Annotated in this window: 54 protein-coding genes (2 of these 54 cut by a window edge); 30 read left to right on the top strand and 24 right to left on the bottom strand. The window is 60.6% G+C overall.

What is annotated here, in order from left to right:
• The 9 genes from E5180_RS08315 to hmgA form a co-directional block, all read right to left on the bottom strand.
• Positions 1–1,208 carry the 5' portion of a TRAP transporter large permease gene (locus tag E5180_RS08315; protein WP_138923968.1) on the bottom strand. The gene continues 103 nt to the left of window position 1, outside the view, so 1,208 of the gene's 1,311 nt are visible here — the first part of the coding sequence; the start codon lies at positions 1,206–1,208; the stop codon falls past the left edge of the window.
• Positions 1,201–1,659, bottom strand: a complete 459-nt coding sequence (locus E5180_RS08310; protein ID WP_138923967.1) for a TRAP transporter small permease — start codon at positions 1,657–1,659, stop codon at positions 1,201–1,203. The genes E5180_RS08315 and E5180_RS08310 overlap by 8 nt, the downstream gene beginning before the upstream one ends.
• Entirely contained in the window at positions 1,656–2,675 is a 1,020-nt protein-coding gene (locus E5180_RS08305; RefSeq protein ID WP_138923966.1) for a TRAP transporter substrate-binding protein, read from the bottom strand. Before E5180_RS08305 ends, E5180_RS08310 begins: the two co-directional genes overlap by 4 nt.
• Positions 2,676–2,751: 76 nt before the next feature.
• Positions 2,752–2,934 (bottom strand): DUF2783 domain-containing protein, encoded by a 183-nt coding sequence (locus E5180_RS08300; protein WP_138923965.1) that lies wholly within the window; start codon positions 2,932–2,934, stop codon positions 2,752–2,754.
• A gap of 2 nt (positions 2,935–2,936) precedes the next feature.
• The gene (locus E5180_RS08295) at positions 2,937–4,562 is read right to left on the bottom strand and encodes an FAD-dependent oxidoreductase (protein WP_138923964.1); all 1,626 of its coding nucleotides are present in this window, start codon (positions 4,560–4,562) and stop codon (positions 2,937–2,939) included.
• A 23-nt stretch (positions 4,563–4,585) separates the two neighbouring features.
• Positions 4,586–5,536: an MBL fold metallo-hydrolase gene (locus tag E5180_RS08290; protein WP_138923963.1), complete on the bottom strand. Its 951-nt coding sequence runs from the start codon at positions 5,534–5,536 to the stop codon at positions 4,586–4,588.
• 12 nt (positions 5,537–5,548) lie between these two features.
• Positions 5,549–6,805: a fumarylacetoacetase gene (gene fahA, locus E5180_RS08285; protein WP_138923962.1), complete on the bottom strand. Its 1,257-nt coding sequence runs from the start codon at positions 6,803–6,805 to the stop codon at positions 5,549–5,551.
• On the bottom strand, positions 6,802–7,455 hold the full coding sequence (gene maiA / locus E5180_RS08280; protein WP_138923961.1) for a maleylacetoacetate isomerase: 654 nt from the start codon (positions 7,453–7,455) through the stop codon (positions 6,802–6,804). Before maiA ends, fahA begins: the two co-directional genes overlap by 4 nt.
• A complete protein-coding gene (gene hmgA, locus E5180_RS08275) occupies positions 7,452–8,813 on the bottom strand; it encodes a homogentisate 1,2-dioxygenase (protein WP_138923960.1) in 1,362 nt (453 codons plus the stop codon). The genes maiA and hmgA overlap by 4 nt, the downstream gene beginning before the upstream one ends.
• A 209-nt stretch (positions 8,814–9,022) precedes the next feature.
• On the opposite strand from hmgA, the gene rlmF reads away from it, so the two are divergent.
• A complete protein-coding gene (rlmF, locus tag E5180_RS08270; RefSeq protein WP_138923959.1) occupies positions 9,023–9,940 on the top strand; it encodes a 23S rRNA (adenine(1618)-N(6))-methyltransferase RlmF in 918 nt (305 codons plus the stop codon).
• Between the two features lie 62 nt (positions 9,941–10,002).
• Here the strand turns inward: rlmF and E5180_RS08265 are convergent, their stop codons facing one another.
• The 5 genes from E5180_RS08265 to E5180_RS08245 form a co-directional block, all read right to left on the bottom strand.
• Positions 10,003–10,782 (bottom strand): potassium channel family protein, encoded by a 780-nt coding sequence (locus tag E5180_RS08265; protein ID WP_138923958.1) that lies wholly within the window; start codon positions 10,780–10,782, stop codon positions 10,003–10,005.
• A gap of 177 nt (positions 10,783–10,959) precedes the next feature.
• Positions 10,960–11,736, bottom strand: a complete 777-nt coding sequence (locus E5180_RS08260) for a MetQ/NlpA family ABC transporter substrate-binding protein (protein WP_138923957.1) — start codon at positions 11,734–11,736, stop codon at positions 10,960–10,962.
• Between the two features lie 52 nt (positions 11,737–11,788).
• The gene (locus E5180_RS08255; RefSeq protein WP_138923956.1) at positions 11,789–12,463 is read right to left on the bottom strand and encodes a methionine ABC transporter permease; all 675 of its coding nucleotides are present in this window, start codon (positions 12,461–12,463) and stop codon (positions 11,789–11,791) included.
• Complete coding sequence (locus E5180_RS08250; RefSeq protein WP_138923955.1) at positions 12,453–13,508, bottom strand: methionine ABC transporter ATP-binding protein; 1,056 nt, start codon at positions 13,506–13,508, stop codon at positions 12,453–12,455. Before E5180_RS08250 ends, E5180_RS08255 begins: the two co-directional genes overlap by 11 nt.
• A gap of 118 nt (positions 13,509–13,626) precedes the next feature.
• Entirely contained in the window at positions 13,627–16,773 is a 3,147-nt protein-coding gene (locus tag E5180_RS08245) for a 4Fe-4S double cluster binding domain-containing protein (RefSeq protein WP_138923954.1), read from the bottom strand.
• A gap of 96 nt (positions 16,774–16,869) precedes the next feature.
• On the opposite strand from E5180_RS08245, the gene E5180_RS08240 reads away from it, so the two are divergent.
• On the top strand, positions 16,870–17,355 hold the full coding sequence (locus tag E5180_RS08240) for a MarR family winged helix-turn-helix transcriptional regulator (RefSeq protein WP_138923953.1): 486 nt from the start codon (positions 16,870–16,872) through the stop codon (positions 17,353–17,355).
• Positions 17,356–17,361: 6 nt separating this feature from the next.
• Here the strand turns inward: E5180_RS08240 and E5180_RS08235 are convergent, their stop codons facing one another.
• A complete protein-coding gene (locus E5180_RS08235; protein WP_138923952.1) occupies positions 17,362–17,820 on the bottom strand; it encodes an Lrp/AsnC family transcriptional regulator in 459 nt (152 codons plus the stop codon).
• A 114-nt stretch (positions 17,821–17,934) separates the two neighbouring features.
• Here E5180_RS08235 and E5180_RS08230 point away from each other — a divergent pair, with 114 nt between their 5' ends.
• On the top strand, positions 17,935–18,867 hold the full coding sequence (locus E5180_RS08230; protein ID WP_254700435.1) for a DMT family transporter: 933 nt from the start codon (positions 17,935–17,937) through the stop codon (positions 18,865–18,867).
• A gap of 35 nt (positions 18,868–18,902) precedes the next feature.
• On the opposite strand, the gene E5180_RS08225 is transcribed toward E5180_RS08230, so the two are convergent.
• The 6 genes from E5180_RS08225 to E5180_RS08200 all read right to left on the bottom strand — a co-directional run bounded on the left by E5180_RS08225 (position 18,903) and on the right by E5180_RS08200 (position 25,703).
• The gene (locus E5180_RS08225; protein ID WP_138923951.1) at positions 18,903–19,985 is read right to left on the bottom strand and encodes an SMP-30/gluconolactonase/LRE family protein; all 1,083 of its coding nucleotides are present in this window, start codon (positions 19,983–19,985) and stop codon (positions 18,903–18,905) included.
• Between the two features lie 127 nt (positions 19,986–20,112).
• On the bottom strand, positions 20,113–21,270 hold the full coding sequence (locus E5180_RS08220) for a saccharopine dehydrogenase family protein (protein ID WP_138923950.1): 1,158 nt from the start codon (positions 21,268–21,270) through the stop codon (positions 20,113–20,115).
• 162 nt (positions 21,271–21,432) lie between these two features.
• Entirely contained in the window at positions 21,433–22,860 is a 1,428-nt protein-coding gene (locus E5180_RS08215; protein ID WP_138923949.1) for an alanine/glycine:cation symporter family protein, read from the bottom strand.
• A gap of 161 nt (positions 22,861–23,021) precedes the next feature.
• Positions 23,022–23,972: an asparaginase gene (locus E5180_RS08210; protein WP_138923948.1), complete on the bottom strand. Its 951-nt coding sequence runs from the start codon at positions 23,970–23,972 to the stop codon at positions 23,022–23,024.
• 153 nt (positions 23,973–24,125) lie between these two features.
• Positions 24,126–24,719, bottom strand: a complete 594-nt coding sequence (locus E5180_RS08205; RefSeq protein WP_138923947.1) for a poly-gamma-glutamate hydrolase family protein — start codon at positions 24,717–24,719, stop codon at positions 24,126–24,128.
• 33 nt (positions 24,720–24,752) lie between these two features.
• Positions 24,753–25,703: a class II glutamine amidotransferase gene (locus E5180_RS08200; RefSeq protein WP_138923946.1), complete on the bottom strand. Its 951-nt coding sequence runs from the start codon at positions 25,701–25,703 to the stop codon at positions 24,753–24,755.
• Between the two features lie 181 nt (positions 25,704–25,884).
• Here E5180_RS08200 and E5180_RS08195 point away from each other — a divergent pair, with 181 nt between their 5' ends.
• The 13 genes from E5180_RS08195 to ccoS all read left to right on the top strand — a co-directional run bounded on the left by E5180_RS08195 (position 25,885) and on the right by ccoS (position 38,127).
• On the top strand, positions 25,885–26,655 hold the full coding sequence (locus E5180_RS08195) for a GntR family transcriptional regulator (protein WP_138923945.1): 771 nt from the start codon (positions 25,885–25,887) through the stop codon (positions 26,653–26,655).
• Positions 26,652–27,482, top strand: coding sequence for a tryptophan 2,3-dioxygenase (locus E5180_RS08190; protein ID WP_138923944.1), 831 nt, complete (start codon positions 26,652–26,654; stop codon positions 27,480–27,482). Before E5180_RS08195 ends, E5180_RS08190 begins: the two co-directional genes overlap by 4 nt.
• 11 nt (positions 27,483–27,493) lie before the next feature.
• Positions 27,494–28,669, top strand: a complete 1,176-nt coding sequence (kynU, locus tag E5180_RS08185; RefSeq protein WP_138925164.1) for a kynureninase — start codon at positions 27,494–27,496, stop codon at positions 28,667–28,669.
• 71 nt (positions 28,670–28,740) lie between these two features.
• Complete coding sequence (gene fnrL / locus E5180_RS08180; protein WP_138925163.1) at positions 28,741–29,493, top strand: transcriptional regulator FnrL; 753 nt, start codon at positions 28,741–28,743, stop codon at positions 29,491–29,493.
• Between the two features lie 87 nt (positions 29,494–29,580).
• Positions 29,581–29,988, top strand: a complete 408-nt coding sequence (locus tag E5180_RS08175) for a universal stress protein (RefSeq protein WP_093734207.1) — start codon at positions 29,581–29,583, stop codon at positions 29,986–29,988.
• Positions 29,989–30,111: 123 nt separating this feature from the next.
• On the top strand, positions 30,112–31,710 hold the full coding sequence (gene ccoN / locus E5180_RS08170) for a cytochrome-c oxidase, cbb3-type subunit I (RefSeq protein ID WP_138923943.1): 1,599 nt from the start codon (positions 30,112–30,114) through the stop codon (positions 31,708–31,710).
• Positions 31,711–31,721: 11 nt separating this feature from the next.
• A complete protein-coding gene (gene ccoO, locus E5180_RS08165) occupies positions 31,722–32,546 on the top strand; it encodes a cytochrome-c oxidase, cbb3-type subunit II (protein WP_138923942.1) in 825 nt (274 codons plus the stop codon).
• Positions 32,547–32,558: 12 nt separating this feature from the next.
• A complete protein-coding gene (locus E5180_RS08160; RefSeq protein ID WP_138923941.1) occupies positions 32,559–32,777 on the top strand; it encodes a cbb3-type cytochrome c oxidase subunit 3 in 219 nt (72 codons plus the stop codon).
• Complete coding sequence (gene ccoP / locus E5180_RS08155; RefSeq protein ID WP_138923940.1) at positions 32,770–33,633, top strand: cytochrome-c oxidase, cbb3-type subunit III; 864 nt, start codon at positions 32,770–32,772, stop codon at positions 33,631–33,633. The genes E5180_RS08160 and ccoP overlap by 8 nt, the downstream gene beginning before the upstream one ends.
• A 158-nt stretch (positions 33,634–33,791) precedes the next feature.
• Positions 33,792–35,354 (top strand): cytochrome c oxidase accessory protein CcoG, encoded by a 1,563-nt coding sequence (ccoG, locus tag E5180_RS08150; RefSeq protein ID WP_138923939.1) that lies wholly within the window; start codon positions 33,792–33,794, stop codon positions 35,352–35,354.
• Position 35,355: 1 nt separating this feature from the next.
• Complete coding sequence (locus tag E5180_RS08145; RefSeq protein WP_138923938.1) at positions 35,356–35,808, top strand: FixH family protein; 453 nt, start codon at positions 35,356–35,358, stop codon at positions 35,806–35,808.
• A complete protein-coding gene (locus E5180_RS08140; protein WP_138923937.1) occupies positions 35,805–37,955 on the top strand; it encodes a heavy metal translocating P-type ATPase in 2,151 nt (716 codons plus the stop codon). Before E5180_RS08145 ends, E5180_RS08140 begins: the two co-directional genes overlap by 4 nt.
• Positions 37,956–37,965: 10 nt before the next feature.
• Positions 37,966–38,127, top strand: coding sequence for a cbb3-type cytochrome oxidase assembly protein CcoS (ccoS, locus tag E5180_RS08135; protein WP_093734199.1), 162 nt, complete (start codon positions 37,966–37,968; stop codon positions 38,125–38,127).
• On the opposite strand, the gene E5180_RS08130 is transcribed toward ccoS, so the two are convergent.
• On the bottom strand, positions 38,124–39,011 hold the full coding sequence (locus E5180_RS08130; protein ID WP_138923936.1) for a LysR family transcriptional regulator: 888 nt from the start codon (positions 39,009–39,011) through the stop codon (positions 38,124–38,126). The genes ccoS and E5180_RS08130 overlap by 4 nt on opposite strands.
• 101 nt (positions 39,012–39,112) lie before the next feature.
• Between E5180_RS08130 and E5180_RS08125 the strand changes: the two genes are divergently transcribed.
• From E5180_RS08125 to E5180_RS08115, 3 genes are all read left to right on the top strand, one after another.
• The gene (locus tag E5180_RS08125) at positions 39,113–39,610 is read left to right on the top strand and encodes a lactoylglutathione lyase family protein (RefSeq protein ID WP_138923935.1); all 498 of its coding nucleotides are present in this window, start codon (positions 39,113–39,115) and stop codon (positions 39,608–39,610) included.
• Between the two features lie 142 nt (positions 39,611–39,752).
• Positions 39,753–40,229, top strand: coding sequence for a DUF305 domain-containing protein (locus E5180_RS08120; protein ID WP_138923934.1), 477 nt, complete (start codon positions 39,753–39,755; stop codon positions 40,227–40,229).
• Positions 40,230–40,276: 47 nt separating this feature from the next.
• Positions 40,277–40,996 carry a MauE/DoxX family redox-associated membrane protein gene (locus E5180_RS08115; protein WP_138925162.1) on the top strand — a complete coding sequence of 240 codons (720 nt, stop codon included), beginning with the start codon at positions 40,277–40,279 and terminating at the stop codon, positions 40,994–40,996.
• Positions 40,997–41,130: 134 nt separating this feature from the next.
• Here the strand turns inward: E5180_RS08115 and E5180_RS08110 are convergent, their stop codons facing one another.
• Positions 41,131–46,953 (bottom strand): GEVED domain-containing protein, encoded by a 5,823-nt coding sequence (locus E5180_RS08110; RefSeq protein WP_254700433.1) that lies wholly within the window; start codon positions 46,951–46,953, stop codon positions 41,131–41,133.
• 309 nt (positions 46,954–47,262) lie between these two features.
• On the opposite strand from E5180_RS08110, the gene E5180_RS08105 reads away from it, so the two are divergent.
• From E5180_RS08105 to E5180_RS08055, 11 genes are all read left to right on the top strand, one after another.
• Positions 47,263–48,102, top strand: coding sequence for a hypothetical protein (locus E5180_RS08105; protein ID WP_254700432.1), 840 nt, complete (start codon positions 47,263–47,265; stop codon positions 48,100–48,102).
• The gene (cbiB, locus tag E5180_RS08100; protein ID WP_138923931.1) at positions 48,099–49,040 is read left to right on the top strand and encodes an adenosylcobinamide-phosphate synthase CbiB; all 942 of its coding nucleotides are present in this window, start codon (positions 48,099–48,101) and stop codon (positions 49,038–49,040) included. Before E5180_RS08105 ends, cbiB begins: the two co-directional genes overlap by 4 nt.
• A 12-nt stretch (positions 49,041–49,052) precedes the next feature.
• The gene (gene cobD / locus E5180_RS08095) at positions 49,053–50,030 is read left to right on the top strand and encodes a threonine-phosphate decarboxylase CobD (protein WP_138923930.1); all 978 of its coding nucleotides are present in this window, start codon (positions 49,053–49,055) and stop codon (positions 50,028–50,030) included.
• 50 nt (positions 50,031–50,080) lie between these two features.
• Positions 50,081–50,881 carry an ABC transporter substrate-binding protein gene (locus tag E5180_RS08090; RefSeq protein WP_138923929.1) on the top strand — a complete coding sequence of 267 codons (801 nt, stop codon included), beginning with the start codon at positions 50,081–50,083 and terminating at the stop codon, positions 50,879–50,881.
• Positions 50,882–50,884: 3 nt separating this feature from the next.
• Complete coding sequence (cobO, locus tag E5180_RS08085) at positions 50,885–51,508, top strand: cob(I)yrinic acid a,c-diamide adenosyltransferase (RefSeq protein WP_138923928.1); 624 nt, start codon at positions 50,885–50,887, stop codon at positions 51,506–51,508.
• Between the two features lie 53 nt (positions 51,509–51,561).
• Entirely contained in the window at positions 51,562–52,098 is a 537-nt protein-coding gene (cobU, locus tag E5180_RS08080) for a bifunctional adenosylcobinamide kinase/adenosylcobinamide-phosphate guanylyltransferase (RefSeq protein ID WP_138923927.1), read from the top strand.
• Between the two features lie 49 nt (positions 52,099–52,147).
• Entirely contained in the window at positions 52,148–53,173 is a 1,026-nt protein-coding gene (cobT, locus tag E5180_RS08075) for a nicotinate-nucleotide--dimethylbenzimidazole phosphoribosyltransferase (protein ID WP_138923926.1), read from the top strand.
• On the top strand, positions 53,173–53,925 hold the full coding sequence (locus tag E5180_RS08070; RefSeq protein ID WP_138923925.1) for an adenosylcobinamide-GDP ribazoletransferase: 753 nt from the start codon (positions 53,173–53,175) through the stop codon (positions 53,923–53,925). Before cobT ends, E5180_RS08070 begins: the two co-directional genes overlap by 1 nt.
• Before the next feature lie 54 nt (positions 53,926–53,979).
• On the top strand, positions 53,980–55,407 hold the full coding sequence (locus tag E5180_RS08065) for a DUF6880 family protein (RefSeq protein WP_138923924.1): 1,428 nt from the start codon (positions 53,980–53,982) through the stop codon (positions 55,405–55,407).
• Between the two features lie 65 nt (positions 55,408–55,472).
• Positions 55,473–55,946: a CreA family protein gene (locus E5180_RS08060; protein WP_138923923.1), complete on the top strand. Its 474-nt coding sequence runs from the start codon at positions 55,473–55,475 to the stop codon at positions 55,944–55,946.
• 93 nt (positions 55,947–56,039) lie between these two features.
• Positions 56,040–57,200 carry a lytic murein transglycosylase gene (locus tag E5180_RS08055; protein ID WP_138923922.1) on the top strand — a complete coding sequence of 387 codons (1,161 nt, stop codon included), beginning with the start codon at positions 56,040–56,042 and terminating at the stop codon, positions 57,198–57,200.
• A 28-nt stretch (positions 57,201–57,228) separates the two neighbouring features.
• On the opposite strand, the gene E5180_RS08050 is transcribed toward E5180_RS08055, so the two are convergent.
• A protein-coding gene (locus tag E5180_RS08050) for a hydrogen peroxide-inducible genes activator (protein ID WP_138923921.1) crosses the window boundary here: on the bottom strand, positions 57,229–57,294 show its final stretch. It continues 816 nt past the right edge of the window; 66 of the gene's 882 nt are visible here — the last part of the coding sequence; its start codon lies beyond the right edge, outside the window; its stop codon occupies positions 57,229–57,231.

The raw sequence follows: 57,294 nt of genomic DNA, 5'->3' as shown, positions 1-57,294 counted from the left end.
AGCGAAACGTCCTTGAGGACAGAGCGCAGGACAAAGACATTCATACCGACAGGCGGTGTGATCAAGCTGATCTCGGTCACGACGACGACAATCACGGCAAACCAGATCAGAACAAGTTCCGGGTCGCCCAATACGCTGCCGCCGAAATCCAGCTGGCTCACGACCGGATAGAACACAGGAACAGTCAGCAAGATCATCGACAGGCTTTCAAAGACGCAGCCCATGATCAGATAGATCGCAACCATAATAAAGATCACGCCCCATGCGGACAGATCATAAGTGTCGACCAGATCGACCAAACCATCGGGCAACCCTGCAAAGTTCACAAACGCCGAGAAAATTTCGGCACCGATGATGATCGCGAAGATCATGCCCGACGACGACACGGTCTGGCGGCAAGCATCGACGAAACCGCTCCGGTTCAGTCCCCGGATAAGCAACGCAAGGACAAGCGAGAAAATGGCCCCCATGCCCGCGGCTTCGATAGGGGTAAAGAACCCGCCATAGATGCCGCCCATGATGAAAACAAACAGTCCCAATGTGCCAGATACGCCGATACGATCATGTTTCGTCATCGGTTCCGACTGCGTCACAGGCGGGGCAAGATCGGGCTTTAGCCTGACGGCGACCACTACGGCGACCATGTACAGGATGATCCCAAGCAGCCCTGGCAGAAGCCCCGCAATAAACAGCTTGCCGATGTCGCTTTCGGTCAAAAGGCCGTAGATAATCAGGATCACGGAGGGTGGAATGAGGATCCCGAGCGTCCCGCCCGCAGCGATTGCACCGGAGGCGAGGCTATCGGAATAGCCGAATTTCCGCATCGGCGGCATGGCGACACGGCTCATTGTGGCAGCGGTCGCAAGCGATGACCCAGAGACAGCAGAAAATCCGCCGCAGCTTAGGATCGTGGCTAGCGCAAGCCCGCCCTTCATACGTCCGAACAGCCGGTCAGCACCGGCAAACAACCCGTGTGCGATGCCCGACTGCGCCAATATATTGCCCATAAAGATGAACAGGGGCACGACGGATAACGAATAGCTGAGCCCGGTTTCGAACACCGCATTGCCCACCATCGCGCCAGCGGCATTCCAGTCACGCATGAGGCCAAAACCGATGCCGCCCACCAGCGACATCGCAAAGGCAATCGGCATCCGCAAAAAGATGAGACCCAGAAGAACCAGGATCCCGACGGTCGATTCAATCATTCTTGGCAGTCCCTTTTATGATCCCATAGCCAGCCGCAAGCAGACACATGACGGCACCAAGCAGCGCAAGCGGCGCATAGGGGACGCCCCAGGCCACTGACCGTGCACCATCATTTGCCTGCGCTTGGCTGAGCAGCCCCAAACGCCACGCAAAGAACAGTAAGGTCCCCGCGCACAGGATCGCGATCGCCAGCGAAAGCACGTGTTGCAGGCGGCCGGGCAGGAAGCTCGTGGCGATGTCGACATCCACATGTTCCCCCGCACGGCTTACCAGTGGCAGCGCGGTGAACACGAGGGCAGCCAAGAGAATTTCGGTCAGTTCGAACGCCCCCTTCAAGGGCGCGTTCAAGAAGTATCGGCCGATCACATCAAGGCCCGTGACGGTCATCAGGCCAAGCAGAAGTGCGATTGAACACACTTCAAGCCCCCGGCCCAACAGACGCATGATCATTGAGCAACACCAGAGATTTCGCGCAGACGTGCCAGCGCGGCGCGCCCGTCAAATTCGCTGCCAAGGCTTTCGGCCCATGTGGTCTCTAGTGTTGTTGCCGATGCGCGCGCGGCGTCAAGAACCGCAGCTGGCGCGGCATAGACCTCGATGCCGGCCTCTTCGATCGCGACCACGGCTGCGGCGTCCGCCGCGTCCCATGCTGCGCCAACCCGCTCTGCAAAAGCAACACCCGAGATGGCATCAATCGCGGCCTGGTCTTCGGCGCTTATGCCGTCCCATTTCTTTTCGTTCATCACCAGAAACCACGAGGTGTTATAGATCCCGCCCGGGACGGTCATCGAATACTTGATGTCGTCCGTCAGGTTGAACGCGGTCAGGGCCTCGTAGGTAAAGGCCGCGCCGTCGATCACGCCGCGCGACAGTTTCTCGTAGACCTCGGTAGAGGACATGAACAACGGCGTCGCACCAAGGTCTTCCACGAATTCGGCAATATAGCCGCCGGGGACGCGCATCTTTAGGCCGCTAAAATCTTCGGGCGTTTCAATGCGGCGCACATTGTTGTGCAGTAATCCGGGGCCATGGACGAACAGGCTGAGCAAATGGGTGCCTTCGTGATCGTCACGCGCGCCCAGATCTTCAGTGTAGACGGTCCAGAACGCTTGCGATGCGGTCACGGCGTCGTCACCGATAAAGGAGAACTGTCCGACCTGGGACGCGTCGAAACGATCGTCTTGGCTAAAGCTGTGCAGCCCATAGGTAATGTCGGCAATGCCGTCTTTGGCCATGTCAAAATGCGCCGGTGGGCTGCCCAAAGCACGGCCCAGAACCCGCACGGTGACACGGCCTTGTGTGACCTCTTCGACCTCCTTGGCCCAAGGTTTGATTGCGTTGACCACGATCGGGTGGCGCGGTGGCAGCCAGCTGGACAACACCAGTTCGGTATCCGCGAAGGCTGGCACAACAGCTGTGCCCGATAGCAATGCGCCGATCAGCGCGATGGATGTGAATTTCGTCATGAGTATTCCCCCCTTTGGGTTGTTTCAACGCGGCCTCCCTGCCGCGATGTTTCGATGTCCGATGTTTCGAACGGTGTTACTTTGCGGCGTTCAACGCGGCGCGCAGGATCGCCCTGTCGCCCAGGTGGTTGGCCAGAATAAGGATCAGCCGCGCATTGAACGCATCACTTTCGTCCTTGCTCAGCCCGCTGTGCGCCCCAAGCAGTTCATCATAAAATCCGTCGGGATCTTTGATATTCGGGTTCAGATTGAGTTCCATGTTCACTGCCCTCTTCCTGTCGCAATGCGCACACCGGACTGGATGTCGGCAGCGCTGGCTGCTGCCCAACGGGCCGCGACATGTTGGTCCGGGCGGATCAGATAAATGCCGCTGGGGGCGGCACCCAAATAGCGCGCAGCGATAGCGCCGCTTGCGTCGTCACGGCCGGTATCCAACGTCACGGTCTTCAGTGCGATCCCGTCAACGTCCGCAAGCTGCGGCGCCTCTGTGTTGATCGCCAGAACAGTAAAATCCCCACCCAGAACATCCAGCAAGAACCCGTCTTTCAGGGGGGCGTCGCTGCAATTTGCACCGACCCGGCTGACCGTCGGGCCGTTCAGCGCATCGGGCCCATTCAACGACAGACCGTCATAGCTGCAAGGCAGCGACAGCCGACCGGAATTCACCATAACCCGCGCGAAAGAATGGTCATGGGCAAGCTCGAGCACAGCGTCACGGAAGATTTTGCTCATCTCGGTCTTGGGGGTCAGGAAATCGGTCGCTCGGGTGGAGTTCAGAATGTTTTCATCCGCACCGTGCACCCGTTCTTCTGAATAGCTGTCCAGCAGTGTATCGGGGGCAAGACCTTTGACCACCAGATCAAGCTTCCACGCCAAATTGTCCGCATCTTGCACGCCGGAATTCGCACCGCGTGCGCCAAACGGCGACACTTGATGCGCGCTATCGCCCGCGAACAGCACGTTCCCATGACGAAACTTTTCCATACGTCGACATTGGAATGTGTAAATCGAGGTCCATTCCAGCTCGTACTCGGCATCCTTGCCCAGCATCGCATCCACACGCGCACGGATGTTTTCAACGCGAAGCTCTTTGGCGCGGTCAATGTCCCACCCAAGTTGGAAATCAATGCGCCAGATATCGTCGGGCTGTTTGTGCAGCAGGGCAGAGGCACCGCTGTCTTTGAAAGGGGGGGCAAACCAGAACCAGCGTTCGGTCGGAAAGTCGGCCTTCATTTTGACATCGGCAATGAGAAAATTATCTTCAAAGACGCGCCCCGCAAAGCCGAGCCCCAGCATGTCGCGTGTGGGCGAACGCGCCCCATCACAGGCAATTACCCAATCCGCCTCAAGCTGGTAGGGGCCGTCGGGCGTATTGACGTCGAGCAGCACATGGTCGCCCTGCTGCGCCATACCGGTGACCACATTGCGCCCGCGAATTTCGATGGGCGCGCCTTGCGACTGCGCCACGCGAATTTCCTCTACGAGGTATTTCTCGAAATACGGCTGTTGCAGGTTGATAAACGCAGGTGCCTTGTGCCCGTCTTCGGGCGACAGGTTGAATTCGAACACGCGTTTGTCGCCGTGGAACACCTTGCCGACGTTCCACACGACGCCCTTGTCGACCATTCCCTTGGCTGCCCCCAGACGGTCGCAGATTTCAAGCGTGCGTTTGGCAAAGCAGATGGCGCGACTGCCTTGTCCGACGCCTTCGTGGTCATCGAGCACCAGAACAGGCGTGCCCTTGCGCCCAAGATCAAGGGCCGTTGCCATCCCGACAGGCCCGCCCCCGACGATCACCACAGGGTGTCGTCGAGGTGCCAGATCTTGACCTGCGACCTTTTCGTATGGGTACAGTTTGAACGCGATGTCGTAACGGACGTCGACCATGAGTTGTCCTCCCAGACTTGGCCTTAGCCCTGCAACTGCGCCCACATTTCCAAATCGCGTTTGTCGGTCCAGATACGGGGGTGCCAGATACCGCGGGCCTCGTCGAAGGCGCGGCTGACGTTAAACGGCAGGCAGTGTTCATAGATCGCGTAGTCGTGGAATTTCGGATCACATTCGGCGCGCACGGCATCCCATGCGTCTTTCAATGTGCCGCCCTTCATGGCGACCCTTTGTGCGGGCTTGTACGTGCTTTGGACAAAGTCGCGCGTGCTTTCAATTGCACGTTCAACAGCGTCTTTGCCGATCAATGCTGCCCCGCGACCCGGTGCGATGGCGTCGACATCATATGCTTTGATATTATCAAGCGTCTGGCCCCAATCGCCAAAATACCCGTCACCACAATAACACGCAGAATGGTCTTCGACGATGTCGCCGGTGAACATCACATTCTGGTCGGGCACGTGGATAACCGCATCACCTGCCGTATGCGCACGGCCGATGTGTTTGATATCAACGCGACGTTTGCCCAGATAGACCGTCATGCTGTCGTTAAAGGTGGTCGTCGGGTAGGTCAGGCCCGGGATTGATTCATGGCCTTCAAACAGACGTGGGAAACGCTGGAATTCACTGTCCCAATCTTCCTGACCGCGCTCTTCGACCATGGCGCGGGCGGCGTCCGACATGATGATCTGATCCGCCCCATAGGCCGAAGCACCCAACACGCGCACGGCGTGATAGTGGGTCAGTACCACATGGTTGATCGGTTTGTCGGTGACTTCGCGCACCTTTTCGATGACCTTATTGGCCAAACGCGGCGTTGCCTGCGCTTCGACGATCATGACGCTGTCGTCGCCGATGATGACGCCCGAGTTCGGGTCGCCCTCGGCTGTGAACGCCCACAGACCCTCTCCGACTTCGTCGAACGTGATTTTCTTTTCGGACAGATCCCCTTGGGATGCGAATGCTTTTGCCATTGTCTTGGTCCTTTATGTGGGGAATTTAACGGCGGGACGGATCGTGCCTTCGCACGTGCCGAACCCGATCTGATACCCGTCGCCCTTTGCGGCACCGCGCAGGATCAACGTGTCGTTGTCTTCGATGAATGTGCGGGTCTCGCCGGTATCGAGCGTGAAGGGGTCACGCCCCGCCCAGCTCAGCTCCATCAGGGACCCGTATTCGGATTTATCTGGCCCCGAGATCGTACCGGAGCCCAGCAGATCACCAGAGTTCATGCCGCAGCCGCCGCTGGCATGGTGGCACAGCTGTTCGGCGGCGGAATAATACATCCGGCTATAGTTGGTTTTCGACAGAGACGTCGCCGTGGCGGCACCTTCGGGCTGTATCAAAACCTCGAGCTCGATGTCGAACAAGCCGTCGATGGTGCTGTCGAGATACCGCAGCAGTTCCTTTTCACGCGCTGGTGTCGCCGTGCGGAAGGGATCAAGTGCCGCCGCAGTGACGATCCACGGAGAGATCGACGTGCCGAAAGCCTTGCCCTGAAACGGGCCAAGCGGCTGATATTCCCAGCCCTGAATGTCGCGGGCAGACCAGTCATTCAGCAGCACATAGCCAAAGATCATCGCATCCGCCTGATCGACCGTGATCGGGGTGCCAAATTCACAAGACGTGCCGACGATCGCGCCCATCTCAAGCTCGATATCCAACCGTTTGGAGGGGCCAAAAGACGGCACATCGGCGTCAGGGGCCTTGGATTGGCCGTTGGGGCGGTGGATGTCGGTGCCGGAAACAACAACAGAGGATGCGCGACCGTTGTAGCCGACCGGAATGTGCAGCCAGTTGGCCGGCAGATCTGGCGACCCGCGCAGGATCGCGCCCATATTCTGTGCGTGCTGACGGCCCGCATAGAAATCGGTATATTCGGATACCATCAGCGGCATATGCAATTGCGCATCCGCGCGCGGGACGAGGTAGGGTTCAGTCGCCGCCTGATCCGCCGACTCTTCGGCCAACATTTCATGCAGCCTTGCGCGCAGCTTGGCCCAGACGTCGGGGCCCAGTTCCATCACATCATTCCAGAACGGCAGGTCGAAGGCGGCGTCGTCGTCCAGACGGATCAGCCCTGCGGTTTCAAGCGCCGCCATATCAAGGATCATGTCGCCAATCGCGACCCCGCAGCGGGCGTCTTCGTCGCCGACGGAAAATACGCCATAGGGCAGATTGTTCAGAGGGAAGGGGGTGTCGGGCGTGTTGGCGCTGGTTACCCAGCTTTTCATCAATGTCATGTGGCTACTTTCGCGTCAGTCTGAGTGTCGGGCTGAGTGTCAGGATGCGCTTCGGCAATGGCCGGGATATTCAGGCAAAGCCGTTCAATGCGCGCGATTTTCGGGAATGGCGTCAGGTCAACGCCCCAACGATGGGCGTTATAAACCTGAGCCGTAATGCAGATATCGGCGATGTCGGGGGCGTCACCAAAGGCAAAGCTGTCGCCGGCCGGCAGCATGGCCTCGAGCGCTGCGAACCCTTCGTTCATCCAGTGGCACATCCAATCGGTTGCCTGATCGGGCGTGGCACCGAAACGGGATCTGAGCTGCCTGATCAGACGCAGATTGTTTACAGGATGAATATCAAGCGCGACGGTATGCGCCACCGCCATCACCCGCGCCCGCAGCAAAGCATCAGCAGGGATTAGGCGCGGTTCGGGCCACGTCGCGTCAATATACTCGAGGATCGCCATCGACTGGGTCAGCGCCGTGCCGTCCTTTAGCACCAAGGTCGGCACGCCCTTGCCAGCGTTCAGCGCAACGTAATCGGGCGCGCGCTGATCGCCAGCAACAAGGTCAACCGGCACCGTGTCATACGCCACACTCTTAAGGTTCAGCGCAGCGCGAATGCGGTAGGATGTGGTCGATCGCCAGTAGGAATAGAGTTTCATTTCTTACCCGGCGTCCCGTCGAACTTCTTTTCGATGTCGGCCCAGCAATCGATATAATTATCCTGCAAGGGGGCCTCATGGCTGGCGAATTTTGTCAGTTGCTGCGGGAAACGGGTCTCGAACATGAACGACATCGTATTATCGAGCTTTTCGGCCTTGAGATCCGCGTTGGACGCCCCCTCAAAGGCGTTGCGGTCAGGCCCGTGGGGCAACATCATATTGTGCAGGCTGATGCCGCCGGGGATGAACCCTTTGGGCTTGGCATCGTATTGCCCGTAAATATTGCCCATCAATTCGGACATGATGTTCTTGTGGTACCAAGGAGGCCGGAAGGTATCTTCGGCGACCATCCAGCGTTCGCGGAACAAGACGAAATCGATGTTCGCGGTGCCTTCTTGCCCAGACGGGGCGGTCAGGACGGTAAAGATCGACGGGTCAGGATGATCGAACAGCACCGCGCCCACGGGGCAGTAGGTGCGCAGATCGTATTTCATCGGCGCGTAGTTTCCGTGCCAGGCCACCACATCCAGCGGCGATTGTCCGATCTTGGTTTCATGAAACGCGCCGCACCATTTTACGGTTACGGTCGATGGCACTTCGCGGTCTTCGAACGCGGCCACGGGGGCCTTGAAGTCACGCGGGTTGGCCATGCAGTTGGCCCCGATGGGCCCCCGCCCGGGCAGCTCGAATTTCTGGCCATAGTTTTCACAGACGAACCCGCGACACGGACCCTCAAGGACTTCGACACGGTAGACCAGCCCGCGCGGAATAATGGCGATCTCTTGCGGCGCGACGTCGATAATTCCCAGCTCGGTTGAAAAGCGCAAACGGCCTTCTTGCGGGACGACCAGCATCTCGCTGTCGGCGGAAAAGAAATACGCGTCGATCATGGATTCAGTCACGAGATACACATGCGTCGCCATGCCAACCTGTGTGTGGACATCGCCTGCGGTCGTCATCGTGTGCATGCCCGTCAACCATGTCAACGGCGTGTCACTATGCGGCAGCGGGTCCCAGCGGTATTGGCCAAGGCTGGTCACCTCGTCCACGATATTGGGCGCGGATTTCCAGTGCGGCAGGTCGATCTTTTCGTAGCGATGCGAATGTTTGACCGACGGACGAATGCGGTAGCACCACGTACGTTCGTTTTGATGGCTTGGCGCGGTAAAAGCCGTGCCGCTCAGCTGTTCGCCGTACAAGCCATAGTTACATTTTTGTGGGCTGTTCATCCCTTGGGGCAGGGCATCAGGCAGCGCTTCGGTTTCAAAATCATTGCCGAAACCGGGCATGTATCCCGCGTTTGGCCCTGCAAGGGAGGGGGCCTGGGTCATGCGGGTTGGATATTTTTTATCAGTCATCGTCGCCTCCATGGATCCGGTTCTTTAATTGCCTAAAGGTTGCATTTGTAACTAACAACGGTTTTTGGGGGAGAGCGATAAAAATAATTGACCCGTTGGATGAACCACGGGGAGGGGCCTTTCGCTTTGGTTTTACTCTGGGGACGCATGGGCGTAAGACGGGCGCAGAGCTTTGCTTCTTTCCCACCCCTTCAAAAAAAGGCTTCTCGATGGCCACCAAGACCAATCTACACCCCCGTAACCCGCATAAAGAGGGCTATGATTTCGCGCGCTTGGTCGCTTGCCTCCCTGAATTGGAGCCCTTTACGACCCGCAACCCCGCGGGTGAGACCACTATTGATTTTCGGGATGTGGCAGCTGTTCGTATGCTGAACCGGGCGTTGCTCAAGTCGCACTACGATGTCGAGGTCTGGGATCTTCCCGCCAATTATCTTTGTCCTCCGATTCCGGGGCGTGTCGATTATATCCACCATCTGGCGGACCTGCTGGCGCGCAGTAACGGAAACGAAATTCCGCGCGGGCCGAAGATCAAGGCGTTGGATATCGGGACCGGTGCCAGCTTGGTTTACCCCCTCACCGGGCAGAGCGTTTACGGCTGGCATTTCACCGGCGTGGATATCGACCCTGTGGCGCTTGAGTCTGCGCAACAGATTTGCCGTGATAACAATCTGGACGTGGACCTGAGGCTGCAGCCCGCCCGCGAAGATGTCTTTAACGGTGTGATAAAGCCCGACGACCGTTTCCACGTCAGCCTGTGCAACCCGCCCTTTCACGCCTCGATGGAAAAAGCCGCCAAAGGCACCCAGCGAAAATGGGCCAATCTTGGCAAGGGGCGTTCTGGCAAGCTCAACTTCGGCGGTCAAAACGCCGAGCTTTGGTGCCCGGGCGGCGAGATAAAGTTCATCGCCAATATGGTCGACCAAAGCCGGGCCTTTGCCGGTCAATGTCTGTGGTTCACGTCGCTCGTGTCGAAAAAGGACAATGTGCAGACGCTATATAAAATCCTGAAAAAGGCCAAAGTGGCCAACTGCGACGTTGTCGAAATGGCGCAGGGGCAGAAAACAAGCCGGTTTATCGCGTGGTCCTTTATCAGAAAAGACCAACGCCCAGCCTTTATGAAAGCTTAAAGGCGATAGGGGAGAGCGCCGTACGGTCGGGTCGGACGCGCTGCCCGCCCGATCTGCGCGGCCTAACCGGTGGTGTCGCCTTTGGTCTCGATCTTGAGCGTGGTGCCGCAATGTTTGCAGTGTACGGCATCAGACTCGTGGCGGCTTAGCCCGCATTCTGGACAGGTGTGTTTCACCTTGGCGGGCTGGAAGATCGTACGCGCCAGCTGCACAAAAAGCGCGACGCCGACCACCATAATGAAAACCGACAACAGCTTGCCGCCCGTCGTGGTCAACGTGATGTCACCAAAGCCTGTTGTTGTAAGCGTCGCCACAGTGAAATAGAGCGCGTCCACATAGCCCGCGATGCCTGCATCACCATCAAAGGTCAGGACGAAAACCAGCGACGTGATGACAAAGATAAAGACCAGCAGGTTCACCGCCGCAAGGATCGCATCCTCGTGTTTGCGAAAGAACATGCTTTCACGCCTGAGATCGTACAAGAGATGGTACGCATGGATCAGTCGAAGCCCGCGCAGCACCCGCAAGAACGCAAAGCTTTCGGCCATCAGCGGCGCAAGCACCAGCGATATCACCACCACAAGATCGGCAAGCGTATAGATGCGCAGCAGTTCTTTGCGCAGGTTCGTAGAGATCCACAGCCGCGCGGCAAGATCGAGCACGATAAACACGCCAAAGACCGTGTTTAGCGTGACGAAAAGGGGCGTCGAAGTGAGGGCTGCAGTTGCGATAAAGTAGACGATCGAGATTGAATCAAACAGGATCAGTCCATAGCGGAACCGCCGCGCGCGGGTGCTGCGCCCGTCGTACAAAGATTTGAGCGTGCTGCGAAGATCGTCCATCGGTTCAACTTGCTATAGGTTTCGGGGACGGTCACACGACATGCCGCTGCATGTCAAACTGGCGCAAGTGTCGCCAATATCAATGTCTTGCGTTTGCGCTGTCATCAGTGGGCACTGCTACCAACGCACAAATGCGCCGGATACCGACCGTCCAACAGGCGGTATCCGGCATTTACCTTACCAGGATGTAATCACAGTCCCGTGGTAGCTTTCGTCGATGAACGCTTTGATCTCGTCCGAATGATATGCCTCTAGCAGGGTCTTGACCCAAGGTGCGTCTTCCTTGCCCTTCTGCACTGCGATCACGTTCACATAAGGGTTGTCGGCGCTTTCCATCGCGATGGAATCTTCCTTGGGGCTCAAGCCCGATGCAATCGCGTAGTTGGTGTTGATCAGCGCCGCGTCCAAGTCCGCCAGCGAACGGGGCAGTTGTGCCGCGTCGAGTTCCTTGAACGACAGGTCTTTGGGGTTCTCGGTGATGTCCAGAACCGTCGGCACCAGACCAGCTGCGGGATCGATTTTGATCATGCCAAGCTGTTGCAGGACCAGCAGCGCACGGCCCCCGTTGGTGGGATCGTTCGGGATGCCAAAGGTCGCGCCTTCTTCAAGGTCGGCGATGTCGGTGATTTTGTCCGAATAGACTCCCATGGGCGTGGTGATCGTGTTGCCCACAACCGCCAGCGCAAACCCGCGGTCTTTCATCTGCGCCTCAAGGTAGGGCACGTGCTGAAAGGAGTTCGCTTCGATGTCGCCATCGGCCAGCGCTTGGTTTGGCACAACGTAGTCAGAGAATTCGATGACATCGATTTCAAGACCCATCGGCTCTGCGACGCGGGCGACTTCTTCCATGATCTCGGCGTGCTCGCCGGGGGAAACGCCGACTTTGATTTGCTCGGCCATCAAGGATGTAGCCATCAGCGCAATTGTGGATGTCAGGGTTACAAGACGTAGCATGTGTATGCTCCTTTAACTGGGAAACGAAGTAGGGGGAGGAGGCGACGGGGCGCTATTGCCCGCCGCTTTTGGTGGCGCGCTTGTCGACGGCAACGGCAATGCGTTCACCGATGGATTGCACAAGCTGCACCAGCACGATGAGAATGATCACAACGACCGCCATAACATCCGGCATAAACCGTTGATAGCCATAGCGAATACCCAGATCGCCAAGGCCTTCGCCGCCCACGGCACCGACCATCGCGGAATAGCCGATCAGGCTGACGATGGCGAGGGTCAGGCCCAGTGTGATACCGGGCAGCGCCTCTGGCAGCAGCACCTTGATAATGATCTGTAGCGGGGTCGCCCCCATGGCGTGCGCCGCCTCGATGAGGCCGGAATCGATCTCGCGGATCGCGTTTTCGACCAGACGCGCGATGAAGGGCACGGTGGCGATGGTCAGCGGCACGATAGCGGCTGTCGTGCCGATTGACGTGCCAGCGACCATCCGCGTGAAGGGGATGATCGCGACCACCAGTATGATAAACGGGACCGACCGTGTGGCATTGACTACGAGGCCGAGGATTTTGTTGACCCACGGTGCCGACAGCAGCTCGCCGCGTTGCGAGGTCGCCAGAAACAACCCCACGGGCAGGCCAAGCAGCGTTCCCAGCAGCGCCGAAACCGCCACCATATACAGGGTCTGGCCCGTGGCCTCTATCAGTAGGTTGATAAGGTTAGCCGACATAGCCAAGCACCTCCGTCATAAGCCCGTGGCTTTCCAAAAATGAACGCGCCTCTGCGGCCTTGGCCACGGGCAGCGACACCAGCAGGTTCCCGAAAGGGCGCGTGCCGATTTCCTCGACCGCACCGGCCAGGATGTTGACCGGAATGCCCATGTCCTGCGTCAGCCGCGCCAGCATCGGGTCGGTGGCATGCTGGCCTGCAAAGGTCACGCGGATCACCTCTTCGCCGCCCTGCGCGGGTGGGTTCGGCATCAGACGGTCCTTCACGAAAGCGGGCAGGGTGACGCCGGTCACCCCCGACAGGAAGGACCGTGTGGTCGGATGCTGTGGCGCGGTGAAAATATCATAGGTCTCGCCATGTTCGACGATGCGCCCGCTGTCGATCACCGCGACATGGCTGGCGATGTCACGGACCACGGCCATCTCGTGGGTGATCAGCAGAATGGTCAGCCCCAGTTCGCGGTTGATGTCTTTGAGCAAGGACAGGACGGTTTGTGTCGTTTCGGGGTCCAGCGCCGAGGTCGCCTCGTCCGACAGCAGCACCTTGGGGCCTGTGGCCAGCGCGCGCGCGATCCCCACCCGTTGCTTTTGCCCGCCAGACAGCTCTGCCGGATAGCGTGTGGCGTGCGAGGTCAGCCCGACCCGTTCGATCAGGTCGGCGACACGTGGTTTGATCTGGGATGATGGCACACCGGCGATTTCCAGCGGCAGGGCGATGTTGCCCGCCACGGTGCGCGAGGCCAGCAGGTTAAAGTGCTGAAAGATCATCCCCACATCGCGACGGATCGCGCGCAGCTTGGCCCCTTTGGCGGCCACGACATTCTGTCCACCCACCAGCACCGCACCCGTCGTGGGCTGCTCGATCCCGTTGACCATGCGCAGCAACGTTGATTTGCCAGCGCCGGACCGTCCGATGATGCCGGTGATCGACCCTGGCGCCATCGCCAAAGACACGCCTTCAAGTGCCGTGACAGTCGCACCGCCGGATTTGGAATAGCCTTTGCCCACGTCTTCAAACGTGATCGAAGCGCCGTTGGGTTCTGTCATGATCGGTCCAGCCTGCGGTCGGTTGCGGTGGCGCCCGTAGACAGAAAGGCAGGGGGTATTGCAAGCGCAGTTTTCGCATACCCGCCCTGTCTTTACTGGCGCTTTGGCGGGTAGGTTTTTATAGGTCTAGAACAAGATGGCCATCCGCCTGTGTTGCGCGCGACTGGCAGGTGATCAGCGTCGTTTCGCGTTGGGCCTGCGACAGCACATAATCGCGGTGGTCGGCGTCGCCCTGTAACAGCCCGCAGGCGCAGACGCCACAAATACCGTCGGCGCATTTCACGTCCACGGGCACGCCTGCCTCTGTCAGCATATCCGACAGGCTGCGATCTGCGGGAACGTGGATATCCTTGCCGGTCTTAGCCAGATGGACCGTGAAACTGTGGTTCTCGCGCGGCGGGGCCTCGGGGACGGCGAAATATTCGATATGGCAATGATCCTCGGCAAAACCCGCATAGGTTGCGGCGGCCATCGCGGCCTCCATATAGGCTGGCGTGCCGCAGGCGTAGGCGTGGCTGCCCTTGGGGTGATCTGACAGGATCGCATCAAAGTCTGCCCGACTGCCCTGATCGCTGATGTGCCGCACCGCGCGCGTGGCCCAAGGGGCGGCGGTGATTTCATCGGCAAAGGCCAGATCAGCGGCAGTGTGGGCTGAATAGTGCAGTGCAAAGGGCCGGCCCAGCTGGTGCAGACGATGTGCCATAGCGATCATCGGCGTGATCCCGATGCCGCCCCCCATCAACACGCTGAAGGCTGCGTCTTCGGTCAGGGGGAAATGGTTGATCGGACGCGCCGCGAAAATCTTGCGGCCTTGGCTAAAGATACGGTGCATCAGCGCACTACCACCGCGCCCCTGATCCTCGCGCTGAACGGCAATGACATAGCGCGACCGGTCTGAGGGATCGCCGCACATGGAATACTGGCGCAGGTACTCGGGCGCGATCACCACATCCAGATGCGCCCCTGCCTGCCACGCGGGCAAATCCGCCCTGTCTGGGTCGCGCAGCTCGTACCGCGTGATCCCGTCGCTCAGCACATCAGCGCGCGTGACGGTCAGCGCCAGCACCGGACTGTCGGCCAGCGGTTTGAGCGCGGGCACCAATCCTTTCGTCTCGCCGCGTGCGACCCGCGCGCGGTGCGTCGCGGCGGGGATCATCTCGCCATAGGCGCGGATACCGGCCTCGCGGTCCATCGGGTCGGGATAGGGATAAGGATGCGGGGCCAAGGGTGCAGGGTAGACGGCAAGCGTCTGGTCCTTGGGGCTGAGCTTCAGGTCTTTTTGCAGGCCACGGGTGTTTACCGGCTTGTCGGTGGGTCGATAGCCGCCGTCGTCCTGCACCTCCAGGTCCCACCACCATTTCTTGACGGGGTTGATGTCGCCGCGGCCAAGTAGATCGTCCAGCTTGGCAAGGGCGGGGGCCGTGGCAGGCACCTTCATCGCGGTCCAGCGCCATACGCTGTCGGCCAATATCCCTTCAAGGTTCCACGGGCAGGTTTTCATGCAGCGCCCGCACATGGCACCACCTTCGGTCGTGATCCGGTAGGTGGCGCATTTCTGGCTGTCCGACTTCCAAATCTCATAACCGTTGAACATCAGCTTCGGCCCCGCCGTGATCGCCCCCGAGGGGCATTCGCGGGCGCATTTCTGGCAGCTTTCGCAGAATTTCTGCAGGCCGAAATCGATCGGCTTGTCGTGGATCATCGGCAGGGTGGTCGTCACCGTTCCCGATTTCAGACGTGGGCCAAGGTAGGGGTTCAGGATCACCTCGCCGATGCGGCTGACCTCGCCCAGGCCCGACAGCAACAGCAAGGGCGGTTGCAGCACATCGCCGTCCATCACCGTATGCGCCTTGGCCGGATAGCCCAGATCGCGGATCAACCGCGCCAGCACGCCGCCCACAAGGCTAAATCGCAGATAGGCCCGCATGGATTGCGCCACGCTGATCCAGTCATCGCCCGAGGCCCCCTCCATCGTGTCAAATCCCTGATCGATGACAAGGCTGATCGCCTGATCATGGGGCGGGGCAATCGCGGTGCCGGTGGCGTCATGGCTGTACCACGCCCAGTCGGGGCAACGGCTGACGCCCACGGCATCGGCCCCCAGAAAATAGGCGACGGCTTTGACCATCTCTGCGGCTTGCTGAGGGGCTGGGGCTGTTTGTGTCTCGGCCGCCTTGCCATCCTGCAGCAGGCAGAAAGCCCCCAAGGCACGCCGTTGCGCCATGGATGTCGGCGTTTTGCGGATGTACCGCCCGCCGGTGGCCCCGTCTTGCAGTTTCTTGCCCATATCCCCGAACAGCGCACGGCTGAACATATCGGTACGTTTGGGCAGGCGCGGGATGCGGGGCTCATCCATATAGGTCGTGGGGCTGTCCACGCGTTTAAGCTTTTCGAACGGCTGCGCGCCATCGGCAAAGCGCCGCGTCGCATAGGTGGGCGGTGTGCGGGGCAGGGTGGCGGTGGCGGCCAAGGGCCGGTCGCAGTCCAGGTCCATTGCCATGGTGATCGCGGCCAGCGAAAACCGCGTGCCGACAAAAGGGGCGGTCAACTGGCCATCTTGGGGCAGGGCGAGCCCCGCCGCCACCGCCAGCTGGCTCAGGTCCACATCACTTGCCGTCATGGTATGCCCGCGCGCCGGACGCCCCAGTAAACGGATGTAATTTGACAGCACCGCCGCCGATTCAGCGGCCAGCAGAGAGGATCGGTGATCCTCCATCCCCGCAATCCACGCGGCACCGGGTTCATTCTGCTCAACGGCGCGGGGGTGCGCAAACAGGACCACCAGCGCATGGGTATGCGCGTTGATGACCGTCTCTGGTGCCGAGACTGAATCGCGCAGGTCCGCCATGATCGCATCCACGCCCGAGGCCAGCGTCTTGACCTGTCGCGTCTGCAAATCCTGGGCCAACCGCGCGACATCCGCGTTGCGGAGGGGCTGTGCCAAATGGTGATCGGGGGCGAGCTTGCAAATCCCCACCATCGTCGCGTCGTTGAAATAGGCAAACGCCTTGAGGTGCTGCGCGCGCTCTGTCAGATCGGCGGGGATGTCGGCCAAAGCGGTGTTCACCAGACCTTCGCGGATCGCATCCAGCATGGCGCGATGATCGCGCGTGGCCTGCGCCAGAGGGCGGTCGTCCCCTATCACCCCCAAAGCTTTGAAAGCTGGCACAGGCCCTGCCGCACCATCTGCGCGCTGCAGCTTTTCAGTCTGATATGCGCCCATGTGGGGGGGGCGGTTTTTGCGCGAGCGCAGCCTTGTGGTCATGGTCACTACCTTTGATTTAGGCGTTATAGTTGTCATGGATCAACTATTTTGCAAGCAAACAGTAGCGGCGCGGCAAAAATGAAGTATTCAAGCGTTATGAGCGAACCCGACCTTACGAGCGAACCCGAAAATTCCGCCGCTTCCTACAGCCTGCACGACAGGCTGGGCTTTCGCGTGTCGCGGCTGGCGGCAATTATGCGCGCTAGTCTGGACAAAGAGCTGTTGCAGCTTGGGCTGACACGGTTGGAATGGTGCGTGTTGGCCAGCATCGCGTTGGAAGGCATCACCGCACCCTCTGAAATCGCCGAGAATATCGGGATCACTCGCCCCACCGCGTCACGGACGTTTAAGCAGATGCGCGCCAAGGGCTGGCTGCTGCAGAACTTGACGGATGGGGACGGGCGCGCCCGTGCGATCACGCTGACCGACGCGGGGCAAGACCTGCTGGCGCGGGCGCGGGTGCTGGTCGACGCGCATCAGGCACGGTTTCTGGGCAAGCTCGACCGCCAGGCGGCCGCGCATTTTCTATCGTCGCTGGATACGCTGCTAGAAGGCGTCCACGACCGGTTCGACGACCCGTAGCGCGGCTTAGGTCACGGCAGGAAATACGTTCGACTGTTTTAGCACGCCGTAGGCAAAGCTGGAATCAATCGACGCGATGCCGGGGATATTATGCAGCTTGTGGCGCACGAATTCCTCGTAACTTTTTAGGTCCTCGACCAGCACCCGTAGCAAATAATCCTCGCTGCCGGTGATGACATAGCAGTCTAGTATCTGGTCGGTCTCGTGCACCTTCTTTTCGAACAGTTTCACCACCTCGCCCGTGTGGCTGCTCAGCCTTATGCGTACCAGTGCGGTCACCGGCAGCCCATAGGCGCGTTCGTCGACAATGGCGGTATAGCCCTTGATCACGCCCTTCTCCTCAAGTGTGCGGGTGCGGCGCAAACAGGGGGAGGGTGACAGGTTCACCTGTGCGGCCAGATCCTGATTGGTCAGCCGCCCATTGCGCTGAAGCGCTTTTACGATCTCGCGATCCTTGCTGTCCATTTTGGCCTCTTAGGGGCAGGATATGCCTTAAATTCTTATTTTGGCGCAATCATTAGCAACCATCTGCCGAGCGGTACAGCGTAAAACGGCGCAGATACAATGCGCAGGAATATAATGCTCAGCTCCCCCTCGATACCCGCCACGAACGGATTTTCCCCGCAGCAAATCCCCCTTCGACCGCTGGTCGGCTACCTCGCGATTGCGGTGACCGTGCTGGTTTGGGCGGGGTTCGCGCTGTCGACCCGTGCGGCCAGCGGGGCGCAGTTGACCCTTGGCGACGTGGCGTTGATCCGCTCGGCAATTCCGGCACTGGTATTTTTGCCCTTCCTGCCCAAGCGGATGGCGATGCTGAAACGGCTTCCGCCGCACCGCTGGCTGATGATCGCAGCCGGTGCGGGGCTGCCGTTCTTTGGGTTGGCGGCCATAGGCGGTGCGCAAACCTCGGCGACGCATGTCGGCGCGTTGATTGCGGGGACGACGCCGGTGTCGGTCGCGGTGCTGACGTGGGTGTTCTACCGCCAACGCCCTGACGCGCTGCTGCCGCTGGGGATTGTGCTTGTCGGGGTGGCAGCGCTGATCGGGGCGTCAGGCAATCTGGCGGCGGGCAGCCTGTCGGGCGTGGCATTGCTGCTGTCGGCAAGCCTGCTTTGGGGCTGCTATACGCTGGGGCTGCGTGGCAGCGGGCTGGACCCGATCGGTTGCGCGCTGGTGCTGGCGCTGCCGTCGACGCTGGTGCTGCTGCCGTTGCTGGCAACGGGGGTGCTGCCAAGCAGTCTGACGCAGGTGCGTTTGGCTGAGGCGATGCCGTATATCCTCGCTCAAGGCATCGGCGTGGGCCTTATCTCGAGCCTGACTTACGCCATCGCCATCGCCCGTCTGGGGGTCGCGAAATGTGCCGCCATTGGTGCGCTCGCCCCCGCGATTGCTGCTGTGTTGGCCGTGCCGCTGCTGCACGAGGCGCTGTCAATGGGCACGATCCTGGCCGTTCTCATCATCTGCGCAGGCGTCATGCTGGCGAGCCGACCCAAGCGGCAACCTGGTGCATGACGCGGGCCTATGTGTCGGTCCCGCGCCCGCGCGTGTCAGCGTGCAGGGGCGTCCAGTATCCCCAGCCGCGGTTCGGTTAAGGAAGTCACCGCGATGCGCCCGTCAGGCAGGGTCACGGCACCAGTCGTCAACGCATAGTCGCCAGCCGGATCCTGAAGCGTTTCCAGCACCTTACCCGACGCATCCATACGCAGGATAAAGCCATAGCGCAGCGGTGCGGGTTTCATGCTGTCCGGCAGGCGCATAATCACACGGCGCAGGGCGGGGTAGCCCGCCAGCTTGTCCATCGCGGGATTGCGCGGGCTGACCAGACCGATCCAAAACGTGCCATCCGGCGCATTGTTGATGTTGTCGGGGAACCCCGGCAGGTTCTCGAGAACAACCGATCCCGCGCTGCCGTCTAGCGGGAAGCGCCAGATGCGGTAGCTGCCTGTTTCAATCACGAAAACCGCGCTCTCTGCATCATCCACCACGACCCCGTTGGCAAAGTTCAGGCCACCCGCGAACACTGTGGTTTCGCCCGTTGCGGGGTCGTATTTCAGGATGCGCCCGTTCGCAGAATGCTCCACCAGATCCAGCACGGATGCTGCCAGCGTGCCGCCATTGCCCTCTGCCCCAAAGCGGGTCGAGGCGTCCGAGAAATAGACGCTGCCATCAGCGGCGATATCTACATCATCGGCGTAAAGGATCGGGCTGCCGTCTTTGGTCGTCTCGGCCAGCAGGGTCACAGCACCCTTACGGTCAATCGCCAGCAGGCCGCGATAGGCGTCGGCTACAAAAAGCGTGCCATTGTCGTCAAATTCTATCCCCAATGGGCGACCGTCGGTTTGAGCAAAGACGCTGATCGCCCCGTCGGCTTCGACCCGCAGGATTTCACCATCGTGGGTGGCGACATATACCAGCCCGTCCGGCCCGATATCCGCATCCTCCGGCCCGCTGCGCCCATCTAGGTCAATGATCTCCAGCGCGGTCAGCCGGTCGTTGGGTGCGTAGCCTGCAGTATAGCCCTGATCTTGCGGTGCCTCCCACGCGACGGGGGCGACAGACACGGGCCAGAACGCCAGATATGCCAGCGCTGCCAGTAGGCCGATGCCGAGTAGAGTGAATAGTTTTCTCATGGGGGATCCTCCGCAGGATTCGCGCGTAGGTAGTGGCGCACAGTGTACGGTTGCCGATCCGCTGCGCCGGTTCAAGAGGCAGCACGCGGAGCCCCCGCAGTGATGGTCACCGCGAGGGAGGCATTCGTCAGCTTTCTACGTCAAAGCTGAGCCCCGCATTGGCGGTCAGCCGGTCGATGATCGCGCTGCCAAAAACGGGTGCCGCTGTCAGAACGCCACCGGGGGCGGCTGCGGCCTCTTCGATCAGGCAGATCGCTGCTTCGGTCAACATCTTGGAGGTAGACCCGTAGCCCGGATCACGGTCGCCCTTGACCCCGACAGTCAGCCGCTCGCCCCCGTCGGTAACGCCGGTGAACATCAGGTCATAGCTGCCGTTGTCGCGTTCCTCTTTCGAGGGGCCTTCGCCCGGTTTGATATCACCGTCGCCCATAGGGTTGGATTTGGCGATGCTGCTGGCGATCGCTTCGCCCTTCTCGCCCTTGCCGGTGAACATCATCTCTTCGTAGGTGAATTCCGTGCCGTAGGGGTGGCCCATCAACATGTTTGATCGGTGCACATTCTTGGTGTTGATCGACGCCATGACAAAGGGTGCGACCCAGATGCCAAAATCGGGGTCTTCGTAGGGCTTGTTGCCATAGGGTTGCTTGGGCCCCTCGAACCCCGGTGTCAGCGCAAAGGACGACACCAGACGTTTCATAACCTCTGGGTCGCCCATGGCGAGCTTCATGGTTTCTTTGCCCGACGCGGCTGTCCCGCCAGAGAAGGTCCCCTTCATGCCGCGCACCCGACCTTTGACCTCCCGAAGCGGCGCGCCAAAGCGTTTCTGCGCCTCTTGTTGCAGAAAATAGACGCCCATGTCGAAGGGAATGCTGTCGAAGCCACATGAATGCACGATCCGCGCACCGCTGGCTTTGGCAGCATCGTTGTATTTCTCGATCATGTCCCACATGAACGGCGGCTCGCCCGACAGGTCGACGTAATCGGTGCCGGCTTTGACACAGGCCGCGACCAGCGGTTCGCCATACAGCAGATAGGGGCCGACCGTGGTGATGATAACCCGCGCCCGTGCGACCATCGCGTCCAGCGACGCCGGGTCAGAGGCATCTGCCTCGATCAGGGGCGTATCGGCAGGTAGACCCATCTCGTCGCGCACCGACGCAAGCTTGGATGCGCTGCGACCGGCCATGGCCCAGGGACGATCCGGATAGGTCGCGTGGATGTATTCCGCGACCAGCCGCCCCGTAAATCCAGTTGCGCCGTAGATGATGATATCGAATTCAGCCATGTGCCGTTCCTCCCCGATTGGTTGCATGTCTTTGCGCAACTATGGGGCGAGGCAGGCGGTATTGACCATCACCGAGTTCTGGAACGCTGCGTCGGGGTGCAAAAGAAACGGGCCGCAGCAGATGCTACGGCCCGTCTCGAAGTCAGGTAAGATGCGTTCAGATCACTCTGCGGGGAGCTTCCACGCGTCGCGGTCGATGTCCAGATCGGCATAGTCATCGGGGTTCAGCACAGGACGTTCGATGCCGGCCTTAAGCTGCTGACGGAAGTCGCGCAGCAGGCGCATGGCCACAGGAAACAGCATCATGATCGCCAGCAAGTTGACCAGCGCCAGAATACCCATCATCGGATCCGAGAAGAAGAACACCGCTGTCGCCGCCGGTGCTGTCGCCCCAAGGAAGACAATGGCGATGATCGCGATCCGCAGACCCAGAATACCCAAGGGGCTTTTGGTCAGCACAGTCATCGCGTTTTCACCCAGATAGTAGTTGTAGATGATCGACGAGAACGAGAACAGCAAGATCGCGCCGCTCAGGAAGTACTGCACCCATGTGCCCAGATGCGACACCATGCTTTGCTGTGTCAGCGCCACACCGTCGATGCCTTCGGCACCGGGGACATAGACATCGCCCAGCAAGATCACGAAGGCCGTGCACGAACAGATGATGATTGTGTCGATAAAGACCGAAAACGACTGTGTGATGCCTTGGCTGATCGGGTGGCGTACCTCTGCTGTGGCAGCCACGTTCGGCGCTGAACCAAGGCCGGCCTCGTTCGAGAACAGACCGCGACGCAGACCTTGGGCGACGGCCGCCCCCATGCCACCACCGACGGCTTCTTGCAGGCCGAAGGCGTTGGTGACGATGTCATAGATCACGCCGGGCAGGCTGGTGATGTTCAGCAAGATCACGATCAGCGCCATTCCCAGATACCCGATGGCCATGATCGGCACCACAACATCGGACACTTTGGCGATGCGGTGGATGCCGCCAAAGATGATAAAGCCCGAGACGATCGCCAGCGCGATGCCGGTCCAGATGCGGTCAATGCCAAAGCTGTCTTGCATGGACCCAGCGACCGTGTTGCCCTGGAACGCGTTAAAGCCGAGGCCAAAGGCGGCAATCAGGCAGATCGCGTAAACCACGGCCAGCCAGCGGTATTCTTTGCCCAACCCGTGGATGATCGCGCCAGCCGGACCGCCGCGGTAGGTGTGCTCTCCGACTTTGCGTTTGAACAGCTGGGCAAGCGAACATTCGACAAGGCTGGTGGCCATGCCGACCAGCGCGATGGCCCACATCCAAAAGACAGCACCGGGACCGCCAAGCGAGATCGCAACCGCGACCCCTGCGATGTTCCCGCCGCCGACACGTCCGCCGACCGATACCAGCAGCGCTTCGCGTGCCGAAATCTGATTAGAATCGTCCGCGTTGTTCTTGTTCGACAGGACGCGGAACATGCGGCCAAAGTATTCGATCTGCACGAAACCGGTCGTGATGGTGATGAAAATACCGAAGATGACGAGGATCGGGATCAGCGACCACCCCCAGGTGAAGTCTCCGATCCAGCCGAAGAGAAGTTCAAGAAATTCCATATTTATGTCCCTATGTTTTGCCGCGTTTTAAGGCGATCGTGCCCAAAGCGTAAAGCCGAATGACGCAGCAGGACGGATGTGCCAGTCATGCCGCGTCTAGTGCGTTGAAACTTATGAGCTTAATTTTTAGGCAAAGCCGAGACGGGACGGCTTTTCGGAGGTTAATCCGCAATTTCTCCGCATTGATCTGTCGCCAGATAGCGTTGTCGCGCGTCGAAATCGCTGTGCTGGCTCAGCGCGAACTGGATTTTTACAAAGGCCATTTCAGGTGTCATCTGGCCACCGTCGATCGCGCCGCTGTCTCGCAGCGCCTTGCCCGCGGCATAGGTGCCGATCTGCATGCCGCCTTCGGCACATTGGCTGACGGCGACCACCGGAACGGCCCTGTCTCGGGCCTTGCGCAGGGCAGCGCGCAAAGGAGGGCTGTCGGGGACCGTGCCGGCACCATAGCAACGCAGGACGATCCCGTCGCACATGCCCGCAGCCTGATCCAGCAAGGCGGCGCTGAAACCGGGGGTGACAGTCAGCACTGCGACCTCATGCGGGCGCAGCGGGCTAAGTTCAGGGGCAGGGGCTGCAATGCGCGGCACGCTGTCTGTGGGCGCGGCGGTAAAGGCGTCCAGCGCTTGCGAATGGGCCTTGCGCACGCGTGCGCCATGCAACCGCTTGCCGCCGAACTGGACCCAGACACCAGCCGCCGCCGTACGGGCAGCGATCAGCGCATCGATCAGATTTGCGGTGCCATCGGTATCGGCGACGGTCAGCGGGCGCATGGCTCCGGTCACGATCACGGGACGTGCCAGTCCGGGCAGCGCTAGGCACAGCGCAGCGGCGGTATAGGCCAGCGTATCCGTGCCATGGGTTACAACAAACCCGTCAAAGCGATCACGGTACTGGTGGATGGTTTCGGCGATGCGCAGCCAGTCCTGCGGCGTGGCTTGGGCGGAATCGATCAAGGGATCAAGCCGCAGCACCTCGACCGTGTCTGAGACGAGACCACTGGCAACCAAGGCTGCCACGGCGTCTTCGACCACGCCCGCACGCGGTGCAAATCCGTCGGGGGTCTGGGCCATGCCAATTGTGCCACCGGTATGGATCAATAATATCGCCATGCTGCACCCTTTGTGCTGATTGCCCCTGCAAAGGCCTCTCTTAAAAGTGCCGCAGGCGGACCAGATGCGTCCGCTGCTGTCAAGCCTGCATCAGGCGGGCTGGATTGCCATGCGTCGGGCGGACCCGATCAGAGTACCGGCACAGGGTTCCAGTCAGGCTCTGTCGGAGGTACCGGCCTTCGTTATCGCTTCCCGAAGCGCGGCGCTAAAGCGGTCCATAATCGCGGTATCTTGTGACAACGCGTGGCGCAGGGATCGGGACAGTTCTAGCTGCACGCCCGCGCCGCTGAGGGTGCGATTGCAGATGTTGGTCGGATGCACGCCGGGCAACGCCGTGTTGAGTTCAGCCGCAAACCCCGCGGCGCGCAGGGCTTCGCCAATGGCATCGCGCAGGCCTTCGGCACGGCCCCCGAGCCAGACCGCGTCGGTGCCGTCGTTCTTGCGCCCGTGCACGGCGACCGACGTGACTGCCCGCGCCACCAGTGCCAGTGCGTCGGGTTCATCAAACCGGTGCGAGGTAATGTGGAAATCGCCATGGGCACCGAGGTGCAGCGCCTCGAACAGATAGAACGACAGATCATCCCCTGCCACAGCCCGCGCGATCTGCGCCGTCTCGGGTTCGATCGTGCCCCCATGCGGCGCAAGGATCACAACGGGCGTGCTGCGATCCTTGACTGTGATACGGTAGTCTTTCCCCGCCTCATGCGCGGCGGCAAGCGTGGCGAAATCGGGATAACGGTCGGCCATGTATGTCCTTTCCAACGTGCAAAGGGGGGCGGGCTATACGTCCAGCTTGGTCACGGTCTTGGAGATTTTGCCATCTGTACGGCGCAGGGCGACCATCTCTCCAAAACGGATACGCAACCAGTCATCGCGGTCTTCAGTCAGCGGTTCGGACGCGAAAATGGCCGAGGTCGCTTCCCCCTCGGCGCTGCTGTCGACCTTGTAGCTGTCGGCGTAGTCCTGATAATTCTGGCCCATCAGTAGGTACATCGGTTCCAGTAGCATCGACAAAGAATAGTCGTCGGTGCCGGGGCCTGCCTTGCGCAGCTCTTTCCAGTCGCCCTCGGGGGCCGTTTCGCCCTTGTGGCCTGCGCCATAGTTCACGCCGATGATCCGGTCGGGAGACACCAGCGCGATCTTGAGCTTGGTTAGGGCCACCAAGTCCAGTTTGCGCATCGCCTCCAGCACCGCGCCAAGCAGCTTTTCAAACGCCACTTGCACATCGTCATCGCTGTCGCCCTCCATCAGGGACAGCAGCAGCACGTAGAAGAATTCGGTGTCGGTCGTGCCCTTCATCTGGCGAAGATAGTTGTCCTTGCACAGCGTCAGCAATTCGCGTTGCAGCAGCCGCCAATGGGGCAGGGCCCCGTTCTGTGCGATGATCCACGGCGTGCCCTTGAACGAGAACGGGTGGCAGTTTTCATCGGCCAACACGTTGCGCGCATCATAGGCCGCGGCTCGGACATGGGCGAGCATGGTGCTGGCCTGAAGACTGGGAATGATCCCGGGGGCGTTGTCATCATGAAACGCCGCCATTGGGCGATGATACAACAGCGGCTCTTCGGGTTTCAGCAGATGCGCGCTCCATAACCCAAATCCCCAGCCCGCAAGTTGCAGGTTCGGGTGCAGTTCGGGATCAAGGCTCTGGTTGATTAGACTATTTTCCGGCTTGGTTAGCAGGCTTTCAAGCGGAATTTCGGGCCCGATATAGGCGAGAACGCGACACATAGGTTTCCTATCTCTTCAAAGGGCGATCACGGGCATCACAGTCAAAAGCGCTGCGCCGTGTGTTTGTGGCAGGACAGGTAGAGCGTTGCCGATCAAAGACCAGATCACCTGCGGAAATAATAATATACGATTTACATGATCGTATTTACTTGTCAGAATGTGCGGGGAGAGGGGCGCGCCTATGACACTTCGGCAGTCGAAATCAGACATCCTATTCGACAGGCTCCGGCGCGACATCCTGACGCTAGAATTACCGCCTGGCATGGTCTTGCGCCTGCCTGCGTTGTCCGAACGCTATGCCATCGGGCTGACGCCCCTTCGCGAATGTCTGAACCGGCTTGCGGTGGAACAGCTGGTCGTGCCCGAGCATAACAAGGGCTTTCGCGTCACCCCACTGACCCGCGCCGACCTTCTGGACCTAGAACGCAGCCGCGACGCTGTCGAAGGGGCGATGCTGGCCCATTCCGTCAGCCAGGCCGATGATGCATGGGAGGCAGGGGTCATCGGTGCCTACTACCACCTGGCGAAAACGACCGTGCCGTCGGTAATTCGTGAAGATGACGCGCTTGCCCAATGGACACGGCGGCATCTGGCCTTTCACCAAGCGTTGGTCGCCGGTGCGCGGTCGCCTTGGATGGCGCGGTTTGCAGGGCAGTTGCAGGATCAGCTGGGCCGCTATCACCGCTTTATTCAGTCAGGCCTGCGCGATCTGACCCAAACCGCGCCATCGCTTGCGACCAAAGCGGCCGCTGTCTCTGCTGCTGGCATGGCGCTGGAACCGCACCGTGCGCTTTATCAGGCAGCACTTGATCACGATCCGGCTGCGGCGCTTGCGGCCTTTCGCCATCACACCGGCCTCAGCATCGCCGCCTTCGAGGAGCTATCGACCTTGATGCCTGCCCATTCGCCGTTTGCTAAAACCCTCGGCCCCCAATCGGAGACTCCCGCATGACCGGCTACAACCCCGCTGACGAGGGCGCACAAATGTCCTTTGCCAAGGATATGTCTTATACCGACTACCTGTCACTTGACCCGATCCTCGGGGCGCAGAACTGCAAATCGGACGCCCACGACGAGATGTTGTTCATCATCCAGCACCAGACGTCCGAGCTGTGGATGCGCCTTTGCCTGCACGAGCTTTCTTCCGCCCGGGCGCATTTGGCGCAAGGCGATTTCGCCCCCGCGATGAAGATGCTGGCCCGTGTGGCGCGTATTTTTGAACAGCTTAACAGCGCGTGGGACGTGCTGCGCACAATGACCCCCAGCGAATACACTGATTTCCGCGATGACCTTGGCGCGTCGTCGGGGTTCCAGTCGCATCAATACCGGCTGATCGAATTCATCCTCGGGAACCGCAACCGTGCGATGATGAAGGTGCATGAACACCGCCCTGAACTGCACCACATGTTGACGCAGGAACTGGGCACGAAATCGCTGTATCACGTGGCGCTTGACCTGCTGGCAGAGGCAACGGGGCGAAGCTTTGACGCGCATGTCTATGCGATGGGCACCCCCCATGCGGCGGATGATGCGGTCATGCAGGCGTGGGTCACCGTGTACAAAGACCCGCGCGCCCATTGGCAGCTGTACGAGCTGGCCGAAAAGCTGGTCGATCTGGAAGATTACTTTCGCCGCTGGCGGTTCAACCATGTGACCACGGTGGAACGCATCATCGGATTTAAACGTGGCACGGGCGGCACGTCGGGGGTGAAATACCTGCGCCGGATGCTCGAAGTCGAACTTTTTCCCGAACTCTGGAACTTACGAGGTGTCCTGTGACCCAACTGCCGATGAAAGACCGCTTCTCCCTGCCCGAGGGCATGATCTACCTTGACGGAAACTCGCTAGGGCCGCTGCCTGTGGGCACGGCCGAAAAGGTTCAAGATGTGGTGCAGGCGCAATGGGGCGCGCATCTGATCAAGGGCTGGAACCTTGACGGATGGATGGCGCAGCCCGCCCGTGTGGGTAACCGCATCGCCCGTTTGATCGGCGCGCCAAAGGGGTCGGTGACCATGGGCGACACGCTATCGGTCAAAGTGTTTCAGGCTCTGTCTGCCGCGCTAAAGATGCGCCCTGACCGGCGGGTGATCCTATCGGACAGCGGCAACTTTCCGTCGGATCTGTATATGGCCGAAGGGTTGATCAACCAACTGGGGCAGGACTACGAGCTGCGTATCGTCGCCCCCGAAGAGGTGGCAGGTGCCATGACCGACGATGTTTCGGTCGCGATGATCACGCAGGTCGATTATCGCACGGGCCGGATGCACGACATGGCGGGCATTACGGCGGCGGCCCATGGGGCTGGGGCGGTGATGCTGTGGGATCTGGCGCATAGCGCAGGGGCCGTGCCCGTCGATGTGGCTGTCTGCAATGCTGAATTCGCCGTCGGTTGCACTTATAAATACCTCAACGGTGGGCCGGGGGCCCCGGCGTTTGTCTATGCGCGGCCTGATATTGTCGCCGAAATCCAACCCGCGCTGGCCGGATGGCTGGGGCATGATGCGCCTTTCGCGTTTGAAACAGGCTATCGTCCGGCACCCGGCATCGAACGCATGCGCGTCGGGACACCCCCTGTGATCCAACTGGCCGCGCTGGAACACGCGCTGGGCGTTTGGGACGACGTGGATATGGCCGACTTGCGCGCCAAGTCCGTCGCGCTGAGCGAACTTTTCATCCAGCTTGTCGAAGAGCACTGCCCCGAGCTGACGCTGGCCAGCCCACGCGACGCAAGCCACCGCGGCAGTCAGGTGTCGTTTGCGTCAAAGAATGGCTATGCGGTGATGCAGGCCCTAATTTCGCGGGATGTGATTGGTGATTTCCGCGCGCCCGACATCATGCGCTTTGGTTTCACGCCGCTTTATATCGACGAGGCCGACGTGCGCGGTGCGGTGGATATTCTGGCCGATATCCTGAACACCCGCAGCTGGGACCGACCCGAGTATCATCAAAAGCGCGATGTGACCTGACCGGCACAAACCATGCTCTGCCACAGCAAGCGACATCGGGACGCAGCGCTGTGGCGGGACGCGTCTTGGCGATGGTTATTCGCGCAGTTGGGCGCTATGGTTGTGCCATGCTTGATCTACAGTCCCGTCCGAAATGCAGTGAATGCCCGATCCGTCACCGTGCCGTTTGTGCGCGCTGCGACGACGACGAGCTGTTGATGCTTGAACAGATCAAAACCTATAAATCGTTCAAGGCGGGGGATCAGGTGCTGTGGCGCGGTGATGGGCTGACTTATGTCGCGTCGGTCGTGGCAGGCGTCGCCAGCCTTGGCAAAACGATGGAAGACGGGCGCACCCAGATGGTCGGCTTGCTGCTGCCGTCGGATTTTATCGGCCGTCCCGGGCGCGAGACGATTGATTTCGATGTGGTGGCGGTGACCGATGTGACGCTGTGCTGCTTTCACCGCAAACCCTTCGAGGCATTGATCGAAACCACGCCCCATATTGCCCAACGGCTGATGGAAATGGCGCTGGATGAACTGGACGCCGCGCGCGACTGGATGCTGTTGCTGGGCCGCAAGACCGCCCGCGAAAAGATCGCGACCTTCATCGAAATGCTGGTGCGCCGACAACAGCTTACCATCGCCGACGCAATGGATCAGGAGCTCGTTCTGCCCCTGACACGTCACGAGATCTCCAACTATCTGGGTCTCACGCTCGAGACTGTCAGCCGCCAGCTTGGCGCGATGAAGAAAGAGCGTATCGTGCAGTTCGTTGACCGCCGCCGGTTCCGCGTGACCGACCTTAAGGCGCTGCACGTGGCGTCGGGTGACGACTGCCCCTAAAGATATTTTTCTACTGATTTGATCTGCATCAACGCGGGTGTCCAAACAGTAGTGTCTGATGCCTGCACCTTCATAGGAGAGTGCAGCATGTACAAGAATATCCTGATCCCCGTTGTTTTTGAGACCCCCGAAATCACCCAGACCGCCTTTGACGCGGCGCAGGCGCTGGCGTCAAAGGATGCCAAGCTGACGTTGCTTCACGTGATTGAAACAGTGCCGATCTATGTCGCGGACTATATTCCCACCGACGTTTTTAGCGTCGCCCGCGAGACGGTGCAGGCGCGGCTGGAGGCGTTGGCGCTAGAGCTGCCCGAATGTACCACCGCCATTGCTGACGGGCGGGCGGGACCGCGGGTGACCCGCTGGGCCGAGGAAAACGGGATGGACTGCATCGTCATCGCGTCGCACCAGCCTGCGTTTTCGGACATTCTGCTTGGCTCTGTTGCGCAATATGTGGTGCGCCACGCCAAATGCGCGGTGCATGTCGTCAGATAATCGGCACCCTCACGGGCAAACTTGACCCAGATCAAAGACCGGTTCGCGTGGCCCCTTTACGCCCAAAGCGCGAACAGGAAAGCGCCGCCCCGATCAGGGCGGGCGCATACATAGAGGTCCGATATGAATTACTTGAAACTCGTCATTCTGGCGCTGGTGGCGTTGATCGCTGCGATGGGGGCCAGTTGGGCACGTGATATCGCGTATCAGGTGCATGCGCTGATCATCATGGGCGTCGCGGGGGGCATGTTTTTATGGGTCCTGCGCCACACGGACGAGCCTGAACGGCCGCGGCCCATGTCCACCGGCTATGCCGATGGGGTGATCCGCGCAGGCGTGATTGCCACGGCGTTCTGGGGAATTGTGGGGCTGCTGGTGGGGACGTTTATTGCGTTCCAACTGGCCTTTCCGGCGTTGAACTTTGACTGGGGGCAACCCTTTACCAACTTTGGCCGGCTGCGCCCTCTGCATACGTCGGCGGTGATTTTTGCCTTTGGCGGCAATGCGTTGATCGCGACCTCTTTCTATGTGGTGCAGCGCACCTGTTCGGTGCGGTTGTTTGGCGGCAACCTCGCGTGGTTTGTGTTCTGGGGCTATCAGCTGTTCATCGTGCTGGCCGCCACCGGATATCTGCTGGGGTCCACGCAATCCAAAGAATACGCAGAGCCCGAATGGTACGTCGATATCTGGCTGACGATCATCTGGCTATGCTATCTGGCGGTGTTTCTGGGCACGCTGATCATCCGCCGCGAGCGGCATATCTACGTCGCCAACTGGTTCTACCTTGCCTTTATCGTGACCGTCGCGATGCTGCATGTGGTCAACAACCTATCGGTGCCGGTCAGCCTCTGGGGGTCGAAATCGGTGCAGGTTTTTGCCGGTGTTCAAGATGCCATGACCCAGTGGTGGTACGGGCATAATGCGGTCGGCTTTTTCCTGACGGCGGGCTTTCTGGGGATGATGTATTACTTCGTGCCCAAACAGGCGAACCGCCCTGTCTATTCCTACAAACTGAGCATCGTCCACTTCTGGTCCCTGATCTTTCTTTATATCTGGGCGGGGCCGCACCACCTGCATTACACCGCGCTGCCTGACTGGGCGTCGACGCTTGGCATGGTGTTCTCGATCATCCTGTGGATGCCCAGCTGGGGCGGTATGATCAACGGCCTGATGACGCTGCAAGGGGCGTGGGACAAGCTGCGCACCGATCCGATCTTGCGGATGTTTGTACTGTCGCTTGGCTTTTACGGCATGTCCACGTTCGAGGGGCCGATGATGTCGATCCGCGCCGTGAATTCGCTCAGCCACTATACCGACTGGACCATCGGACACGTCCATTCCGGTGCGCTTGGCTGGAATGGCATGATCACCTTTGGTGCACTTTATTTCCTGACGCCACGGCTTTGGGGGCGGGCAAAGATGCATTCTATGTCGGCGATCAACTGGCACTTCTGGTTGGCGACCATCGGCATCATTTTATACGCGGCCAGCATGTGGGTCACCGGCATCATGGAGGGCCTGATGTGGCGCGAGGTCGATGATCAGGGGTTCTTGGTCAACTCCTTTGCGGACACCGTGGCGGCGAAATTTCCGATGTATGTGGTGCGTGGCATGGGCGGTATTTTGTATCTCAGCGGCGCGCTGATCATGGTCTGGAACATGTGGATGACGATCAAAGGGGGCGCAAAACAGTCCGCACCCGTTGGCGTTCCGGCGGAATAAGGGCAATCGCAATGGCACATAACACTAAAATCACCGATCCCGCGCAGGATCCCAATGTCTCAACCCTGTCGGACGCTCCGCAAGAGATCCCGAACGAGCTGCCGCATCACACCGCATTGGTGAACCGGCACGCGATCCTCGAGAAAAGCCCGACGCTGTTGTTGATCGCATCGTTGCTGGTGGTGTCGATCGGCGGCATCGTCGAAATCGCACCGCTGTTCTGGCTTGAAAACACGATCGAAAAGGTCGAGGGCGTGCGTCCCTATTCCCCGCTCGAACTGACGGGGCGCGACATCTATGTGCGCGAAGGGTGCTATCTATGCCACAGCCAGATGATCCGCCCCATGCGCGACGAAGTCGAACGCTATGGGCATTATTCGCTGGCGGCGGAATCCATGTATGACCACCCGTTCCAATGGGGGTCGAAACGCACCGGACCGGATGTGGCACGCGTGGGCGGGCGGTATTCCGATGCGTGGCATGTGGACCATCTGTCCGATCCGCAATCGGTCGTACCGGAATCCATCATGCCGAAATATGCGTTTCTTTCCGACACGCGGATTGCCGCAGACCACGTGCAGGATCTGCTGAAAACCCACCGCTTTGTGGGCGTCCCCTATACGGACGAGCAGATCGAACAGGCCGCGTCGGATTTCAAGGTGCAGGCCGACCCGGATGCCGACTATGACGCGATGCTTGCGCGGTATCCCGGTGCTGCGGTGTCGAACTTTGACGGTGCGCCCGAACTGACCGAGATGGACGCGCTCATCGCGTATTTGCAAGTGCTGGGGACGATGGTCGATTTCTCGACCTTTACCCCCGACGCCAGCCGATAAGGAGGTTTTGCAATGGATACCTATTCTTTCCTGCGTCAGCTGGCAGACAGCTGGGTTCTGCTGGCGATGTTCAGCTTTTTTGTGGGCGTGATCCTGTGGGCTTTCCGGCCCGGCGGCTCTGACACCTATGCCGCCGTGGCGCGCATTCCATTGCGCGAAGACGCGCCCGCGGGGTGCGCGGGCTGCAACGGCGCAGACTGCGCCGCCAAGAAAGGAGCCCGAAATGACTGATCACAAGCAAGACGATGTGACCGGCATCGAGACGACGGGGCACAGCTGGGACGGCATCGAAGAGCTGAACACCCCGCTGCCGCGCTGGTGGCTTTGGACGCTGTATCTGACGATCATCTGGGGCATCGGCTATAGTGTGGCCTATCCCGCGTGGCCAATGATTTCAGGGGCGACGAGCGGTGTATTGGGCTGGTCCACCCGCGCCAATGTGGCGCAGGACATCGACGCGCACGCGCAAAAGAACGCGCAGCTGGTGGCGGATTTGCTGGGCACCGACATGGAAGCGTTGCCACAGGATGCCGACCTCAACCGGTATGCTATCGCGCGTGGCGGTGCGGTGTTTCGCGCGAATTGTTCGCAGTGTCACGGGTCGGGCGCGGCAGGGGCCAAGGGCTATCCCAACCTGCTGGACGACGACTGGCTTTGGGGCGGGGCGATGGCAGACATCGAATATACCGTGCGCCATGGCATCCGCAACGAACAGGACGTCGATGCGCGCTACAGCCAGATGCCTGCCTTTGGCGCGATATTGGGCAAGGATGACATCGCGGCGGTCGTTGAACACGTGATCTCGCTTTCATCGTCCAATTTTGACGTGGCGCTGGCCGGAACGGGTGCCGAGGTCTTTGCAGATAACTGCAGCGCTTGCCACGGTGATGCGGGGCAGGGTGATCGCAGTCAGGGTGCCCCCAATATTGCCGATGCGATCTGGCTGTACGGCAGCGACCGGCAGGCGCTGACCCAGACCGTGACGAATGCGCGTTTCGGCGTCATGCCCCCCTGGGGCGGGCGTCTGGAAGAGGCCGATATCCGCGCAGTTTCTGCCTATGTCCACTCTCTGGGAGGGGGGGAATAGCGCAGAAAGCTGACAGTGGCGGCTCTGCCCGAGTGCCACTGTCCATCCCCAAGGCGGTCCTGTTCGCAAAACGAACCGCTTTGGGGGTGTTTTTGACTCAGATCAAAGTGTGCTGTCTTGACCTTCGATAAGGTGGCGGTGCGAACAGGATACATCTGATGACACAAACGTCACCTCCATCTCTTTATGCCCCGCGAGAGCCGGTTTTTCCGCGCCGCGTCGACGGGTTCTTCCGTCGCTTTAAGTGGGGCATCATGGCCGTCACGCTGGGGATATATTACCTCACGCCGTGGCTGCGGTGGGACCGCGGGCCCAACTTGCCGGATCAGGCGGTGCTGATCGATCTGGCGCATCGGCGGTTCTATTTCTTCTGGATCGAGATATGGCCCCATGAATTCTATTTCGTGGCCGGTCTGCTGATCATGGCGGGGCTTGGGTTGTTTCTGTTTACCTCTGCTTTGGGGCGTGTGTGGTGTGGCTATGCCTGCCCGCAAACGGTCTGGACCGATCTGTTCATCCTTGTCGAACGCTGGATCGAGGGCGACCGCAATGCCCGCGTCCGGCTGCATCACGCGGGCTGGGGCATACACAAACTGCGCCTGCGCGTCACCAAATGGGTGCTTTGGCTGGGGATCGCGGTGGCGACAGGCGGGGCGTGGGTGTTCTACTTTACCGATGCGCCGCAGCTGGCCCGGGATCTGGTCACGCTCGACGCGGCTCCGGTGGCGTATATGACCATCGCGATCCTGACCGCCACGACAATTCTGTTGGGGGGCTTCATGCGGGAACAGGTGTGTATCTATATGTGTCCCTGGCCGCGTATCCAGGCCGCGATGATGGACCCCGACACGATCACGGTCGCCTATCGCGACTGGCGCGGCGAGCCGCGCGGAAAGGGTAATCTGCGCAAACGCGAACGTGCCGCCGCTCAGCGCGCCCAAGACCAGATCGCCGCAGCAGGGCCGGGGGCCGCGCGCTACGGGCCCACCCCATACCCCGACCGGAGGCGCGCCGCATTGCCCCCCGATCTGCCCCCCGTTCCGCCCGCAGACACCCAAGGGGATTGCATCGACTGCATGGCCTGCGTCAACGTCTGCCCCGTGGGCATCGACATTCGCAACGGCCAGCAGATGGAGTGTATCACCTGCGCCCTGTGCATCGACGCCTGTGACGATGTGATGGCCAAGATTGGCAAGCCGCGCGGATTGATCGACTATCTGGCGCTGTCGGACGAGACAGCCGAACGGGCCGGCCAGCCGCCCAAACCGCTGTGGCGTCATATTCTGCGACCGCGCACGCTGCTTTATACCGCCGCGTGGGCGTTGATCGGGGTCGCGCTGGTCTATGCGCTGTTCATCCGCAGTGCGATTGAACTGACCGTCAGCCCCGTGCGCAACCCGACCTATGTCACCCTGTCGGACGGCGGAGTGCGTAACATCTATGACGTACGCCTGCGCAACAAACAGGGGCGTGATGCCACCGTTCAAATCGGGATCACGAGCGACAGCGCGCTGACTGTCACGCTCGAAGGGCAGGGAAACGCGGGCGCAACCGTCGTGCTGCCTGCCAACCAGACGATCCTGCAACGGGTCTATGTCACCGCCGCGCCGCAAACCGAAGCGTCGACCGCTGATATGACGCAGTTGCGGCTGTGGGTCGAGGATACCGGCACCGGCGATCGCGCGTCGAAAGCCACCAGTTTCAATGGAAAGGACCGCTAGAATGGTACAGGAAATCAAAGGCTGGCATGTGTTCGGCGTCTTTGCCGCGGCGTTTAGCGTGATCATCGCGGTGAACCTGACGTTGGCTTATAATGCCGTGCACAGTTTTCCGGGGCTGGAGGTCAAGAACTCCTACGTTGCATCGCAAAGCTTTGATGCGGACCGCAAGGCGCAAGAGGCGCTTGGTTGGGAGGTGTCGGCGACCGTTACGAAGGGCGTGTTGCGGGTCGCGGTGCTGCGCGAGGGAGAGCCGCAAGAACCGCAGGTCACAAGTGCCGTTTTCGGGCGGGCGACCAGCGTTGCGAATGACCAGACCCCGTCTTTCGTCTTTGACGGCCAGGCGTTGGTCGCGCCTGTTGTGGCGGGACCGGGCAACTGGAATTTGCGCCTGAAACTGCGCGACGCCGAAGGCACGCTCTTTCAGCAACGTGTTATCGTAAAGGTAAAGGAATGAGCGCCATCGCCGCATGCCCCGGCTGCGTTGTAGCACCGGCAATCGCGCAGACGGCACCGCAATTGGGCCCGCCGGATCTGGTGCTGTCACTGCCCGCAATCCACTGCGCCACTTGCATCAACACGGTCGAACGCAGCCTGCGCGCCTTGCCGCAGGTCCGGTCGGCGCGGGTCAACCTGTCGCTCAAGCGTGTCTCGATCCACGCCAGCGATCTTGACGCCGAACAGGCGGTCGCCACGCTGGATCGCGCAGGAATAGAGGCGCATCCGCTGGACCAAAGCCTGCTGGAAAGCCGGCAAGACGACATCGGGCGTGGGCTGCTGATCCGGCTTGCCATCGCCGGTTTCGCGATGATGAACGTCATGCTGTTTTCCGTTGCGATCTGGTCAGGGGCGTCAGATGCAACCCGCGCATTGTTCCACCTGATCTCTGCCGTGATCACCCTGCCTGCGGTGCTGTTTTGCGGCCAGCCGTTCTTTGCCAATGGGATGCGGGCGGTGCGCAGGGGCGGGCTAAACATGGACGTGCCGATCTCGCTTGCGATCCTGCTGGCTGCGGGGATGTCATTGTATGAGGTTCTGAACAGCGGGCATCACGCCTATTTTGACGCGGCATTGTCGTTGACGTTTTTCTTGCTGGTTGGCCGCTATCTGGATCACCGGACCCGTAGCTCTGTCCATTCCGCCGCAAAGGAACTGGCCGCGCTCGAGGTGCAGACCGCGCAGCGCGTTCATGGAACCGGTGTCGAAAGGGTTGCGGTCGGCCTTTTGCGCGTCGGGGACACGGTGTTGGTGCCGACGGGCATGCGTGTGCCTGTTGACGGGGTGCTGAACAGTGCCGCGGCGCAGGCCGACCGGTCGTTTCTGACCGGCGAAAGCGCGGCTGTCGCCTTGACCCTTGGCGATGTGGTTCAGGCCGGAGAGATCAATCTGGGCGCGCCCTTCGAGATGACAGCGACTGCCGTGGGCGAAGATACAACCCTGCGCCGCGTTGCCGCGCTGGTTGAAATGGCCGAGAACAGCCGCAACAGCTATACCAATCTGGCCGACCGCGCCGCGCGCATTTATGCGCCGATGGTGCATCTGCTGGCGCTGGCGGCCTTTGTCGGGTGGGTGGCCTATGACGGCGACCTGCGCCACGCGCTCAACGTGGCGGTTGCGGTGCTGATTATCACCTGTCCCTGCGCGTTGGGGTTGGCGGTGCCTGCGGTGGCAACCACGGCCATTGCACGACTGTTCGATATGGGGTTTCTGGTCAAATCAGGCACCGCCCTTGAACGGCTGGCAGAGGTGGACATGGCCGTGTTCGACAAAACCGGCACGCTGACGCGGCAGGGGAAACCCGCGCCACTGGCAGAGCTTTCGGTCCAACAGAGTGCCATCGCGGGGGCCTTGGCCCAAGCATCGGCGCATCCGGTGGCGCAGGCTATTCTGGCAGCATTGCCCGTTCATACGCCCGCTGTGCTGGCCGATGTCACCGAAGTCGCCGGGCAAGGGATGCAGGGGGACATCGACGGCGTGACTGTGCGGCTGGGACGTGGCGAATGGCTGGGGGCTGCGTTCTCCGGCACCGGGCTGCGCATCGGGAGCGCACCGGCCGTCCCGCTGGCCGTGACAGAGACCCCGCGAGAGGGGGCCGCAGATACGTTGGCATGGTTATCCGCCCAAGGGATCACGCCCCAGATCCTAAGTGGCGATCGGCAAGCTACGGTGCAGGCGTTCGCCGCAAAGCTTGGCGTGCAGTCGGCCCTTGGTGATATAAGCGCACCGCAAAAACATGACCGGCTGGCGCAGCTTCAGGCGCAGGGGCACCGCGTGTTGATGGTCGGCGACGGGTTGAATGATACGGCTGCCTTGGCGCTGGCGCATGCTTCTGTCGCGCCGTCCTCGGCGCTGGATGCGTCGCGCAATGCGGCTGATGTGGTGATGTTGCGCGAGGGGCTGGACCAGTTCCCGCTGCTGATCGTAATCGCGCGCGCTCTGACCCGTTTGTCAGGTCAGAACTTTGCCATCGCGGCGGGTTATAATGCCATCGCCATTCCGGTCGCGCTGCTGGGATATGCCACCCCGCTGCTGGCCGCGATTGCGATGTCGGCGTCGTCATTGACCGTTCTGGCCAACGCGATGCGCGTGAAATATGTGAAATGAGGCATCTGCAATGAACGTGCTTTTCATCCTGATACCCGTGTCCGTGATCCTTGGCGGACTTGGGCTTTGTGCGTTTCTCTGGACGTTGAAGTCCGGCCAGTATGACGACCCGCAGGGCGCATCGGCGCGGGTTTTGCTGGATGATGATGCCCCGCCCGAGAGCCGGCCTTAGCCACGCGTTTCGACGGCCGCGGTGATCCCTTCCGCAGTGGCGGCGACACGGGCGAACTCGGCTCGGTCTTTACGGGCGATCAGCCACAGATCATGAAACCGCCGGTCGGGCAGCGCATGCACCGATAGCGCATCGCGCTTGGGGAACGCCTCCACCCCGGAACGTGGCAAGATCGTATAGCCCAGCCCTTGGGCGACGGGCAGGGGAATTTGCCCGATCTGGTTGATCGAGCTGCGGACCCGCAGATGTTCTGCCCCACGGTAATCATCAAAATTGCGCGCCAAAAGGTCGTCCGCATAGGCGTTGCCGTCGGGGTGGGCGATGAACCCCAACGCATCAAGCCACTGTAGGGTCAGGTCAGCGGTATCGAAAGCAGCTGGCAGAACCAGACACAGCTCTTCACGGCACAGGGGGGTCGCCTTGATACGTGGCATATCAGGGGCCCGGGTCACCACGCCCAGATCCAGTCTGCCCGCCGCCACCTCCGCCACGATTTGCGACTGCGGTGCCGCGTTCAGGTCAACCACGAGCTTTGGTGCCTGCAACATCCGCGCGATCAGTTGCGGATAAAGCCAAAGCGCAAAGCTCCCCGAACAGCCTATCCTCACGGTGCCTATCAAGGGGGCATCGCGCTGCATCCTGTCGCGCAGCGCGCGTTCCTCTGACCGGCGAGCGCGACCGATGGACAGCAGTTCCTCTCCTGCAGGGGTCAGGGTAAAAGACTTGCCGTCCCGCAAGATCAAGGGCTGACCCACCTGCTGTTCAAGTTTGCGCAGATGCTGCGACACCCCCGGTTGCGTCATGGCGAGCTGATCAGCAGTGCGCGTGAAATGACCGATGTCGCAAAGGGTCGTGAACGTCTCCAGCCACGAAGCGTTCAACATGGTATATTCCGAAATGTTATTAAATCCATTCCATATGATAATTTTATGTTTGCAGGCGGTCCGCCTAAATCATGGGGGTATCAGTGACCAAAGGATAGATCATGACACCGACACCACGCAGCTTTTCTCACATCGGGCTTTCTGTACCCGACCTTGATCAGGCCGTTCAGTTTTACGCCGATATTCTGGGCTTTTACGTCATTATGCAGCCGACCGAGATCGTCGAGGACGGCAGCGATATCGGGCAGATGTGTACCGATGTCTTTGGCGCGGGATGGGGGCGGTTGCGTATCGCCCACCTTGCGACGGCGGACCGCATCGGGATCGAACTATTCGAATTTGAGGGCAATCACGCGCCCGCCGACCCGTTGAACTTTCGCCAGCACGGCACCTTTCACTTCGCCATCCAAGACCCAAATCTCGAAGATCTACTGGCCAAGATTGTCGCGGCGGGGGGCAAACAACGGATGCCCGTACGGGAATATTTTCCTAACGATAAACCCTACCGCATGGTCTATGTCGAAGACCCCTTTGGCATTGTATTCGAGCTGTATAGCCACAGCTACGAGCTGACTTATTCCGCCGGTGCCTATCGTTAACCGAGCGGATTTTTGCGGGCGGTGGTAGCCTTCCGCCCGCATAGAGCAATGCGCAATTTAAGAAAAAAATCGATATCGGCGGGAACCCTCCTGCGTGGGAAGGCCGTTTTGTTGGCATAGCAATCTCACGAAAGGACTTCTCATGTCATATTGGCGCTTCTTTGCAATGATCATTACTTCGACCGTGGTGATGTTCGGTTTGATGTATCTGAACACCTATGCCATCGATCACGTATTCTTTAGTGAAACCCGCAGCTATATGGCGCTTTATATGGGCGCGGTGATGGCGATCATTATGCTCGCATTTATGTTGGGCATGTACAGCAACCGCGGCGCGAATATTGCTATCTTTGTTGGCAGCGCGCTGGTTTTTGCGGTGTCGCTATTTTTGGTGCGCAGCCAGACCACAGTGGATGATACCTCGTGGATGCGCGCCATGATCCCGCACCATTCGATTGCCATTCTGACCAGCGAGCGGGCCAATATATCGGACCCGCGGGTGCGCAAGCTGGCCGATGATATCATCAAAGCACAGCGGCTGGAAATCGACGAGATGAAAGCGCTGATTGCGGACCTTGAAGGTGGGCCGGCGGCCACACCTGAAATCGACGGGAAGTGAGGTAAGCCGTGGCTGATCAACACACACAACCCGCCAAACTTTACCGGATGATGATGCCCGACCACACCTGTCCCTACGGTCTGAAATCCAAGGACTTGCTGGAGCGTCAGGGATATGAGGTCGAGGATCATCCCCTCACAACCCGCGAGGAAACCGACGCGTTCAAAGCAAAGCATGATGTCGAAACGACGCCGCAAAGCTTTATCGGAGGCGAGCGGATCGGTGGCTATGATGATCTGCGCATCTACTTTGGGTTGGACAAGCCCAAGGACGCGCAATCGGACACGTCCTACCAGCCGGTGATCGCCATTTTTGCGGTTGCATTCCTGATGGCGCTTGGCCTGTCATGGTTCGCCTTTGAGAGTATACTGACTGTGCAGGCGTTCCAGTGGTTCGTCTCAATCTCCATGTGTTTTCTGGCGGTGCAAAAGCTGCAGGACATCGAGAGCTTCTCCACGATGTTCCTAAACTATGATTTGCTCGCCAAACGCTGGGTGCCCTATGGCAAGGTCTATCCCTTCGGCGAGGCTTTTGCGGGCATCGCCATGACCGCGGGGGCCTTACTGTGGCTGGCAGCACCGGTTGCGATCGTGATCGGCGGCATTGGCGCAGTGTCGGTGATCAAGGCTGTTTATATCGACAAGCGCGAGCTGAAATGTGCCTGTGTCGGTGGCAGCAGCAACGTGCCGCTTGGTTTTGTGTCTTTGACTGAGAACCTTATGATGCTGGGTATGGGGCTTTGGATGCTCGTTCGGTTGTTGGGCTGATCCGCGGTCGCGCGGCCCTGTCATCTGCGGCTGAACCCTTTCGTGTGACCCCCCCTCGTGCCGCTGCTGCGGGACGAGGGGGCTTTTTGCAAACGGCGAGACAGTCCTTTCTTCTAACCGATTGATGGCCTGCCTTAGGGCGCGATACGCACCTCGAAAGAGACGGACCCCGTCGCGCCGGGGTCATGCGACCCGGTGCAGTTCCATTGCAGCGACCCCGCGTAACCTGCCGCATTTGTCCCCGGCGTGGTCACGTTGCAGACCACGTCCCCGCTGATGGAAACCGGGCTCGGGATGGCGGAGGCCAGTTCGGTATAGGGCGGTGTGCGGTCGTGGATGACGATGTTGGTTGCCGGCAGCTGTCCGGGGTTGTCGAGGAAGATGCGGTATTCCAGCACATCCCCTGCAGCTGCCCCGTTGCTAACCCCTTCGGGCGTGCCTTGGGTCACGTTGCGTACCGTCTTGCGCAGCGTCAGTACCCCTTCGGAGGATTCCACCCGCACCAGATCGGTGTTGCGGTCCTGTTCGGCCACACCCGACGCGCCATAGGTAGTGTCAGCGATGACATCGAAAGCGATGGTCGACCCCGGTGCCGCAGCACCCGAGGCGGTAACCCGTGCCACAAGACAGATGCGCGTGCCGATGGTGACAGGCAGGGCCGCGGTGATCGGACTGGTTGCCGTCCCGTCGCAGGCCGCGTCCTCATACAGCGCAACAGAGAAAAGACCCGGCGCGGTGATCGACTGGATGTCGGTATCAAACACCACGGACCCTTCTGCATCGGCAAGGTATTCATGCCGCAGGCTCACCACCTGTGCAGGCCTGATCGCGCTTTGCTGGCTTTCGCTCAGGCGGGCATCCTTGACCAAGCCGACATTTAGATCGGGGTAAGAGGTTCCCGCTGCTGGCGTGAAGGTGAACGCGCCGTCGCGTGTATTAGGGTTCTCCAGCCCCGGGGGGGCACCCGGATTTTCCGACACAGCGAGATACCCGTTATCAGGTACGACCGTGATGGTGACGGCATCGGAAAAGCCTTCGGGTAGGGTCAAGCTCCAGCTTCCATCGCTGGCGATTTCAGGTGATCCGACAAGCGTGCCGCTGCTGTCGGTGATCCGGATCTGGGCCGCACTGGTGTCCGCTTCGGTGGCCCCTTGGAGGGCATCATAAGCCGTGTCCGACCCCGTGCCATTGTCGATGAAGACACGCCCCGACAATGTCGGACCTGAACCTGCGAAGGTGACGCTGACGGACGCTTCGTCATCATCGGCGATCCCGTCGCCAAAATCGTCCGTCAGCGCACCCACGCTGGGGTCACTGTCGGGGTCCGGCAGATCAGCGGCGATGATTTCGGCAGCGTTCGTATGCTCGCCCGTGGCGTTCATGGTGACCCGCAGTGTCAATGTTTCGCTTGCGCCGCTGGCCACATCTCCGGTCTCCCAAATACCGGTGCCGGCGTCATAGGTATCCGTACCATCTGCCGGAGTGGCAGAGACAAAGGTGAACCCGTCGGGGATAAGGTCGCGAACCCGGACCCCGGTGGTGCCATCAGGCCCGTCGTTTGTGACGGTGAGGACAAAGTCGAGCGCGGTACCCGGCCCTGCTTGGGTGATTGGCTGGCCGCCGGTGTCGAACACAGTCTTGGTCAGCGACAAATCCGCGGTCGCCCCGCCGTTTACAAAGCCAAAATCAACATTGCGCACACTGCCGGCTGTGATCGTGACGTCGGTCTGCGGGGTCACCGAACCTGCAACAAGCCCGGCGGGGATGTCGGGGTCGGCTTCGTCAACCTCTATGCGGTAGGTGGTCGTGGCTGACAGATTGAGGAACTGATAGGTACCGTCGCTGGCCGTTTCTACGCTGCTCAGGAACGTGTCATCTGCCGTGCCGGCCGTGCCATTGTCGTCATACAAAGAGACAGTCACGGCACTGATCGCGGTTTCGCCGGGCTGGTAGGTGTCAGAGTAATTGGTGTCGCGGTAGACAATGCCCGCCAAGGTGCCTTCGGGTGGTAGGGGACCCAAGCGAGAAGGGCAGTTCAGCCCGTCGTTCAAGCCACCATCACCGGAGGGCACCGTATTGATCAACTGACCGCCGCCCGAGCCTGACCCCTGAACGCCGACATCTGCTTCATAGATATCGTTGGTCACGTTCTGGTTGAGGTACATTCTGCCATAAAGGTCGAACCATACCGCACCATAAGACTGATCCCAGGCGGTCGGGCCGAATTCCACCGGCGCGCGTGTGCCCGGCGTCCCGTCGGCAGGGTCGATATAGAATAGACGGTCAGACGCTTCGTTCACGCCGTACAACATACCGTCGTTGGGGTTATAAGCGATGTCAGAGGGCTCAACGGCAGCTGACAGCATGATCAATCCCAGATCCACCGGCGCTGCTGGGTCGGTCAGATTCAGCAGTTGCAATGCATTGGCACCCTCCACACGGTAAACCATGACCCCATTTGGAAGGATATCGCCCGCCGAGGACCCAACAGCAGCGGTGGCGGGTAGGGTGGCGACCACTTCGTAGGCACCGGTGGCGTCCAGGCGGATCAGCTCGCGGGTTCCGGTTCGCACGCCATAGAACAACCCGTCGAGCGCATTATACCCCCAGCCCCCATCATATTGCGCCCCCGCAGGCGTGCCGATGTCGGTTGCCGTAATGCTGTACACGCCGCCCGATTCCGCAAAACTGAGACGTTGCAGTTGCGAATTCGCCTGTGTCACGCGATAGAGCGAGCCGTCGCAGCTAAAAGGCACAGCCCCCGCCGACAGGATGACCTTGTAATCTTCGACTTCGCCGTCAAAATTCAGCCCATCAAAAGGGTCCGCCGCAACCGCACTGGACGTAGACCAGCGGATGCGTGCATGGGTAAAGCCGCTGGTGATATTTGCAGGCACCGGGATGTTCAGCGTGATCTGGTTGTTGAACAAACCGTCCGTGTCCCCTGCGCCACCATCGCGGTAGTCGATCGCGATATGCTCTGATGTGTCGAACGTGCCGCTTTGGTCAAAATCCACCCAAAGTTGCAGGTTCGTGACGCCCGATACCACTGGAATACCCAAGGCAAGTTGCAGGCTTAAGGTTTCATGAGTGATGATCGTCAGCGGCACGGTGGTGCCCGCCTCGAGAATGGGAAAGACGGCGATGGAATCTTCGTCGTCAAAGCCGGACAGGTCATCCGCGTCGGAATCAGGGCTGTGCTGTGGCGTTTGTTCGGTGTCGGGTTCGCCGGCACCCAGATAGATGTCCGGCACAACGACATGTCGCGGATCGCCATAGGAGGCGGGCGCATCGCCACGGTCGGACAGATCAGCGGCCGCGATGACCAGTGAATAGTCCTCGACCTCGCCATCCACGGCAAAGCTCGAGGTGGACAAACCGGGCTCCGAACCATAGCGAAAGCGCGCAAAGGTGGTCGACGTTGTCGCATCTGACGGCACGGTCACATCGATTTGGATGACGCCGTCGCCTGCGACGTTATCGAACTGCGTACCGTCGTCCTTAAGATCCAGCGCGATGCGCTCGCCGAGCGTTTCCTCGAACAGGCCGTCACCATTAAAGTCGATCCAGGCTTGCAGGTTGCCGCTGCCAGTGACCGCAATATCAAGGGTGCTAATCATCCCTTGGGTGAGGACGGGAAAAACGACCCCGTCTTCATCATCGGTGCCAATCAGGTCATCAGCGGTCGCAGTCGCATCGGACTGGGCAACCAATTCGATATCAGGCTCGATCAGGCCAAGGTACACACTCGGTGATGCATCCACGCCGTGGGTCGCCGTGAGATAGCTCAGAGGGGCATCGCCAAAGTCTACGCCCAAGCCAGCGAAGACTGCAATCGTCACCAAGGCGCGGTCGCAATCGCTGGGTTCAAGCGCGTCACAAAGTTGGTATTCGATGGTGTAAACGCCGGCTGGTACACCGGCCGGTACGACGACGCGGCCCGCTTCGGCACCACTTACCTCCAAGATGGGAACCGGGTCGCCGGTGTTTTGCGGAACGGCTTCGGTCAAGACGGCGAGCGTGCCGGTCGGAAATGCTGCGGGCAAGCCATTGATGGTGTCATTCGCCATGACCTCGCCAGCAGTCCCCCCGAGCAGTGTATTTACGGGCGACGCGGTGTAATCATCGTCCTGCGCCACAACATTGGGCGAGGTGTTTGAAATCGCGCACAGCTGGATGCCGGAGCCGCGCGTGGCACTGCGGTCGGACGACCCGGTGTAGCCGTGGATGAACTCAGCCTCGACGAAGGTGCTGAATTCATAGGTTACATAGTTGTCAAAGCTCGTCTCGTTGGGCTCGTCCACCCAGTCTAACGGATTGCCTACCTTTGCAGGGTCCATCGAGATTGCATTCGGGCCAGCCGGAAACGACGACAAGGGCGTGGTGTTGAAGAAAGAGGTATCTGTCGGCGTGGTCAGGGAGCCCACCACATCGGAGGAATCGTCATCATCGTCGCGGCTGTCCACGTCGGTTTGCTGGACGATAATGCCGTTGATGCGGCTTTGGTCAATCGCCAGACCTTGGGGATTTGCTGATGTGGCGCTGCCATCCTGAACCAAACGGAGCCTATATGTGATATAGGCATTATCTTCGGGCGTCATCTGCGCCTCGAGCGAGGTGTCCAGCTCGAGCGAACTCGCGTTGTTGATGCTGGTGACCTGCATCACGACATCGATCGGATTGCCGTTGATGTCGGTTGTCACGTCTTCGTACAAAAAGATGTCGGACAGCGTCACATTCGACTGGCTGCCCGAACCCGCGAGCTGACTGGAGGGTTGGCTGAATACGGATTGGGGCGTGCAGCTTTGCGAGCCGGTTTCGCCGGATAGAACGCTGCTGACAATGGACAGCGATTGCGCGTTCGATTGCAGGCGGGACACGAAGGGTTGACCGATACGCCCGATACCGGCCACGGCACTGCTATCTATGGTGCCGGTCAGCACATCTGACGCCTGAATGGTATAGTCGGCTTGGCAGACCACTGTGCCCCCGGGGGCGACCGGTATACTGATGGCCGGGCAAAGTACGGGCCCAAGCAGATCATCCTCGATCACGATATCCTGTCCGGTGTTAAAGGGCAGGGCACCGGTGTTCGTAATGGTATAGCTATAGGTAACTGTTTCGCCCTGTGTCCCCGTGCTGGGGCTGGCACTGCGGGTCAGGGAAATGCTTTGATCGACGTTAAACGATGCATTGCCCAACACACCAATCGCCCGTGCCCCTGGGTCGTACTCCGTCAACGCGCTATAGTTTCGCACGTCCGCAATCGATTCATCGTACCAGAAAGTCACGGCAGACGTGGCATCGGGGAATGTCGCGCGCACCGTGCCCCGATCATCATTGCCCGACGACGCAGAGGGGGTGGCCCCTTCGAAGTAGATACACTGAGCCTGGTTCGCACCGATCGGTCCGGTAAAGCCCGAACCGGGACCTGGACCTACAAGGACAACCGGGGTCGTACTGACGGTTGCAAAGGTCGGATTCCCGTTGTCACCAAAACCGGTCACAAAGTCACAGCGATCGCCTAATGAATCTGTATCAGTTGTGTCGATATCAAGAACATCGATCACCAGATTGTCGATCGGAAAGGCAACGCCGCCCGAACTGGTAGAGACCGAAGTGGTCGTTCTGGCATCGCCGAATGCGCCGCTGTTCTCGGGCGCGTCGGAAAAGACGACAAGCGCTTCGACATTGCCACCAAGAAATGCCACGTCATCCGGCGTCTGGTTCGAGCCGAACTCCTCGAAGATACCGGTGTGTGCTATTCTAAAATCAACCTCGAACCCGTATTGGTCGCGCAGCGTCGCGGTCAGCGGGCCAAGATTGCCTGCCGGCCAGTCATAAAAACTCCAATCAAGGACGAACTCACCTGCATCGGCCTTGCCGGCGCCTGCCACAACCAAAGCTGCCAAAGCGGCACCGCGGAGCGTGGTATAGGTTAAATCTGCGATCGACATCATACGGACCTCTTGTTGCGGTGACCCAAACACCTTTTACATTGGCCGAAGACGAACGCGCCGCCTTTCCTGCCCCCCGGGATAAGTCCAAAGTTCTCACACAAGGTTAACGCGAGCGAGAATGCTCAGGTACAATCTGACTGCCTTCCAGAATAGGCCCCTATACTTTCGAGAGCGCGGCGCGCAGAATCGGTAGGCAGGGCGGGGCGGAAAAGCCTTTGCCCCATAGTCCCTTGCCTTGTTGCCGTTTGCCTGAGGATCGTGAATATGGCGTCACCAATTCCCTGCCTCCGGACGAAAGCCATTAATTTGCAGACAATTTTTGATAATTCAGGAGCGTCTGCAGAAACTGCGCCTGTTTTCGGTCATTTCGGTGAATGGCTGCAGGGCCGTTTGGGGCCGGCGGGGCCGGTTGTACTGGTGACGATGGTGTGCCCTGCGCATGGGGTGCAGGCACGGTTCACGCGGGGGAGAAAGTTGACGTTGGTGCATGACGGGCCAGCGGCGGTCAACCGTGAACAACTTCAGCGTCTGATAGATATCGCCGGGGTGGAAAAGGGTCGCTTTGCTTTGTCTGGTAACTTGCCCGTTGCCGTCGGGGCCGGAGCGTCTACGGCGGGTTTGGTCGCAGTGGCGCGGGCGGCGGGCGTGGCCGAAGACCGGTTGCCGTCGCTTTGTCTGGCGGTCGAAGGAGCCACTGATCCGTTAATGCTCCCCCATCCCGACAGGGTCGTCTGGGCCTCGCGTCTGGCCCAAGGCAAGGGTGTGATTGCCGCACCGCCACGGGCCGATATCATCGGCGGATACTTTGGGGCACCGATCCGGACCGATGCGGCGGATGACGGTTTCGCAGACATCTCTGACCTGCTGCCGGCTTGGGAAAACGCGACCGCACAGCAGGATTTGCCACAGGCCGCGCGATTGGCCAGCGTCAGTGCAGACCGGACAACAGCATTGCGGGGCCCCCGAAACGACCCAAGCGCGGCATTGGCGCAGCGGCTTGGCGCTTTGGGCTATGCGCGCGCGCACACCGGATCTGCCCGCGCCTTTATATTTACGCCCGGCAGCGCTCCGGATGATGCAGAGCAGGTGCTGGCAGACTACGGCCTGACGGGCGCAATGCGGTTCAAGACCGGAGGCATGGCATGATCGGTGCGGCAGGCATCCTGCTTGGATTTCTGGTCGAGGCGGCGCTGTCGTGGCCCGCGCCGCTTTATGCCAAGATCGGGCACCCTGTGTCATGGATTGGCCATGCCATCCGCGCAATCGAGACGCGGTTGAATACCGCAGAAAAAACGCCTGCGCGGTTGCGTCTGTTGGGCGGCGTCGGCGTTTGCATGGTGCTGACGCTTGCTGTCGTGCCTGCGATTGCGGTCGCTGCGGTGCTGCCCGATGGGTGGGTCGGCTACGCGATTGGCGGCGTGCTGGCTTGGCCGTTTCTGGCACCACGGTCGCTGTTTCAACACGTAGCAGCGGTGGCCAAGCCCTTGGCCAAAGGGGATACTTCCGCAGCCCGCTATGCCGTTTCCATGATCATCGGGCGCGATCCTGACAAGCTGGACGATGCCGCAATTGCGCGCGCCTCGCTTGAAAGTCTGGCTGAAAATGCCTCGGACGGGGTGGTGGCTCCTGTGTTCTGGGGCGTTGTTTTAGGGTTGCCGGGGCTGGTCGGCTACAAAGCGATCAATACGATGGATTCGATGATCGGCCACCGGTCGGCGCGGTATCGCCACTATGGCATGGTGGCTGCGCGGCTGGATGATCTGGTCAATCTGATTCCGGCGCGCCTGACGGGGCTGCTCTTTGTGCTGGTATCGGGTCACACGCAGCGGGCCGCCGCCGTGATGCTGCGCGATGCGCGCCACCACCGGTCCCCCAATGCCGGTTGGCCCGAAGGTGCGATGGCCGGCGCACTTGACGTCCGCCTGTCCGGCCCGCGTGTCTATGGTACAGAAATCGCGGATGAACCTTGGTTGAATGCGGAGGGTCAAGAGGCGGACGCGACAGGGCTGCGTCGGGGGCTGGCGCTTTACCTTCGCGCCATGTTCGTATTAGCAGTCGTGTTGGCGCTAGTGGCGCTGATCTGACAGGGGCAAGCGATGCGAGACCACGGCGGCAATCTGGATGGGGCGATCAGGACGTTCGGCGGGAACCGCGCCAGCTGGATCGACCTTTCGACAGGGATCAACACGGTGCCATATCCGGTGGGGTCGCTGACGCCCGAAGCGTGGACGCGGCTGCCCGAGCGCAGCGCGCTTGATGCGGTGGAAGACGCGGCACGGCGGGCCTATGGCGCAAGCTGCGCGGTCGTGCCAGTGTCGGGGGCGCAGGCGGCGATCCAGCTGGTGCCGCGCCTGATCGAGCCCGCGCAGGCCGCGATCCTGTCGCCCACCTATAATGAACATGCCGCCGCGTTGCGGGCCGAAGGCTGGCAGGTGACCGAAGCCTCTGACCTTGACGCGCTTGAGGGGTACGCCCTTGCCGTGGTGGTGAATCCCAACAATCCCGACGGACAGCGTCACGCCTCCGACGCCCTACGTGCGCTCGCTGAAACGGTCGAGCTTCTGATCGTGGACGAGAGCTTTGCTGATCCTGATCCAGAGGTGTCGCTGGTCCGCGGTGGGGCCGATCTGCCGAAGAATATCCTTGTCATGCGGTCCTTTGGCAAGTTCTACGGGCTGGCGGGGCTGCGTCTGGGGTTTGTCTTGGCGGCAGAGCCAATGGCCGCAAAACTGCGCGCGATGACAGGCCCATGGCCGGTGTCGGGCATGGCGATAGAGGTCGCATTGCGCGCGCTGAACGATACGGAATGGGCGGCGCAGACCACAAGACGTTTACAAGGCGAGGCGGCGCAGTTGGATGCTATGGCGCGGCGGGCAGGGTGGACGCTGAAGGGCGGCACGCCGCTGTTTCGCACCTATGCCACGCCGGATGCCGCAGCGGCCCAGAGCGCTTTGGCCGCACATCACATCTGGTCGCGAATTTTTCCGTATTCCGACAGCTGGATACGCCTCGGCCTGCCAGGCCCACCCGCCGATTGGGCACGGTTGGAAGCTGCCCTGAAGGGCGGGGCGTGATCCGGCAGCGGGCATCGCGCGTGTTGGCTGCTGCCATTGCTTGCGGCACAATGTTAGCCGTTCCCGCCAAGGTCTACGCCCAAGACCTGCCGCGCGTGGTGTCGATGAACCTGTGCACCGATCAGATGGTGTTGCTGCTGGCCGACGCTGATCAAATCGTCTCTCTCAGCCGCTTGGCACGTGACCCGCGGTCGTCCTCGCTGGCACAAGAGGCGGAGGCCTATCCTCAAAACGCGGGTGGTGCCGAAGAGATTTACCTGTCGGACCCTGATCTGGTGCTGGCGGGGCGGTACTCTGACAAGGCGACGCTGGCGATGCTGCGCCATCTTGGCCTTCAGGTGGCGCAAATGCCCCTCACCAAAAAGCTTGACGATATACCTGCGCAAATCCGCCAGATGGGCGATCTATTGAGACAGTCCACGCGGGCAGACACGATGGCACGTCAGGTTGAGCAAACATTGGCGGCGCAGCCCGCTTTGACGACAGATGCACCCGTGGCCGCGTTTTACTACCCTAACGGCTATTCGCTGGGGGTGGATACTTTGGGGCATGACATCGTGACAACGGGCGGCCTGCGCAACCTGTCGCAAAAGCTGGGCCGACGAAACAGCGGGCGTCTGGCACTTGAGGAGCTGGTGATGAACGCCCCTGATCTGTTGGTCACCACGCACCCCTATCGCGGTGGTTCCCGATCCGAAGAGATCATGCTACATCCTGCCCTCGCGCAATATGCCCAGACCGACAGGATGGTGTATAGCTCCCCCGATTGGGTCTGTGGCACGCCGCTGGCACTAAGGGCGGTGCAGGACGTGCGCAGGGCACGCAATAACATACGCCACGAGGAGAGATAACAGATGACCGACAGCACCCCAGAAGAGAACAAGCGCCACGCCGAGAAGATGGCAAAGGTCCAGACTGCCCGCGCCAAGATGATGGCAGAAAAGACGGTGACCAAGGGGCTTATCATCGTGCACACTGGCACAGGTAAGGGCAAAAGCAGCTCGGCCTTCGGGATGATCATGCGCTGTATCGGTCATGGTTTCCCCTGCGCCCTTGTGCAGTTCATCAAAGGTGCGCGGGTGTCAGCAGACCGTCAACTGCTAGAAGACCGCTTTAGCGATATCTGTCAGGTTTACGTGATGGGCGAAGGCTTTACCTGGGACACGCAAGACCGCGAACGCGACGTCGCCGCCGCCGGTCGCGCGTGGGACAAGGCCAAAGAGCTGATACGCGATCCCAACAACCGCATGGTGCTGCTGGACGAACTGAACATTGCCCTGCGCTATGGCTATATCGACGCGCAAGACGTGGTCGATTTCCTGCAGGCCGAAAAACCCCAGATGACCCATGTGGTGATCACCGGCCGCAACGCGCCCGACGCGTTGATCGAGATGGCGGATCTGGTGACCGAGATGAAAGAAATTAAACATCCGTTCCGCAAACAGGGTATCGCAGCACAAGCCGGTGTGGAATTCTGATCGACACCGGGGCAGGGCATCGCGCCTTGCCCTGCCAGCCAAAGGGCGGACATATGGACAAGATCACGCTGGTCACCGGCGGTGCAAAATCGGGCAAGAGCCTTTTTGCCGAAACCCACGTCCGCGCCTATGGGCTGCCACTGGTCTATATCGCCACCAGTCAGGCGTTTGACACCGAGATGGAAGACCGTATCGCCGCTCATAAAACCCAACGCGGGGCTGGTTGGGACACGGTGGAGGAACCGCTGGATCTGTGCTGTGCGCTGGCACGTACGGACGGAGCGGGCGCGCGCTTGGTGGATTGCATGACGCTTTGGCTGTCCAATGTGATGCATGCAGAGCTGGACTGGCAGGCGGAGCTTGAAAAAGTGCTACAAACCCTGCGTGAACAATCCTCCCCCGTCATGTTGGTCACGAATGAAGTGGGCGGCGGCATTGTTCCGATGTCCGCGCTGGCACGGCGCTACCGCGATGCCTCGGGCCTGATGAACCAGCGTCTGGCGGCAGGTGCGGGGCATGTGGTGATGGTCACTTGCGGCTTGCCACTTGCGCTCAAGGGCAGTGCTGCTGCTCCGGCGTCGCTTGCCTGATCCCTGATCCCAACATACGATATTATTCAAAACGAAAGAGACCCTTTGCATGGCGCATGTGACTTTCCCCCTGACTTCCCTCTCCGACCTCGGTGCGCTGACCCGCGACCTGCCACAGGCTGACGCTGCCGCCCAAGACGCCGCGCGTGACCGTCAGAATGCGCTGACCAAGCCACCCGGATCGCTGGGCCGGCTGGAAGAACTGGCGGTGTTCATGGCGGGTTGGCAGCAACAGGCTGTGCCACAGATCGACTTTGCACAGGCGCTGGTCTTTGCTGGGAATCACGGGATTTGCGCGCAGGGGGTGAATCCCTTTCCGCAAGAGGTGACGGCCCAGATGGTACAGAACTTCAAGGCGGGCGGCGCGGCGATCAACCAACTGTGCCACGTGAATGACGCGCGCCTGTCGGTGATTGATCTGGACCTTGACCAGCCCACGGCTGATTTCACCGAAGGCCCAGCAATGACCGAAGCCGAGTGTGTGGCAGCGCTAAACGCAGGTGCCGCGGCGCTGCACCCGGCGGCAAGTGTGTTGATTCTGGGAGAAATGGGGATCGGCAACTCCACCGTCGCGGCGGCATTAACGGCTGCGGTCTTTGGGGGGGCTGTGCAGGACTGGGTCGGGCGCGGCACTGGCTCTGACGACGAAGGCGTGCGCCGCAAGGTTGACGCCATCACGCGCGGCCTTGCCCGCCATACCGCGACACCTCAGGACGGTGCCACGATCCTGACGTCCTTGGGCGGACGCGAGCAGGCCGCGATTTGTGGCGCTGTTCTCGCGGCGCGGCAACGGCGTGTTCCCGTGATCCTTGACGGCTTTATCTGTACGGCCTCGGTCGCGCCGCTGTTCGCGCTGTCTCCAGCGACGCTGGACCACTGCCTGATTGGCCACCTGAGCGTCGAACCCGGGCATAAACGTCTGCTGGACGCGATCGGCAAAACCGCGGTGCTCGATTTCGATATGCGGTTGGGCGAAGGATCGGGCGCCGCGCTGGCGCTTGGTATCCTGCGCTCGGCTCTTGCGTGTCACAGCGGCATGGCGACCTTTGCCGAAGCAGGCGTGGCGGGCGGCTGATGCTGCCTGCACGGCTGGCAGAGGCACGGCTGGCGATTCTGCTGCTGACCCGTATCCCCGTGGGAAATCTGCGTGATCCGATCCCTGCGACGGGGGCGTCGGCCTGGGCGTGGCCTTTGGCAGGCTTGATCGCGATGCTGCCCGCAAGCTTGCTGTATTGGGGACTGCATGCGGCGGGCTTTGGGCCGACGGTCGCGGCCCTTGGTCTGATCTTTGCCGCGACCCTGCTGACGGGGGCGATGCATGAGGACGGGCTGGCCGATATGGCCGACGGTTTCGGCGGCGGGCAGACCCGCGCGCGCAAACTAGAGATCATGCGCGACAGCCGCATCGGCAGCTATGGTGTCATGGCGTTGATCCTGTCGGTGGCGCTGCATGTGGCGCTGATCGCACGGTTGGATAATCCGGCGCTCGTCGTACCTGCCGCCCTCGGGCTGTCGATGGCAAGCCGCGCGATGCTGCCGTTCTGGCTGGCGCGGATGCCTGCCGCGCGGGCCGACGGGCTGGGGCATGGGGCGGCGCAGGTGCCTGCGACCTGCGTCTATGTTGCGGTCGCCCTTGGTCTGTTTGGGGTGCTGCCCTTGGGGTTCGGCGCAGGGGCTGTGATCTTTGCGGGTGTCGTGGTGTCGACTGCGCTGATTGCGGCGCTGGCGCTGCGCCAGATCGGCGGTCAGACCGGCGATGTGATCGGGGCGATGCAAAAGCTGGCCGAACTGGCGGGCTGGGGCGTCGCCGTTTATCTTGTCGGGTAAAGCTTGGATCATGCGCCCCTTTGACAGGCCGCAAATCCGATGTAGCAAGGCCCCATGTCGAAAAAGACCCTGAACACCGCAAATCTTGCCGCCCTCGGGGCGGACCGTCTGGCCGAGTTGTTGATCGAGGTCAGCACCGGCAGCGCCGATATGAAGCGCCGCCTGCGGCTTGAGCTCAGCCATAACCTTGGCCCCGCGGAGCTGGCGCGTGACGTGCGCAAGCGGCTGGTCACGATCCGGCGGGCCAAAAGCTATGTCGGGTGGCGCAAGCGGAACGCTCTGATCAAGGACCTGCGCACGCAGTCCGCGATGATCATCGACAAGATCGCCCCAGACGCGCCCGCAGACGCCTTTGATCTGCTGTGGGAGTTTCTTGAACTTGCGCCCTTTGTCATGAGCAGGGTGGACGATAGCAAAGGCGATGTGGGGGCGGTTTTCTTTGATGCCCGTGAAGAGATCGGCCCGATTGCGGCCCGTGCCCCGCTGGACCCGATACCGCTGGCCGAACGCACGTGGGAGGCGGTGCAAACCAACAGCGATGGTGCGTTCGACGCGATCATCACGCGGATGGCCCCGTCGCTTGGCGAAACGGGGATGGCGCATCTGAAATCCTTGATCCACCAGTTCGAAGCCGCACCGTTGGACGCCACCGACGATCACCCTGCGCTGCAATTCTTGCGTGAACTGCGGGGGCGGAGTGGGAATTACACCGCTCAGCGCAAACGGCGCTTTATCCAGATGCACCTGCGCGAGGTCGCCTTGGCGCAGGGGGATACGGAAACCTATATCTCGCTGTTTTCACCCACCGATCTGGCGCGGCCCACCGTTGCGGTAGAGGTGGCCGAGCTATGGGCCGCGCAGGGCGACCACACGGCCGCGCTGGACGTCCTTGATGGGGCGCAGCCCAAGGGCAGGGTCGCGGGGCGCGGCGAATGGGATGCGGCCTATGTCAACGTGCTCATGGCATTGGGACGGGAGGACGATGCCCAAGCGCACCGCTGGCACTGCTTTGCCGAAACGCTCGACCCTGACATGCTGCGCGCGCACCTCAAGCAACTGCCGGATTTCGACGATCTGGAGGTAGAAGAAGCCGCCAAGGCGCATGCCGCAGCGTTCAAAGATCTGAACGCCGCAATTGCCTTTTTCCTTGCGTGGCCCGATTTGCGCGGGTTGGCCACCATGGTCGAAACGCGTGCCGACAGGTTGAGCGGTACCCAAGTCGCCCGTCTCACAACGGCAGCCGATGCGCTGCGATCCCGCCATCCTTTGGCGGCGGCGCTGTGCTGGCGAACGATGATCGAAGCCACCCTGCGGGACGCTGCCAAGACGCGCTATGCGCAGGCGGCTGATCACCTGATGGATTGCGCGGCGGCGGACCTCGAAATCGAAGAGTATGGACGTTTTGAGAGCCATGACACCTTTGTCCAACGGTTGCGCAAGCGATATTCGGGCAAGGCCGCGTTCTGGACGCGCGTCACTTAAACGGCGGGGGTAGGGGGTTCTTGGGCGCGTGTGGGAACTAAATCGGCTGTGACGCGTATGGATGCATGAACATATTCAAACGCGCCGCCTTCGTCCCCATCGCCGCCCTTGGCTTTGTCCTTCCAATGACCGCAACTGCCGATGTTGTGGGCAATGTGGACGTGGACTGGCTGGGCAATGACATCGTGGTTGAGGCTGTCTCCGACCCGGATGTCAAAGGCGTTACCTGCCATCTGGCCTATTTTGAACGTGGCCTGATCGACCGTCTGCAAAAAGGCAACTGGTTCGAAGACCCGTCGAACTCCTCCATTTCCTGCCGTCAGACAGGCCCGATCGAAATCGGCGATATCTCGCGCGATGACGAAGGGGAGACCGTGTTCAGCGAACGCCGGTCCGTCATCTTCAAGACGCTGAAGGTCAAACGAATTTTCGACGAAGAGAACAACACGTTGGTCTATATTAGCCACGCGCGCGATGTGCAGAACGGGTCCGCCAAAATGTCGATGTCGACTGTGCCGCTCTACGTGCCGACCAAATAGGCAAAGCTTTGCCAAGGCGTATCATCCGCTTTGCCCGCCCCCGCTCTTCGGCTATTCTATGCCGAAGTCATAATGAATAAGGGCGCGGGCAGTATGAGTATTTCAAGAAGAAGTTTTGCAGTCGGAGTGGCCGCGTTGGGCCTTGCGGCATGTACCACGGGGAACAGGGCGGGCAGCTTTGCACCGCGTGGCGATGCGGGGCTGGCAGCAGACCTACAGCCGCAGCCGAATGCAGGCTATGATGCGTGGGTGTCGGCGTTCAAGTCACGTGCCGCTGCGCAAGGGGTTTCCGACAGCACGCTGCGCCGTGGCTTTGCCGGTACGGGCTATCTGCCGGGCGTCGTCAAGCGCGACCGCAACCAGACCGAGTTCAGTCGCTCGCTTGAAGATTACCTCGCCATTGCCGCATCGGATGAACGGGTCACTAAGGGACGCGCCGCGTTTGCGCGTCACCAAGGCGTGCTGCGCCAGATCGAAGCACGCTATGGCGTACCCGCCGAAGTGGTCACCGCCGTTTGGGGGCTTGAAAGCTTTTACGGTGAGCGACGCGGGAATGTCCCCGTCGTGTCGGCCACATCGACGCTGGCCTATGACGGACGTCGCGGGGCGTTCTTTGAAAAGCAGCTGATCGCGGCACTGCGCATCCTTGAACGCGGCGATGTGTCGGCAGCCGGTCTGACCGGAAGCTGGGCCGGCGCGATGGGGCACACGCAGTTCATCCCCACCTCCTACCAGTCCTTCGCGGTGGATTTCACCGGTGATGGTAAGCGCGACATCTGGTCGGATGACCCGTCGGATTCGCTGGCCTCGACCGCGGCCTATCTGGCGAAGTCAGGCTGGAAATCCGACCAGAAATGGGGCGCAGAGATGGGCACAGCGGCGGCAAGCTCTGCCACGCCGATACAAATCTTGCAGCCGGATGCAGGCGGGCCACGCTTTGCGATCTTTAACAACTTCAAAGCGATCAAGCGCTACAATAACTCGGACAATTACGCGATTGGCGTCGGGCATCTGTCGGACCGTATCGCGGGGGGCGGGCCAATTCAGGCAAGCTTTGGACCGGACAAATACGGGCTGACGATCGAAGACCGCAAGGCGTTGCAGGAACGGCTGACGGCACGCGGGTTTGATACCGACGGCACCGACGGCGTGATTGGCCCGAACAGCCGCAAGGCGATCACCGCGTACCAGCAAAGCCAAGGTTTGCCCGCAAGCGGTGACCCCTCTCGCGCGCTGCTGGCACGGTTGGGCTAACACCGCGATAAAACATTGATCCGTTCGGTCAGGTCGGGCGGATCAGATCGGCGATTTCGGACAGTTTGCTCGCCAGCGGGCTGGTTTTGCGCCA

It is taken from the genome of Sulfitobacter sp. BSw21498, from assembly GCF_006064855.1.
Taxonomy (GTDB): domain Bacteria; phylum Pseudomonadota; class Alphaproteobacteria; order Rhodobacterales; family Rhodobacteraceae; genus Sulfitobacter.
Note: the sequence above shows the minus strand (reverse complement) of the source record. Positions and strands in the feature narration are given on the sequence as shown.

Coding starts and splice junctions, on each gene's coding strand:
- E5180_RS08310 (WP_138923967.1), bottom strand. CDS start 1,659: ATGATCATGCGTCTGTTGGGCCGGGGGCTTGAAGTGTGTTCAATCGCA.
- E5180_RS08305 (WP_138923966.1), bottom strand. CDS start 2,675: ATGACGAAATTCACATCCATCGCGCTGATCGGCGCATTGCTATCGGGC.
- E5180_RS08300 (WP_138923965.1), bottom strand. CDS start 2,934: ATGGAACTCAATCTGAACCCGAATATCAAAGATCCCGACGGATTTTAT.
- E5180_RS08295 (WP_138923964.1), bottom strand. CDS start 4,562: ATGGTCGACGTCCGTTACGACATCGCGTTCAAACTGTACCCATACGAA.
- E5180_RS08290 (WP_138923963.1), bottom strand. CDS start 5,536: ATGGCAAAAGCATTCGCATCCCAAGGGGATCTGTCCGAAAAGAAAATC.
- fahA (WP_138923962.1), bottom strand. CDS start 6,805: ATGACATTGATGAAAAGCTGGGTAACCAGCGCCAACACGCCCGACACC.
- maiA (WP_138923961.1), bottom strand. CDS start 7,455: ATGAAACTCTATTCCTACTGGCGATCGACCACATCCTACCGCATTCGC.
- hmgA (WP_138923960.1), bottom strand. CDS start 8,813: ATGACTGATAAAAAATATCCAACCCGCATGACCCAGGCCCCCTCCCTT.
- rlmF (WP_138923959.1), top strand. CDS start 9,023: ATGGCCACCAAGACCAATCTACACCCCCGTAACCCGCATAAAGAGGGC.
- E5180_RS08265 (WP_138923958.1), bottom strand. CDS start 10,782: ATGGACGATCTTCGCAGCACGCTCAAATCTTTGTACGACGGGCGCAGC.
- E5180_RS08260 (WP_138923957.1), bottom strand. CDS start 11,736: ATGCTACGTCTTGTAACCCTGACATCCACAATTGCGCTGATGGCTACA.
- E5180_RS08255 (WP_138923956.1), bottom strand. CDS start 12,463: ATGTCGGCTAACCTTATCAACCTACTGATAGAGGCCACGGGCCAGACC.
- E5180_RS08250 (WP_138923955.1), bottom strand. CDS start 13,508: ATGACAGAACCCAACGGCGCTTCGATCACGTTTGAAGACGTGGGCAAA.
- E5180_RS08245 (WP_138923954.1), bottom strand. CDS start 16,773: ATGACCACAAGGCTGCGCTCGCGCAAAAACCGCCCCCCCCACATGGGC.
- E5180_RS08240 (WP_138923953.1), top strand. CDS start 16,870: ATGAGCGAACCCGACCTTACGAGCGAACCCGAAAATTCCGCCGCTTCC.
- E5180_RS08235 (WP_138923952.1), bottom strand. CDS start 17,820: ATGGACAGCAAGGATCGCGAGATCGTAAAAGCGCTTCAGCGCAATGGG.
- E5180_RS08230 (WP_254700435.1), top strand. CDS start 17,935: ATGCTCAGCTCCCCCTCGATACCCGCCACGAACGGATTTTCCCCGCAG.
- E5180_RS08225 (WP_138923951.1), bottom strand. CDS start 19,985: ATGAGAAAACTATTCACTCTACTCGGCATCGGCCTACTGGCAGCGCTG.
- E5180_RS08220 (WP_138923950.1), bottom strand. CDS start 21,270: ATGGCTGAATTCGATATCATCATCTACGGCGCAACTGGATTTACGGGG.
- E5180_RS08215 (WP_138923949.1), bottom strand. CDS start 22,860: ATGGAATTTCTTGAACTTCTCTTCGGCTGGATCGGAGACTTCACCTGG.
- E5180_RS08210 (WP_138923948.1), bottom strand. CDS start 23,972: ATGGCGATATTATTGATCCATACCGGTGGCACAATTGGCATGGCCCAG.
- E5180_RS08205 (WP_138923947.1), bottom strand. CDS start 24,719: ATGGCCGACCGTTATCCCGATTTCGCCACGCTTGCCGCCGCGCATGAG.
- E5180_RS08200 (WP_138923946.1), bottom strand. CDS start 25,703: ATGTGTCGCGTTCTCGCCTATATCGGGCCCGAAATTCCGCTTGAAAGC.
- E5180_RS08195 (WP_138923945.1), top strand. CDS start 25,885: ATGACACTTCGGCAGTCGAAATCAGACATCCTATTCGACAGGCTCCGG.
- E5180_RS08190 (WP_138923944.1), top strand. CDS start 26,652: ATGACCGGCTACAACCCCGCTGACGAGGGCGCACAAATGTCCTTTGCC.
- kynU (WP_138925164.1), top strand. CDS start 27,494: ATGAAAGACCGCTTCTCCCTGCCCGAGGGCATGATCTACCTTGACGGA.
- fnrL (WP_138925163.1), top strand. CDS start 28,741: ATGGTTATTCGCGCAGTTGGGCGCTATGGTTGTGCCATGCTTGATCTA.
- E5180_RS08175 (WP_093734207.1), top strand. CDS start 29,581: ATGTACAAGAATATCCTGATCCCCGTTGTTTTTGAGACCCCCGAAATC.
- ccoN (WP_138923943.1), top strand. CDS start 30,112: ATGAATTACTTGAAACTCGTCATTCTGGCGCTGGTGGCGTTGATCGCT.
- ccoO (WP_138923942.1), top strand. CDS start 31,722: ATGGCACATAACACTAAAATCACCGATCCCGCGCAGGATCCCAATGTC.
- E5180_RS08160 (WP_138923941.1), top strand. CDS start 32,559: ATGGATACCTATTCTTTCCTGCGTCAGCTGGCAGACAGCTGGGTTCTG.
- ccoP (WP_138923940.1), top strand. CDS start 32,770: ATGACTGATCACAAGCAAGACGATGTGACCGGCATCGAGACGACGGGG.
- ccoG (WP_138923939.1), top strand. CDS start 33,792: ATGACACAAACGTCACCTCCATCTCTTTATGCCCCGCGAGAGCCGGTT.
- E5180_RS08145 (WP_138923938.1), top strand. CDS start 35,356: ATGGTACAGGAAATCAAAGGCTGGCATGTGTTCGGCGTCTTTGCCGCG.
- E5180_RS08140 (WP_138923937.1), top strand. CDS start 35,805: ATGAGCGCCATCGCCGCATGCCCCGGCTGCGTTGTAGCACCGGCAATC.
- ccoS (WP_093734199.1), top strand. CDS start 37,966: ATGAACGTGCTTTTCATCCTGATACCCGTGTCCGTGATCCTTGGCGGA.
- E5180_RS08130 (WP_138923936.1), bottom strand. CDS start 39,011: ATGTTGAACGCTTCGTGGCTGGAGACGTTCACGACCCTTTGCGACATC.
- E5180_RS08125 (WP_138923935.1), top strand. CDS start 39,113: ATGACACCGACACCACGCAGCTTTTCTCACATCGGGCTTTCTGTACCC.
- E5180_RS08120 (WP_138923934.1), top strand. CDS start 39,753: ATGTCATATTGGCGCTTCTTTGCAATGATCATTACTTCGACCGTGGTG.
- E5180_RS08115 (WP_138925162.1), top strand. CDS start 40,277: ATGATGATGCCCGACCACACCTGTCCCTACGGTCTGAAATCCAAGGAC.
- E5180_RS08110 (WP_254700433.1), bottom strand. CDS start 46,953: ATGTCGATCGCAGATTTAACCTATACCACGCTCCGCGGTGCCGCTTTG.
- cbiB (WP_138923931.1), top strand. CDS start 48,099: ATGATCGGTGCGGCAGGCATCCTGCTTGGATTTCTGGTCGAGGCGGCG.
- cobD (WP_138923930.1), top strand. CDS start 49,053: ATGCGAGACCACGGCGGCAATCTGGATGGGGCGATCAGGACGTTCGGC.
- E5180_RS08090 (WP_138923929.1), top strand. CDS start 50,081: ATGTTAGCCGTTCCCGCCAAGGTCTACGCCCAAGACCTGCCGCGCGTG.
- cobO (WP_138923928.1), top strand. CDS start 50,885: ATGACCGACAGCACCCCAGAAGAGAACAAGCGCCACGCCGAGAAGATG.
- cobU (WP_138923927.1), top strand. CDS start 51,562: ATGGACAAGATCACGCTGGTCACCGGCGGTGCAAAATCGGGCAAGAGC.
- cobT (WP_138923926.1), top strand. CDS start 52,148: ATGGCGCATGTGACTTTCCCCCTGACTTCCCTCTCCGACCTCGGTGCG.
- E5180_RS08070 (WP_138923925.1), top strand. CDS start 53,173: ATGCTGCCTGCACGGCTGGCAGAGGCACGGCTGGCGATTCTGCTGCTG.
- E5180_RS08065 (WP_138923924.1), top strand. CDS start 53,980: ATGTCGAAAAAGACCCTGAACACCGCAAATCTTGCCGCCCTCGGGGCG.
- E5180_RS08060 (WP_138923923.1), top strand. CDS start 55,473: ATGAACATATTCAAACGCGCCGCCTTCGTCCCCATCGCCGCCCTTGGC.
- E5180_RS08055 (WP_138923922.1), top strand. CDS start 56,040: ATGAGTATTTCAAGAAGAAGTTTTGCAGTCGGAGTGGCCGCGTTGGGC.